The sequence below is a fragment of the Verrucomicrobiia bacterium genome, from assembly GCA_035946615.1.
Classification (GTDB): Bacteria; Verrucomicrobiota; Verrucomicrobiia; order Limisphaerales; family UBA8199; genus DASYZB01.
This window is the reverse complement of sequence record DASYZB010000012.1, coordinates 1-57,671: the sequence shown is the minus strand read 5'-3', so window position 1 is coordinate 57,671 and position 57,671 is coordinate 1. Positions and strand designations below refer to the sequence as shown.

The window sequence follows — 57,671 nt, the reverse complement described above, 5'->3', positions numbered from 1 at the left end:
CCACGTTTTAGGTTCGCTGGTGGATAAAATTCGCGTCCCGAACGAATTCGTCACGGCCATTGAAACGGCCCTAGGCCATCACCTGCAGGTCGTCCTGACCGAACAGCCCGAGTCGGCCCACGAGATTCTCAACGACCTGAGCGCTAACCGGCTGGGACGCGCGAGTATCGCCCCGCTCGCCTTCATGCGCAATGGCAATGCGGCCACCAGCCCATCTGGCCCGATTCAGAATCCCTCTTTGAACGGTGTTCCCCTCGAAGCCGTGTCGGTCGTCGAGGGAGAAAGCGCTGTGCAGCCTTTGCTCGAACGTCTGCTCGGCCAGACCCGCATCGTGCGCGACTTAAATGCGGCCACTGCGGCTTGGCAGCAGAGCCACGGTGCTTTCTCTTACGTAACCCTCGCGGGCGAGCTGCTCAGCCGCCATGGGATTTATACTGGCGGCCATGCGAACGGCAATGGCAACGGCAAGGGCGCTGCCTCGCTCCTGGCCAGAAAGAACCAGATTGCGGATTTGCAGGCCGTGCTCGGCCGGCTGCAGGAGTTGATTGCGGAAACCAGCCGCCGCAAAGGCTCGTTGCAAAGCGAGCAGACCGAATTGGAAGCGGGCCTGCAACAGGCCCAGACGGACCTGCGCGCCCAGGAAGTCGCCATCGCGACCCATGAAGGAGAATTCAACGCATTGCAAAACTCGCGCCGGTTGCTGCACCAGAAAATCGACACGGTGGTATTTGAGGTCCAGAGCCTGGCGGCCCAGGAACAGGAGGGCCTTGAAAAGCGGTCTTTACTTGCTACACGGGCGGGTGAATTGGAGACGCGTGAGCAATCTTGTCAGGCCCACGTTACCCAAAGGACAGCGCAGTTGGAGAGTTTGCGCCAGCAACGCGATGCCGCCAATGCCGGCCTCACCGAGAGCAAGGTCGCCCTCGCCACTGAGGAGCAGATGTGCGCCTCGTTCAGGCAACAAAGGGAATCCCTGGCGCAGCGCCTGAGCGAGCTGACTCAGATGATACAGCAAAAGCGAAACGAGACCGGCTCGTTTATCGGACGCAAGGAGCAGGCGGAATCCGAAATCCAGGATTCGCGCGCGCAGATTGCGGGGTTGCAGCACGACCGGGAGAAAGTGAACGTCGAGTTGGGCGAGTTGTTGGCCCTCAAGCACGACCAGGAACAACAGATTGGCCAACGGGAAGAGCTGTTGCGCGAGCAGCGCCGCGTTTTGGGCCAAACCCAGGAACGCCGGGGCAGTCTCGAAGTCGAGTTGGCCCAGAAGAATATGGCCGTGCAGAACCTCCGAGAACGGGTTCAACAGAAATATCATCTGAACCTGGACGACATCCGCAGCGAATGCATCACGATTACCTTTGCCGATGAAGGCCCGGCCCGGGTGCATGTCATGTCCCCCGAGGAGATGGCAGCGGCAGGTGGCGCAACCGATTGGCAAGCGGTGGGGCAACAGATCGAGACGTTGCAGAAACGCCTTGATGAGATCGGCCCGGTCAACCTGGTGGCTATCGAGGAATACGAGGAAACCGAACAGCGCTATCAATTCCTGAGCAAGCAGCACGAGGACCTCGTCCAGGCCAAGGCCCAATTGCTTGAAGTCATCAATCGCATCAACACCCAAACCCGCGAGATGTTCCGCGAGACCTTCGAGCAAATCCGCGCCAATTTCCGAACGATGTTCACCGAGGTTTTCGGCGGCGGCAAAGCCGACCTCGTCCTAATGGATGAAAACGACCTGCTCGAAAGCGGCATTGACATCGTCGCCCGCCCGCCCGGCAAACAGTTACAGACGATTTCTCTTCTCTCGGGCGGTGAGCAGACGATGACGGCTGTGGCGCTGCTCTTCTCCATTTACCAGGTCAAGCCCAGCCCATTCTGCGTTCTGGACGAACTGGATGCGCCTTTAGATGAGTCAAACATCAACCGGTTCATCCGCGTGCTGCAGCGGTTCATCGAGAATTCTCAATTCATCATTATCACGCATAACAAACGCACCATCGGCATGGCCGATGTGCTCTATGGTGTCACCATGCAGGAACACGGCATCAGCAAGATTGTCAGCGTCAAATTCCACAAGTCCGATGAGCAGTCGAACCTGCAGCCGCCGGCCGCGCTCGAAACCCCCGCCACAACGCGAGGCATCGACGCGGAGGATGACGCCGCGCACAACCGGGACGAGACAATCGAAGTGGTCATGGCGAAGTAGGGGAAGGCTGACTTAACTGCACGGTAACATTAAAGCCGGAATTTTACGCCGGCATGCCAGCCATCCGGGCCGGCATCCAAACTCAGGGCTTCTTCAACCTCGTCCACCTGGAAACAATGACAAAGGTGGATGTATTTGTACGCTGACGCGACCCTTTTGCCCAATCCCAATTCGCTCGCCGCCAGAAAAAGTCCGTAGGCCAAACATCTGCCCTTGAGCTTTTTTTTGCGTCGGCCGAAGACACCGTCCCCTTACCAAACTTGATTGGTATCGAAAGGGCGGAGAAATATCAGACCGCCAGTGGCGTGACGTGCTCGGCGTGGTCAAAATCTCCCCTTCGGAAGGGGAGAGGGAGAAGCATCGTCAGATTTAAGATTTAATTCATGTCAGGGACTCCTGAGTTTATAGTAACGCCCTGGCTTCATAGGCCAACAGCACCACGCCATTGACATAAAGGGCGGCCAGGGCGTCGTCGATGGTGATGCCCCAGCCGCCCGGCAGGGCCTGGCTTTGGCGCACCGGCCAGGGTTTCGTCACATCGAACAACCGGAATAAGGCAAAAACCACGAGAGTCAGAGGCCAGCAACGCCCGGAAAAGAAATAGCCGGGTTCAGGCAGGGAGCCGGTTTCTCGAATCTGGATGAGCACCCAGGAAAAGAAGCAAATCGGCATCGCTGCGATCTCATCGAGGACGACAGAGCCCGGGTCCTTCTTCCCCAGAAGCTGCTCACCGATGCCGCAAAGCCAAACTGAAACCCCAAGGCCCGCAATCGTTCCGGTGACCAAGGCCCAAAAGCTCCCCGTAGCCAGCAGTAGCTCGAACCAGAATACCCCAAGCACCGAGCCAAAGGTCCCTGGCGCAACCGGGATGCGGCCCAGTCCGAATCCCTGGGCCACCCAAAGCAAGAATTCATCCAGCCAATCGGCGGAGGATTGGACAACGTTGCTTGGCAGGCCCTTTGCCGTCAGCAGGACCAGCACCAGCAGCACAATCAAAATGATTTCGGTCAGGGACATGGCCGCTCATCACATGTCGTCCAGATAAAGCCGGCGATTCCTCCACAGATACAGCCATCCTGAGACGAACGTGAGCAATACAGCCACCCATATTGAAATCTCCGCAACCCACCCCACCCAGGATGCATGGAAAATCTCAAGGCCGAACACCGTTTTGCCCGCAGTGCCCCATTGAAGATAGCTGTGCAGGACGAGGATCGAAATAATGGCGACGATTTGTGAAATCGTTTTGTGTTTGCCATAGCCTTCTGCGGCCAGCAGGACGTTTTTGGAAGCAGCCAGCAAACGCAAGCCGGTAATGGCCAACTCGCGGGCCACAACGATGACCACCATCCAGGCGGGCATCCAGTTCAACCCGACAAAAGCAATAAAAGCGGAGCAGACCATGATCTTGTCTGCCAGGGGGTCCATCAGAATCCCGAAGTTCGTGATGAGCCGGTCGCGCCGGGCAATGTAGCCATCCAGAAAGTCAGTAATCCCCCCGGCGATAAACAATCCCAAAGCGACGGTTTGATGGAATGGCACGCCCGAAAACATCACTGCCAGGAAGGCAACCGTCAGGACAAAGCGCGAAACGGTGAGCTTGTTCGGCAGGTTCATTGAGGTCTCAGGCGGCAGCCACCAGGGGCGAACTGGTTCTCAGCCGCGAGGCGGCCCAGCGCAACATCCGTTCTGTGGCCTCCCAGCCCACACAGGCGTCGGTGATGGAAAGGCCGTAGCGCAGATTGGACGGGCTGCTGGGGAAAGGTTGATTGCCCTCTTCCAGGTAGCTCTCCAGCATCAACCCAATCAGGGCCTGGTTGCCAGCGGCCCGTTGCTCGACGGCGCTGCGCCAGACTTCCTCCTGGCGGGTGTGTTGTTTTCCGGAATTCGCGTGGCTGCAATCGACCATCAGCACCGGCGGCAGGCCGGCGGCTGCCAGTTTTGCCTCTGCGTCGCGCAGGCTGGCGGCGTCGTAGTTTGGCCGGGAGCGGCCACCACGCAAAACCAGGTGTCCCACCGGGTTGCCTGTCGTGCGGATAATGCTGGTAATCCCCTCCTGGTCAATCCCAAGAAAACTGTGCGATGCGCGCGCCGAGAGCATAGCGTCCAATGCAATTTGCAAACTGCCGTCGGTGGCATTTTTGTAGCCTACTGGCATCGAGAGGCCGCTGGCCATCTCCCGATGAGTCTGCGATTCGGTCGTGCGCGCGCCAATGGCGGCCCAAGTCACCAGATCATCGATGTACTGCGGAATGATAGGGTCGAGAAACTCCGTTCCAGCGGGCAATCCCATTGCCGTGAGTTCCAGCAACAGGCGCCGCGCCTTCTTTAATCCATATTCGATATCATAGCTCCCATCCAGGTGCGGGTCGTTGATTAAGCCCTTCCATCCAATGGTGGTTCTGGGCTTTTCGAAATAGACCCGCATGATGATCTCCATCTGACCTTGGAGTTCCTGGCGCAAGGCGCTCAGGCGGGTGCCGTACTCCAAAGCGCCATCCAGGTCATGAATCGAGCAGGGCCCCACGACAGCCAACATCCTGGGGTCGCGCCGCTCCAGGATGCGCGCGACCACTTCACGTCCGGCCACTACCGTGCGGTTGGACGCTTCGGTTGCCGACACTTCCGCCTTAAGCGCGCGCGGGGTTAACAACCGCACGGCTTCTTTTACTCTAAGATTCTGGGTCGGGCGCATCGCGGGGAGTATAACCAGAGGCTGTCCCAGCGAAAGCCTGGAATCGCGGGTTGCTGCGGGCTTGCAACCGGGGCCCGGCGAAGCTAATCTTTCCACCGCCTCACTATGGACTATGAAGTGCTTCATTATATAAGCGGCGAAGAGGTCCACGCGGGCGACCGGGTGGAGCATCAGGGCGCCTTTGCAACCGTCGTTTTTGTCAGCAATGGTGAATCCGAGGAATTCGCTCCCGGTTTCGAGGACTACTCCGGGACGGAGCGCGGTGTTACGATTTCCGATGATGATGGCGGTGTGCGCTACATCGGCGAACCGGATGAAATGCTGACGTTTGTGGATCGGGGCTAACCCCCGCGGGACGAGCCGCGTTTGAAGGATGTGACGGGCGTTGCGGTTTTTATCAAACACCTTGTGGCGCTCCCGGGCACGGATTTGACTTATGAACAGGGCTTTTAAAGCGGTCGCGTATCTTGTCCTCGCATTGTGCGTGGCAGGATTTGGCTACTATTTTGGCCACGAGCATTCGCGGGTGGTTCACGAGACGCCCGGGGCCTCGCGCTCGGAGATGATGGCATTTCTGGGGGCGTTTCTCCTGGCGTTAATTCTCCTGGGCTGCCTGTGCGCTTACGATCTCTCCCATTTCTTTGGCGGACGCGCCGAGCAATGGTTTCTGCAGGGTGGCCGGCCCGTCGAACCCGGCCCAGAACTCGATGAGGCAGAACGCATCCGCAAGGAAGGCAATCCGCTGGGGGCTATCCAGGTGCTGCGCGATTACTTGCAGCAACACCCCGATGGTTTGCACGCCATGTCGCGCATCGCCGAGATTTATAAAAATGATTTGGAGAACTATTTGGCCGCCGCCTTGGAGTACGAAGAGTTGCTCAAGCACAAGCCGCCTGCAGAACAGGCCGCCTGGACCGCCCTGCACCTGGCCAAGCTCTATGGCCGCCTTAATGAACCCGAAAAATCCATGGCCCTTTTGGAGCGCATCGAAAAGGACTTCGGCCAGACTGTCGCCGCTCGCCGGGCCAGGGCTGCCCGCAATCAACTGCGCGCGATGGGCGACGAACCGGAACCCGAGACCTAACCGTGTCTGAATCGTACATACAGAACCTGTTTGCCCAGCGCATTGGGGGTAAGCAATATGGCAAATCCCACGCGATCTACAAATTCGAGAAGATCAAACGCGCCCGGCGCGCCGCCATGCTGGCTCATCCCGAGCGCGAGATTCTCGACCTTGGCGTGGGCGAACCGGATGAGATGGCGTTTCCTGAGGTGGTTGAAAAGCTCTGCAGTGAGGCCCGAAAACCCGAAAACCGCGGCTATGCGGATAATGGAGACGCAGTCCTGAAACAGGCCGCGGCGCGTTACCTGGAACGAGTCTGCGGGGTAAAGGACATCAATCCCGAAACTGAGGTGCTCCACTCGATCGGGAGCAAGGCCGCGTTATCCATTTTGCCGGCCGCCTTGATAAATCCGGGTGATTATGTGCTCATGACTACCCCGGGTTACCCTGTGTTCGGCACCCACGCCAAATACTACGGCGGTCAGGTTTATCAGTTGCCTTTGACAGAGCGGAACCAGTTCCTGCCGGATTTGCGCTCGATCCCTGCCGAGGTCCTGAGCCAGGCAAAGGTCCTGGTTCTGAATTATCCGAACAACCCCACGGGGGCTGGAGCCACTCCGGCCTTCTTCGAGAAGGCGGTCTCTTTTGCCCAGGAGAATCGCCTGGTGATTGTGCATGATGCGGCCTACGCAGCGCTCGTATTCGACGGCAAGCCCATGAGCTTCCTGGTCACGCCCGGGGCAAAGGAGGTCGGTATCGAGCTGCATTCGGCGAGCAAGACGTTCAACATGACCGGCTGGCGCTGCGGGTTCGTCGCCGGAAACGAACTGCTGGTCAAGGCCTACGGCGACATCAAGGACAACACCGATTCGGGGCAGTTCCTGGCTATTCAGCACGCCGCTGCTTATGGATTTGAGCACCCAGAGATAACCGAACAAATCGCCGCGAAGTATTCGCGCCGCATGAATGGACTGGTCGAGGTCCTGGCCCGAGCGGGTTTCAAGGCGCGCAAACCACCAGGCTCCTTCTTCCTCTATGTGGGCGCGCCACGGGCTGCCATTTCAGCGGATGCGAAGCGAATCGAATTTAACAATGCCGAAAAGGTCTCCCAATGGCTGATTTCCGAGAAGCTGATTTCGACTGTGCCCTGGGATGATGCCGGAGCTTACTTGCGGTTCAGCGTCACGTTTGTTGCCAAAGACCTGGCCGAGGAAAGCCGCATCCTGGGCGAGATCGCCCGAAGGCTTGAAGATGTCCGGTTCGAGTTTTAAAACTGGAGCAGTAAGTTAGAATATGATTGCTCCGCAGTGGGTGATGGGTGTTGTGCTGGTGTTGTTAGCGGCCCGATGGGCTTCGCAACTTGGGCTCGAGCGTTTGAACCGCCGGCACGTCTTGGCGCGAGCTCATGGGGTCCCCGAGGCCTTCAAAACGGTCATCGATGAGCCGGCTTATGCCCAATCTGTGCGCTATACCCTGGCTAAAAGCCGCCTTCACCAGGTGGAACTCAGCTATGATGCCCTTCTCCTGGCCATTGTGCTCTTCAGCGGCATCCTGCCATGGTGCTTAGCCTTTTTTATCCGCAGATTTGGCCCCTCGGCCTGGGCCATGGCCGCTTGCCTGTTTCTAATCGGCCTGCTCTTATCGCTGACTAACCTGCCCTTCGATTGGTATGCCCAATTCCGCCTGGAAGAACGCTTCGGATTTAACACCAGCACTCAAAGAGTGTGGTGGACAGATCGGGTCAAGGGCCTGTTGCTGGCCTTGATTCTCGGTTATCCACTGGCGCTGTTGATACTGAAGCTAGCCGAGTGGACCGGTCGATGGTGGTGGTTTTGGGCCTGGGGAGCGCTTCTGGGCTTTCAACTTGTGATGGCTGTGCTGGCGCCCATTCTCATCCTCCCTTTATTCAATAAATTCACACCCCTTTCTGAAGGCAGCCCGCGCCAGCGGCTGTTGGCTCTGGCGGCGCGCACCCATTTTCCCGCCCGAAAAATCCAGGTGATGGACGGCAGTAAACGCTCCCGCCATTCCAATGCCTTCTTCACCGGGTTTGGCCGGTTCCGGAAAATCGTCCTGTTCGACACGCTTATGCAGCAGTTGACCGAGCCTGAACTGGAGGCGGTTCTGGCTCACGAAATCGGGCATTACAAAAAAAAGCATATCCTCAAACTCCTGGCCGGTTCGGCCTTGGTGTCTCTGGCAGGGTTTTATCTTCTGGGATTACTGGCGCAAGCAAGCTGGTTTTATAGCGCTTTCGGTTTTGTGCCGGGCAACATTGCCCCGGCGCTGTTGTTATTCGCGCTATTATCAGGAATCGTTACGTTTTGGTTTTCGCCCTTGGCCCATTGGTGGTCGCGCCGGTATGAATACCAGGCAGACGCCTTCGCAGTGCGCGTTCTCAACGAGACCCGTTCCCTGGTGGGGGCATTGCGCAAACTCAACGAGCGAAACCTGTCCAATTTAACCCCGCACCCCGTTTATAGCGGTTTTTATTACTCGCATCCCACTCTGCTGGAAAGGGAGCGCGCTCTGGAACGGCTATCGGGCGTCACTTAACTGAATCACGTCCTGTTCCGTAGCAGCCAACGTGGCGTCGGCTGCTACGATCTGACGAGAATAAGGACTTGCAGGGAGGCCCTTTTACCGTCGCTTGGTGCGGAGCGAACTGGTAGCCTTGGGAGGATGCCCGGCGCGCCATTGATCCCTTTACATGCTGATTCTGCGGCCATCCAGCCTCGGAGCATCCTGCTCATCAAGGCTCACAGCGCCGGGGTAGGCGATCTGTTGCGCAGTTCGGCTGCCTGGCGCGCATTGCGCAATCGCTTTCCGTATGCTGAACTGCATCTCTGGTTTCTCACGCGCGACCCTGGCGCCGCTTCCGAACAGCTCATAGCCCGCCATCACTTGCTAGCCAGTTTCCAGGTCTCTGACAAACGGACCCAGGGCATAGCCGGTTGGAAACGGCTCCTCCGCGAGGCCAGCGCCGTAGCCTCCCGCACCCGGCCAGATTTGATTGTGGATTTCGAGCCGAACGGGTTCCGCACCTCGCTTCTGGCGCGGATTCTGGGACGCCAAACGGGCGCCAAAAGCATCGGCATCGCGGAAGTTCCGTTTCGAGCGTGGTGCTACAATCTGGCTGCCCCCTCAGCCGGGACTTATGCGCGGAGCCATGGGATGGCCGTGCCCCTGGAGTATGCGGAGCGCGATTTTGTAGCGCTGGCAGCTTTGGGTATCGCCCGGGGCGGCACACCCATCGAGTTGCAGGAAACCGAAGAAGGCCGTGGGTTTCGAGCGCGCCTGCTCGAACAACCCGGCATCAAGGGCGCCCAACGGCTGGTGGGCCTTAACATTGGCTGCGGCACCGCGGGGGCTGAAGGCAAACGACCGCCGCTGGACCTTTTGGCGCAACTTGTCACCGAGTTGCAGCGCCGACATGCTTTTGCTCTCGTGCTCACCGGCGCGCCCTTCGAACAGGAAATCAACCGGCATTTTCTTGCCCGCTTTCAGGGCGCCTGCCCGGTGCTCGATCTGTCCGGACACACCAGCATCCTGGAATTGGCCGGCGCAATTAAGGCGTGCAGTTTGTTCATTTCGAGCGATTCGGGTCCTTATCATATGGCCGTGGCATTGCGCGTTCCGACCCTGGCCCTGTTCCGCTCAACCTCTTCGGAGCATTATCACTCGCATGGCTGGGTCCAGTGCCTGGTAGCCAGAGATATCCAGAGCTTGCCCGCCGTCCTGAAAGCGGCCGAAGGGCTTTTCTGCGAAGCAGGCTGACAGGCACCGGCAATCTGAAGCCAGGGCCAGTGACAACGTAGCTGCCAATCGGCGGCTTCTGGTCATTCCCCGGTTTCAGTGGCGCCGATTTTGATTGAGCAACTTGCGCCGATTTTGTATCCAATAATCTCGAATTCGCGTGCAGATGGAAAATCAACCCGGCAACGGTATTCTCGAGGAATTTCGGATCGAGTTCCTCTCGGTTTGGCATCGGCTGCCGAATAAGGTTTTTTTCCTGGTCTTGCTGGCAGCCTGGCTGGCGTTATTCGAATTTTTGGGCAATTCAACGTTCGGTTATGCAGCTACCCCTTCGCTGTTGCGCTGGATGTACATTGCCTATAGTGGCGGCGGCAAGAGCCTCTTCGAAGCCGACGAGGGTTACGCAGTCCTGATCCCCTTGGTGGTGCTGTTTCTATTCTGGTTGAAACGGCGGGAACTGCTGGCTCTTAAACTGCAATTCTGGTGGCCCGGCTTGCTGTTGGTCGGCCTTGGCCTGGGAATACACGTCCTTGGGTATATCGTGCAACAGCCCCGTCTGTCGATCATAGCCCTGTTCATTGGCGTGTACGGGCTGACCGGCCTTGCCTGGGGCTGGCCCTGGTTGCGGGCCTCTTTTTTTCCTTTTATTCTCTTTGGTTTCTGTGTCCCGCTGGGGTCACTGGCTATCCCGATTACGTTTCGGCTGCGGCTGCTGGTCTCTGAGTTGGTCGAGTTCGTGTCGCATTTCTTCCTGGCCATCGACGTGATTCGCCAAGGCACCAGCCTGATCGATCCGTCCGGTCACTACCAATATGAGGTCGCCGCCGCCTGTAGCGGCATTCGCAGCCTGATTGCCACGCTGGCTTTGGCTGTCATTCTGGGCTTTAGTTCCTTCCCGGCCTGGTGGAAACGACTGACTATGATGGCTGCCGCCGTCCCTCTAGCCGTCCTAGGCAACCTGTTGCGGATGTTATCGATCATCATCGCGGCGGAAATCGGGGGTCAGAAATTGGGCAATCGCGTTCACGATGGGGGTCCTGGCGGCATCCTGAGCTTGCTTCCTTACGCGCTGGCATTCCTCGGACTCTTGCTCCTGGAACACTTTTTGCGCGGGCGCCGTCCCAAATCAGCCGATGCCCCGGCGCGCTCCGAACAGCCATGAACACGCTGAAATGGAGTTGTTTTGTCCTGGTTCTTGCCCTGATTGGGGGCACGGCTCTGTTTTTGGCGCCGCTGCGGGCTCATCAAAAGCTGGGCCCCCCCGGCGTCCGCACGCACCCGCTGGCTGGCAGCAGCCGGCTGCAAGTCGATCTGCCTGAACGAGTCCTTTATTACGATTCACAGTGGATTGATGTGGATGACATCACCAAAGGAACTCTGCCTCCAGACACCAGTTACGGCCATCGCCGCTACACCGCCCCGGACGGCTTTAGGCTGGATTTGAACGTGGTGCTCATGGGTGGAGACCGGACGAGCCTGCACAAGCCGCAGTTTTGTCTCGAAGGCCAGGGGTTGCACATCGATCAGGCCGCCTCGGAGCAGGCCCAGGTCCGCGTTGGGAGTCCTTGCGCCTACGATTTGCCGGTGGTTAAGCTCATTGCGACGGGCCGCTTTACCCCCAGCGGTGGACCGCCCCAGACAGTTCGAGCCGTCTATGTGTATTGGTATGTAGCCGATGATGCGCTAAGCGCCAGCGCCTCGGGTTTCCAACGCATGTATCTGATGGCCAAAAGAGTCATTCGCACCGGCGTGCTCCAGCGCTGGGCCTACGTCAGTTGCCTGGCCTTATGCGAGCCCGGCCAGGAAGATGCCACCTTCGAGCGCACCAAGGCATTCATCGCTGCGTCGGCCCCGGGATTTGAGCTTTATCCCAAGGCCCCGACGACCGCCGCTTCCCTTCATCCATAAGACCATGTTGCGCCGCGACCGCCTGATTCGGATGCAGGTCCATCAATTCATGGACGCGGCCATCTTTGCCGTGAGCTTCTCGCTGGCTTACATGCTGCGTTCCAGCGAGGTGATCATCCAATCGTTTCATTTGAATGAAGTCCGGCCACTCGAGGAATATGCCTGGCTCTTCTTCATCCTGATTCCCGCCGCGCCACTGGTCCTTGAAGCCCAGGGCTTCTATAACCGGGCGCTGTTGTGCTCGCGCGCTTCCACTGCCTGGAGCTTATTCAAAGGCTGCGCCCTGACGGCCCTGATCTTGATTCTTGCCTTGTTCCTCTCACGCCGGGAAGTGGCCCGCTGGGTGCCCATCTGGTTTGGGTGCATCAGTTTCAGCCTGGTGTTTCTCAAGGAAGAACTGCTCATGCGCGCTTTCCGAAGCAAGGTCGCCCAAGCCCAGTTCCGGCGCCGGTTTCTGCTCATGGGCACCGTCGAGGAGACTGCCCGCATGCGCAACGAGCTGAGGTCCAAATCACCCGAGGCCTTTGATGTCGTAGCCGAATTAGACCTCAACCAGACCCCCGTCGAGCGCCTGGTCGAACTGCTCCATGAGCACTCCGTCAACGGCGTTATTGTCAGTTCCAAACGCTCCTTCTTCGACCAGGTCGAAACCGCCATCCGCGCTTGCGAGCTCGAAGGGGTCGAGGTCTGGTTGCTGGCGGACTTTTTCAAGACCCAAATTTCACACACCACCTTCGATGATTTCTACGGCCAGCCCATCATGGTATTTCGCTCCGTGCCGGAGGCCTCATGGCAAGGTGTGCTCAAGCAATTGGGCGATTTTATCGGCGCCATCCTGCTGCTGATACTCTCGGCGCCTTTCCTCTTTTTGGCTGCCCTCGCTATTAAGCTCACCTCTCCGGGCCCCATCCTGTTCCGCCAGCAGCGCTCCGGGCTCAACGGACGGCCCTTTACCATTTACAAATTCCGCACCATGGTTACCAATGCAGAGCAGGTGAAACATGAATTGGCCGCCATGAACGAGATGACCGGGCCGGTTTTCAAGGTCACCAAAGACCCCCGCATCACACCCGTCGGCGGTTTCCTGCGCAAATTCAGCCTCGATGAATTCCCGCAACTTTTTAACGTGCTCCGTGGCGAGATGAGCCTCGTCGGCCCGCGGCCTCTCCCGGTCGATGAGGTCCGCCGCTTCCATGACATGGCACATCGGCGCCGCCTCAGCGTCAAACCGGGTCTGACCTGCCTGTGGCAAGTCAGCGGGCGTAATAACCTGCGCGACTTCCGGGATTGGGTCCGCCTGGACCTCGAGTACATCGATAACTGGTCGCTCTGGCTCGATTTTAAAATCCTTTGCCGCACAGTCCCGGTCGTGCTGACCGGAGCGGGGGCCAAGTGAAGAGCCGCCCGGGAAGCAACCCCGCGCGGCGTTCGACTCCCCTCCGCCCCCCGGCCAGCGTCGTCACTGGCGCCGCCGGCTTCCTCGGGTCGCACCTGACGGATTTGCTTCTGGCGCGCGGGCACAAGGTCATTGGCATCGATAATTTCGTCACGGGAACGGTCGATAACATTTCGCACCTGGGCGGTAACCCGAATTTCAAGTTCATCCAGCAGGATGTGACCGAGTTCCTGTTCCTGGATGCGGCGGTGGATTACGTCTGGCATTTCGCTTCGCCGGCCAGCCCCATTGATTATCTCGAATTGCCCATCCAAACCCTCAAAGTGGGCTCGTTGGGCACCCATAAAGCCCTCGGGTTGGCCAAGAACAAAAACGCCCGGTTTTTGATTGCCTCGACCTCGGAGATTTACGGCGACCCGCTGGTCCACCCGCAGACGGAGGATTACTGGGGCAATGTGAATACGATCGGCCCTCGCGGGTGTTACGACGAAGCCAAGCGCTTTGCAGAGGCCATGACCATGGCCTATCACCGCGAGCATAAGGTCCAAACCCGTGTCGTGCGCATCTTTAACACCTACGGGCCGCGCATGCGCCTGAATGACGGACGGGTTGTCCCCGCCTTCATCAGCCAGGCGCTCGAGAATAAGCCGCTCACCGTCTTTGGGCGCGGCCTCCAGACCCGCAGCTTTTGTTATGTATCGGACCTTATCGAGGGCATTTACCGGTTGATGTTGAGTGATTACAACCTGCCGGTGAATATTGGCAATCCCGCGGAAATGACCGTGCTCGATTTTGCCAAGCAGATTATCCGCGCCACCGGTTCCCGAAGCCGGGTTTCCTTTAAGCCCCTGCCGCAGGATGACCCCAAGCAGCGCCAACCCGACATCTCCCGCGCCCGCAAGCTCTTGGGTTGGGAACCCAAAGTCCCCCTCGACCAAGGGTTGGTGCGCACCATCGAGTATTTCCGCAAGAAGGTGTAGCATGGGCGGGGCCGGAACAACTTGCTCATTCGGACTGCCTGCAGCCGCGTCACGCCGGCCCGTTAAAACGCATCTATAAGCCTATGAAGCCTGTCGTTGGGTATCCAGAAGATTTGGAGAATTACCGGGGCGATGATCGCCAGCCTAAGCATCCCCTGCGGGACAGCCCGGAGGTCTCCATTGTCAGCGAGTGAAGATACGGCAACATAACCCAGTGGAAAAAGGACCCAAACCACAAGCCTCTGGCTTTTCGGAACTCGACGTTTGAACCATTCTCCTAAATCGCGCCTCGGAATGCTCTTTTTGCGCTGCTCCGTTCCGGCCTCAGTTTCAGTTGCATTGGCCGCCGGATTGTCCAAGCCACCAGAAGATTGGGCCGGATCGCTATAGGAATGAAAACTAAACAGAGGATCAGCCCAATCAGCGCCCACAAGCCGTAGAACCAATCCATCAACCTAGCTCACAAAAAAGCTGTCGGCGAGGCGCAGCCCAAGTCGGAAGGCCTTTCGCCGCGGCGCCTCGAGCTCGGCGGATCGATGAGAATAATCCATCATTTCTCACGCATGGGACGGCCTAATTTGTCACATGCACCAGCCTTTGCCAAATTACTGTTCTCCGTGGTGCGGTGGGAAGAGCCTTTGTCGCGGCTTGTCATCCACTGGTCATGGACCATGCCCTTCGATTAGCGAAGATTAGCGTTTTGAATGCCGCAGTGCGGTTTGCCATCGGCCGCTTGCTTCTGGCTGGTTTTGTTCTAAATAAGAGGATGGCCGTGAAACACTGGTCCAAACTTCCTGCCACCCTCACTATCGGCTTGGCCTTCATTCTCGCGGACGCTGGCGCGCAGAACGCATTCGCGGGACAGGAGATGAGCCCCGATGTGCGCGCGGCTATCGACCTGGCCATCGGCCATATGCGGCCTTCTCTTGTCCGCATCCGCGTCGTGATGACCGAATACCGCGACGGGCGTGAGTTTAAGCAACAGGCCGTCGGCAGCGGAGCCATCATCACCCGGGACGGTTATATCATCACCAACCATCATGTGGCCGGTCATGCCGCGCGGTTGATCTGCACCCTCTGGAACCGCGAGGAAATCGAGGCCGAGTTGGTCGGCACCGACCCGCTGACCGATATCTCCGTCATCAAGCTCAAACCCGGGCAGCCCCGCGAGTTTGTCCCAGCCTCCTTCGGCGATTCCTCTCGAATTCGCGTGGGCGACCCAGTCCTGGCGATGGGCAGTCCCATGGCCTTGTCGCAATCAGTCACCCTGGGCATCATCAGCAACGGCGAAATGATTATGCCCCGCATGTTCGGTACCCTGGGCCGCTTCCGGCTCGACGGCGAGGATGTGGGTTCACTGGTGCGATGGATTGGGCACGACGCCGCCATCTACGGCGGCAATTCCGGCGGCCCGCTGGTGAACCTTTCCGGCCAGATTATTGGCATTAACGAAATCCGCTTTGGCCTCAGCGGCGCCATTCCCGGCAATCTCGCCCAGGGCATCGCGCGCGAACTCATCGCGCATGGCAAAATCCAGCGGAGCTGGCTGGGCCTGGATGTGCAGCCGCTTTTCAAACACACCGAAGTCAAAGATGCGCGCGGAGTTATCATCAGCGGCGTCATCAACGGGTCCCCTGCCGCCGAGGCGGGCCTGCAAGCGGGCGATTTGCTTCTGAGCCTGAATGGCAAGGCTACCACGGTTCGTTTTGATGAGGAGCTGCCCGATTTCATGCGCCTGTCCACCAGCCTCCCCCTCGATAAAGACGTCAGTGCCGTCGTCCTGCGCGCCGGCCAGCAAATGACCTTTGCCATCCGCCCGGTCGAACGCGGCGAACTCAACCCCAAAGAACAGGAACTCAAACAATGGGGATTGACTGTGCGCAACCTCTCTTTCCTGGCTGCCAAAGAAATGAAACGCACCAATCAAGAAGGCGTCCTGGTCACCTCCGTCCGCCCCGGTGGCCCCGCCGGGGAAGCCAAACCCGCTCTGGATTCCAAAGATGTCATCACCGAGGTCAATCACACCCCGGTCAAGAATGTCGAGGAATTGGTCCGCCTGACCGATGCATTGACCAAAGGCCGCACCGATCTGACTCCGGCCATTGCCACCTTCGAACGCGAGTCCCAGCGCTATTTGACGGTTGTTAAGCTCGGCATCCAGGAACTGCGCGACCCGGGGCTTGAAGTCACAAAGGCCTGGCTGCCCGTAGAGACTCATGTCATCAGCCGCGACATCGCCCGCCAGATCGGTCAGCCGGCCCTCAAAGGATTCTATATTACCGAGGTCTATCCCAATACCACCGCTGACAAAGCCGGCCTCAAACCCGGCGACTTCCTCACCGCTGTCGATGACCAAAAACTCACCGCCTCCGGGCCCGAGGACGAGGAGGATTTCGCGGCTTTGATTCGCCAATACGATATCGGCGCCCAAATCCGGTTGTCCGTCTTGCGCGGCACAAACCGGCTGTCCATCCCAGTGGGGCTCGAGCGTTCGCCCAAACTCCGGCGTGAGATGAAGAAGTATCAAAACGATGATTTCGATTTCACCGCCCGCAATATAGCCTTCTTTGATACTGCCGACCAGCAATGGCCGGCCGATCAGCGCGGCGTCCTGGTCGAGGATGTCAAGTCCGGAGGCTGGGCTGAACTCGGCTCCCTCTACGTCGATGACCTCATCGTCGAGGTGGACGGCCAACCCGTCCCGGATGTGGACGCCCTCAAATCTGTTATGACCGCCATCGCTCGCGACAAAAGGTCCTTTGTCGTATTGAAGGTGCTGCGTGGCATTCATACCGTTTTTGTCGAACTCGAACCCGCTTGGAAAAAATCGTGACCGTTACTTGAGGCCTCCCTAACATGAACTACATCTTTAATCTGCCGATGCATCTCCCTCTCCCCTGCCGAAGGGGAGAGGGGTCTCCCCTTAGTCTATGCCACGGCCCCAGGTTTAGCTCTTCCAGGGGCGGGGAATGCCTCGTCTCCGAGTGTCTAATGAATTGAGCAATCACAAAATAAAAGGAATCCTATGACTCGAACTCCACGGCTGTTTCCGTATTGCCGGCTGCCGATGCTATTGGCCGCTTTCATGGCTTTTGCCGGTGGCCCGGCCCTCGCCGATGAGTTGGCGGAGAAGGGCAGGGCCATTTTCAAAGCAAACCAGCACGCCGTGGTCACTGTCCAATTGGTCGTCAAAAGCAAGTTTTCCATGGGCGGCATGGGCGGCCAGGCCAACGAATCGCGCCAGGATGTGACTGGCACGGTGCTCGACCCTTCCGGCCTCGTTGTTCTATCGCTCGCCGCCACTGACCCCGGGCAGATGATCCAAAGCATGATGTCAGGCATGTCGGATGACGATTCGAAGTTCAAAATGGAGACTGAGCTCAGTGATATTAAGATTCTCCTGGACGACGGCAGCGAAATACCTGCCGAGGTGGTCCTGCGTGACCGGGACCTGGACCTTGCCTTTGTGCGGCCCAAGGCCCCTCCGGCCAATCCCTTCATCGCTCTCGACCTGGCCCAAAACGCCAAGGCCGGGTTGCTCGATCAGGTCATCACCCTCAACCGGCTTGGCAACGCCGCTGGCCGCGCCTACTCCGCCTCGGTCGAGCGCATCGCCGCCATTGTCGAACGGCCCCGCCTCTTTTACGTCCCCGAGAACTCCCTGACCATGACGGCCCTGGGCTGTCCGGCGTTCACCCTGGACGGCAAGGTCCTGGGCGTCTTTGTCATGCGCGCATTGAAAAACCACGGCGGGGGCGGTATGGGGATTCTAAGCCCGCAGCAAGCGAACATCACGGCAATCATCATACCCGCCGAGGACATCCTCAAGGCAGCCAAACAAGCCCCGCCAGCCAGCGAAAAGAAAGAGAAAGAAACCCCCGCTGCCGGCGAAAAGAAAGAGGCGCCTGTTGAGACTAAATAGAACCAAAGCCCGCGAATCATTATGACCAACTCAACCGCCTTGCGCCTGGCAGCCGCCTTCGGGTTGATGGCCGTTGGCCTCGGGGCATTCGGCGCGCATAGCTTGCGCCCACTCCTGGAACGCAACCAGACCGCCGCTATCTGGGAGAAGGCCGTCTTTTACCATTTCATCCATGCCGTCATGCTGTTCATCCTGGCCGAACACACCCCTTTGCGGCGTGGCCCATGGTGGCTGTTTTTGGCCGGCATCGTCATCTTTTCCGGCTCGCTCTACCTGCTGGCGCTGACCAATCTGCGCTGGCTCGGGATGATCACCCCTGTAGGTGGCATCAGCTTCATCGCCGGTTGGGCTTGCTTAATGATTTGTCCCTCGGGCAAAGCCGCCCCGATGTAATCGGCGTGGAGAGTCTGGAGCGTCCTAACGGCTGCCTGGGCGCGCTGTGCCGGGCTTTGCACCTTGGGCGGGTTGTGTGTTACGGCGGGCGGCCCGCTCAATTTGCTCATTGGTTGGCATTCCTTGTTCGGCGCGTTCGTGGTCCGTAATGCGGATGGCGTACTTGCTGGGCTCGAGTCGAGAGCCATAGAACCTGGCGTACACCTGAGTGAACTCGGCGCCCAGATAAAGAATCACCGAAGAGTAATAGACATAGAGAAGGATGGCCATAAACGCGCTGCCGGCCCCATACGCGGCGGCACTGGTTTCATGCTTCAGATAAAGGGCCAGGAGATGTTGCCCGCCGGCGAAAAGCAGGGCTGTGCCGATGGCCCCGTCACGAACGTGACGCCAGCGAATCTTCACATCGGGCAGAATCTTGAATATCAAGGCAAACAGGAGAGCCGTTGTGGCGACAGAGAGAACCGCGTTGAACACCGGGGCCAACCAGGGCGGCACTGAGATAAGAGTGGCAAGGTACTTGGCAAAAATATTCACGAAAGCCGTTAAGGCCATTGAAACCAAAAGCAGGAACGCGATCACCAACACCATTGCCAGCGAGAAAAAACGGTCGCGGATAAAGGCGACGATGCTTTGGCCGGGTTTGGTCGTCACTCCCCAAATGGTATTCAGCGAATCCTGCAACTGTCCAAAGGCCCCTGTAGCGCCCAGGAACAGGACCACTGCTCCGATGAGAGTGGCCATGCGGCTGCCGTGCATCAATTGCGCGCTCATCATCGAATCGATGACCTCGGCGGATTTTGGGCCCACAAAGGACCCCACCTGCCGCGTCACTTCAATTCTCACCCGCGCCTGGCCGAAGATCAATCCGCCCAGCCCGGCTACCAGCACCAGCAACGGACCGATGGAAAAAATCGCATAATAAGCCGTGGCAGCAGCCAGGCGCAGGACACGGTCCTGGTTGAACTCGTTTATTGTCTCTTTGAAAAGGCCCCAGACCGATTTTAGGTTCATAGCAAAAACGAAGTAAAATACCAAGAACAAGTCTCCCTTCATAAGGTACTCGGGGCCAGATGTGGCAGCAACGGGCCGCAGCCGTAATTTGGGCGGGTGTTGTCCCCAATTTTTGAATTTCAAGGCTCATTATCGCCAAAATAGCGCCAGGGGTGGGTCCTGCGTGGCAGCAGCCCGTTTTCTGTGCGATAGTGACCAATACCAGGTGAGCGCGCTCTTTTATGGCTAAACCAACCTACTTCCTGCTCGTCGAGGACGACCCCAATGACGCGTTCTTCGTCGAGCGCGAATTCAAGCAAGCCCCGGCCTACCTGGGCCTGCGCATTGTCACTGACGGCAGAAACGCCGTCCGATACTTGAGAGGCGAAGGCCAATATGCGGACCGCGCGAAGTTTCCGGTGCCGAATGTGATTTTGCTGGATTTGAAGATGCCTGGGATGAGCGGGTTCGATTTTCTGGAGTGGCTCCGCTCCGAGGCGGCGACCGAGCAGCGGGTCATCCCGGTGGTGGTGATGTCGTCCTCGCCGCTGCAAGAGGACATCAAGCGAGCCTATGCGTTGGGGGTCAATTCTTACATGACCAAGCCTATCGAGTGGACTCGGTTCAGAGACCGCATCCGGATGCTGGGGATTTATTGGTCCGAGCACGCGGAAACGCCGGAGGCCTCTGCTAAGTGAAAGAGCGGGCGGCGATGGCCGCCAAACTTTTCTGCAAAACGGCTTCCCCGGCGGCGCCAGGCTCCGCCATCAATTTCGTCAGATGCCTGAATGAGCGCTCGGCTTGTTCCACGGTCCCGCACTCCACCGAGAACACCACGTCCCGCTTTGCCTTCCGGCAGATGCGAATGACACGCGCCCAGTCAATGACTCCGTCGCCGCAGGCGCAGCCGACGGGTGTGCCGGTGATTTTGCCGCGGTCGCTGGCGGACTGCTCCACCGAGATGTCCTTGGCATGTAAATGGACCAAACGGTCGAGAACCCTTTCCAGCCACTCGCAAGGGTCATGTCCGCACAAATAACTGTTGCCGGTGTCGAAATTGATGCCGAGAGCGGGACTCTGCACCAGCCGGTAAATGCGATCAAGCCCGTCGGGATGTTTGCTATATTATTGGTGCGGTTCGAGGCCAATAAGGATGCCGCGCGGTTCGGCAACCTGCGCCGCCTCGAACAGGGTGTAGCGCATTAAGACGTGGTCCTCCGCCTCGGTGGTCCAGGCTGGTTTTGGGCCTTCGTCAGTGTTGACAACTGGAGCACCGCATTCGGCGGCGAAGCGAATGGCCTGCTTGAGATATTCCACGCTGATTTCCGGCTTGCACAACGGGGTGTGCGCGGAAAAGCCGGATAGTTTGATCTGATGCCGCTCGCAGGCGCGTTTGATCCGGAGAGGGTCGTCGAGAATGGAAACGCTGTGAAAGTAACCCGCCTCGCTGAGCAACTCGCGGCCCCAGTGCAGCATCGGCTCGACAAATTCATAGCCAAGCTGCGCGGCTTTCGCAACCCCCCAGTCGAAATTCTTGTCCTCGTGGCGAACAAATTCCATGTTGATGCCGAGCTTGATCCTGCCCATGTTTCCTTTCTGGTTGGTGTTAAAGGTTTATTTGCTCCTGGCCGTCGCGTACTGGTCCGCCGCCTGGCGCAACTGCTGCAGGCTCCAGCGTCCCGGATGAATCGCCACCCGGTAACGCAACGTGAAGCTCTGGCCCGCTGGGAGCGTATGCGGCCCATCCTGGATGACCGCCGGGCTGAAATAATGCATCGAGCTATCGCTGATGGCATACCACGGCGAGGGGCTGTTGAGGTTGGCGGCCACATCGAAAATGGCAATGCCCGCTTCCCGGCCTTCAAAAATTCCGGTGTAGTCCATCGCCGCCGCTTTTCCGCGATACTTTCCCTCAGCAAAGCCCACCTGTTCGCGCGGCGTGAGGGCGCGGGCGTCTTTGATCTCATTTGCGAACCGGACCGACAAGCCGGCGTAGCCGCCCCAGGGTTGCCCGCCCGATTCACCGGGCAGGGGCGTGCGGTTCAGAACCACGTCTTTGTCCGCGGCACGGAATGTCATCGTCCAGTCCTGCGAATAAGCGCCATTCTTGTCCGCCGGCGAGACCTCAATCACGCGATGCTCGGTCATGACCGGCGGCTGACCGGGAAGGTGGTAGCTGAGGTCCATCGCGATGCGGGCGGAGAAATCGGGGCGCGTTTCAATCTGCGGTTCGCGCCAGGTCGTCAGTCCCGCCGCCACGCCGGTCTTCGGGTCCTCCTCCCAATAATTGACACCATCGATGAATTTCCACGAAAACCATAAGGCGTGGTGCCAGGTGTGGCCCGGTGGCCGGTCGCAGGTCAACACCGGTCCTCCTGCCACCGCCACCGGATGGAAGAAGGGTTTGGCCGCGACGGCGCCGTAGTTAAATTGCCAGACAATCTTTTCGGCCTGCACCAGGGCGAGGGACTCGGCTCCCCGGGTCCAAGCGAGGTTGGTGGCTGGGAGAGAGTTTGGGGAAAAATCGGCGGATGTTTTGCCCGCGGCCAGCACACGAAAAGTTTCGGCGCCGGGTGCGGGGACGCCCTGCGCGGCCGCCACCGAAGCCATCAGCGCCATCGCCGCGCAGAACCGAGCGATTCTGACAACTTTATCCATCATAAATGCCACGGTTTGCGCATGGGGCGCGCTTTGAGCCGTTGGTTGGCCGCTTCATCATGGATAAAACGCTCCGCTTTGAGATCGAACGTCAGCCGGCGCTCCAACCGCATGGCCGCATCCGCAAGGTGGCAAAGCGTGTCCACCGCCACTGCTGCCTCAACGGGGCAGACGGTGTCCTTTCGACTCTTCATGCAATCCAGGAAGTTACGGACGTGGCCCGGACTGTGAACCAGGGACACCTCCAAGCTATCTGGGTTCACATCGATGAGGTCCTCCGGCTGAAGGTTAATCCCGCTCCTGTCGATGTGCGCCCAACCATCACTCCCCTCGAAGGCCGTGCCGTGGCTTTCGATGCGCCGGTAACGCGTCTTCCATTCATCCTGATAGAGCCACGGATCACCCGTCGGCATTCCTTGATTGTGCCCGTTCGGAACGCCGATGAATTTCATTGTCACGCCGCTGCTGAATTTATAATCCACCTCCCAGACCGTGGCGGTGTCGCACACCCCTTCGGTGTTGCGAAAGGTGCCGCGCCCTTCGACCTCGACGGTCCCGCCGAGCAGTTCGCCGCCGCCCCAAAGAGCGATGTCCAGTGGATGAACGCCCCAGCCGGAGACAAAGCCCAGCGTGTAGTCGGAAATAAACCACCAGGTCTTCCGGTTCGAATCGTCAATGCATCGGTCTTGGGTGTACGGCGTCATGGGGGCCTGGCCGAGCCAGAAGTCATAATCCAGTCCAGGGGGCGGGGTGCTCTCTTTGACCGAACCTCCCGGGGAGCTGCCCGGCGCCCAAACATTGATGTGTCGCAGCTTGCCAATCCGGCCATTGCGCACCAGTTCACAGGCTCGCCAAAACATCGGCCCGGAGCGTTGCTGCGTCCCGAATTGGAAGATTCTCTTCTGCTTGCGGACGGCCTTGCGCAGGACCTGCCCCTCTTCCAGCGAGACCGCCAGCGGTTTCTCCAGGTAGATGTCCTTGCCGGAATTTACGGCCGCCAGCGCCGTCAGGACATGCCAGTGGTCAGGGGTGGCGATCAGGCAGGCATCGATGTCCTTGCGCATGACTAGTTCCCTAAAGTCATGATAGGTTTGGCAATCCTTATTGTCGTAATGCCGGTTGACCGCATGCCGCGCCACATCGAGTTGGTCGGATTTGACGTCACATACGGCCACCACCTGGCAATCTTTCTCGTTGAGAAAGCCGCTCATGTCTCCCCTGCCCTGCGGCCCGCAGCCGATCACCCCCACGCTCAGGCGGTTGCTCGGTGCGACAGCGCCGTTCTGGCCCAGGGCCGAGCCTGGCATCATCGCGGGAAACGCCGATGCCGCCAAGGCAGCGGCAGCCGTGCCACGGATGAAGCGGCGGCGGGTAAGCTCTTTGTGTGGCACAGTCTCGAATGAAGTCATAGGGCAGTCATTTTGGTCAAGAGATTGAATAGACCCAAGCCAAGGCCTGGCTACACCAATTTTGGCAAAAGCTAAACTTAGGCCGCATGAAGCGCGGCGCTTGAAAGAACACGCGCAAGACCTATATGCTGCGGGACATGAGGCGAAGCGTCACCGTCGAAACGCTCAAACAGTTCATGCATGAACTCGCGGCGGCCGCGCGCAGCCCGGGAAAGGTTTACTTCACGGGCGGCGCGACGGCATTGCTCCTCGGCTTTCGCCAACAGACAATCGACATCGACCTGAAGCTGGACCCTGAGCCTCAGGGGGCTTTTGAGGCCATTGCGCTCCTGAAAAACCAGCTCGATGTGAATGTCGAACTCGCCTCTCCCGATAATTTCATTCCGGCCGCGCCCGATTGGCGGGAACGCAGCCGCCCTATCGCTTCGATTGGACCGGTGGAATTTTTTCATTACGATTTCTCTCTGCAGGCCCTTGCCAAGCTGGAACGCGGCCATTCACAGGACCTGGAAGATGTGGCGAGCCTAATTCGTGGAGGGTATGTAACAAGCGAAGATTTGAGGAGGAGCTTTGCTCAAATCGAGCCGGGTCTGGTGCGGTTCCCGGCCATCGATTCGAGACAGTTCAGCAAGAAGGTCCAGGATTTTCTTGCCAACGCCGCGAGTGAATGAACCCAGTCAATCCTATAGGTACGATGCCGGGTGAAGACCTGGTGCGAGAGGGGCTCAAGGACCTGTCCCAGGACCAGAGGACCGACTGTGCATTGCTGGTTCTGATCGCGGCCCCAAGGTTGAGGCGGCTGGGGATTCGAGTCCCGACGCCGCGATTCCCTGGTCCATACGAACACCAGCTTTATGCTCGTATTGAAGAACGCCTTGGGGCAGGCGCGCACTCCTATTATAATGGTTTGATCCGGCGCATTGTGAGTTTCGCGCGCGCCTTGGAGCGGGAACAAAGCGAATCTAAGCCATAACAGGCGCAAGCCAAAAGTCGCTCAACGACCATTGACGGTGAGAGACATAGAGGCGGCGCGGGCATTGGCGCAACAAGGCCGCACCGGGCATCTAACTTATGCAGCGCAGGGACGAAGCCCGGGCGCGCCGCCTCTGGGTCGCTAACCACACACAACCGCATGTCCCATTCGCCTATTTCACTAAAACCAGCACCACACCGTGGCGGGGAACAGTAGCGTGAAATTCCGCGCTGAATTTTCCCAGGTCTTGCTGGCGCCACAGATCGCGCACGGCGTGTTTGCCCCTTAAACCGAGGTCTGCCCATTTGGCTCTCACGGTCCTTTCAGATTCTCCGCGGTTAAAGAGCCCGACGGCTTTCGTGCCGTCCTCCATGTCTTTGGCCCAGACCTCGCCGCCTTCGTCGAGGCTGGCCCTCCTGCCCGGCCTGGCCAGGGAGTCCTGGTCCACAGCGATCACCTCGTCATTGCTTAACAGGCTGAGGGTGAAGTCATCCAGCCGCGTGAGGTCTCCGCTGAAGATCAGCGGGGCGGCCTGCAGGCACCAGAGAGAGACTTGGGTGTATTGTTCATTGGGCGTCAGCGGGGTGGGAGCGGTTTGTCCTTTCCAGTTGCTTAGAAAGCCCAGCAGGAGGTAATCGGGATCGTTCCAGGCCCCAGGGCCTGCGAACCTGTCCAATTGGTTTCGCGTACAGACATCAAAACCGTCGCGAAACAACGCCACGGGAATTCCTTCAAATGAACCGCCCAGATCACCCGCTGTGCGCCAACTGTTTCCTCCAACCTCTTTGCCCCAGGTCCAAACTTTGCCCATGCCATACTGGCAAAGATTGAACACGATGTCGCGGTCTTGCCGCCTCAGTATCTCGCTCATCACTCGATATGGCTTTTGCAATTCCGCCAGGCTGTTGTCTTTCGCGATTTGGCCGTAGGAACACCAATCGTACTTGAGGAAATCGAAGCCCCAGTCGGTGAAACGCTCGGCGTCCAATTCCTCGTGCTGATAGGCCCCGACGTGGCCCGCGCAGGTCAGCGGGCCGGGCGATGTGTAAATGCCGGCCTTGAGGCCCTTGGAATGGATGTAATCGGTGAGGGCCTTCATATCGGGGAAACGGGCGTTGGGATTGACCCTGCCTTGCGCATCGCGTGGCGCGCCACCGAGCGAGGGGTCAGTTGCGCCGGGTTTGACCGCCCAGCAATCGTCAATATTGATGTATTGGTAACCGTGATTGATCAGGCCGCTGCTGACCATCGCGTCAGCCGCCTCGCGCATGATTTTGTCAGTAACCCGGCTTTCCCACACATACCAACTGTTCCAGCCCATGTGCGGAGTCAATGCAAGGCCATCGCCGCTAACGATTTTGAGTTTGCGTTTCGCTCTGCCAAGGTGGTTTGAGGCGCGCAACACGACGGTATAGGCGCCGGGCAGCTTAATAGCGCCGGTAATCTGGCCGGAGGCAGGGTCAATGCTAAGCCCGTTTGGGAGGTTATCCGCTGCGAATTGCATTGGCCGCTCGCCAGTCGCAGGAATAGTGAACAAGAAAGGGTGATTGGGCCGAACGCCGAAGAGCCGCGCGCCATTGATGCGCGGTGTGGCGGGCGGCTTTGGGGTCAGAATGACGGCTGCTTCGTGAGGTTGCTCGCCAGTTTCCGAAGCGAGCAAATTGAATTGAGAAACGGCTATCGCCGGAAGAACCATGAGGAGGGCAAACGAATTAAATTTCACCAGCGAGGCATAAGTTCACTAGACCCTTGGTGTCAAGATCAGTCGGTGATTTTTCCCCTGAAGCCCATAAAGCCTGATTAAGCATTGACTTTAGAGTGAGGAGGCTTATGCCCGGGCCAAGGCTGCCATGCTTACGAGCAGAGAGGCAATCGAGCGCTCCAAGCACGAACTGGAGTTCCGGCGGCCTGTTCTGCCGATGGTTTCAAGCTGATAGGAGCAGTGGGGGTCCAGGCTGGATGGACTGGCCTCATTTACACTCGGCAGACGATACCAACGCCTTTACTGAATGCATCCTCGTTGGCTAACAATCTTTCCCTGACTTGGACTGTGCCGTCTATGAGTTTTGTTTTGGAGCAAGCCCCAAGCCTGATTTCGGGTAAATGGACGCAGATTGGCATCTCCCCCACCCTCAACTACAGCAATCTTCAGCATCAGGTGACCATTCCCAAACCTGGGATGGCGTTGCTGCCGATTTGCCGATTTGCCGGATAAGATTCTCCTGCACGTCTTATGTGGAGGTCTGTTTGTGGTTGGCTATCACCGCCAAAGTCCGAAGGCCAAAGAGGCGGCGCGCCTGGGTTTCGTCCCAACGCTCCACGAGTGAAATGCCCGCTCCTGCCTTGTTGGCAGGAGCCTGGAACAATTTATGTAAACAAAACCTCGCGAAATGGTTAGCCTTTGTAAGCCAAAAAGATACAATCGACCTCACTGATTAACTATGGCTCGAATTCTGGCAATTGACGATGAAGCGCCCTTCCGGGTTGTCCTGGAAAAGATGCTTCGCGCCCTTGGGCATGAGGTGGTTCTCGCCGCCGACGGCCAGGAGGGAATGAAACTGGCGATGCAAGGCCACCTGGATTTGGTCATCACTGATCTTTACATGCCCAACCAGGATGGCTTGGAGACGATCATCGGGCTTCGCAAAATTGCGCCCCGGCTGGGCATCATCGCCATCTCGGGCAAACCTGCCGGGGGCCCGCTCCTGCGGGTTGCCCAGCATCTGGGCGCTGTCTCGATTTTGTATAAGCCATTTTCCGTCGAAGAGTTGGCGGTCGCCTTGAGCCAGGCAACGCAGCCTACCAGTCCTGGTACGGCAACACCCGGGTCAACTAGCCGCTGAACTGCGGACCCGCCTTTTCGAGTAGGACGACGACAACCCGGAGGATGCCAGCGGGCATTTTTCGAAACATGCCCTCAGACTTCCCTATTGCACGCGGCCATTCTAACGGCTTTTATTTGGCCGTATGATAGCTAAACGGGTCATCCCCTGCCTTGATGTCCATGCGGGCCAGGTCACGCGTGGCGTCCAGTTTGGCAAGGCAGAGGCCGGGGAGCTGCGCAACGTGGGCGACCCCGTGGCGCTGGCCATGCGCTATAATGAACAAGGCGCTGACGAAATGGTTTTTTTCGACATCACGGCCAGCGCCCATGGCCGCGCTGCCATGGTCGATGTTATCGAACGCACCGCCGACCAATGTTTCATGCCGCTTACAGTTGGCGGAGGGCTGCGCTCGGTCGAAGACATGTACGCCATGCTCCGGGCGGGCGCCGATAAAATCAGCATCAACTCCTCGGCCTTGGCCAACCCGGACCTCATCCGGGCTGGGGCCGAAAAGTTCGGCAGCCAATGCATCGTCATTTCGATTGACGCCAAACGGGCAGGGCAGGGCCGGTGGGAGGTTTTTTCACACGGAGGGCGCAAGGCCACAGGTTTGGAAGCGGTCGAATGGGCCCAGCGCGCCGTTTCATTGGGGGCCGGTGAAATTGTTCTCAACAGCATCGATGCCGATGGAACCAAGGCAGGGTTCGACCTGGAGATTACGCGGCGCGTCAGTGAAGCCGTGGGGGTGCCGGTGGTTGCCAGCGGCGGGGCCGGCCAACTGGAGCACATGGCTGCGGTTCTGCTCGAGGGCAGGGCCGATGCGGTGCTTGCGGCCAGCATCTTTCATTTCGGCCAGCACACGGTCCAGGAGGTGAAGGCATTCCTGTCCAAAAGGGGCATCCCGGTAAGGCTCACTGGGGCCCGGCACGAGCCTTTGTGAATCCGCAAGCCAAAGAGCTCGTTGCGGCGGCGATTTTTTGCCTCACGTACCTGCTCATCAGCGGGCGGCGCCTGAATATCCTGCCAGTGAACCGGCCAGCGGCGGCGCTCATGGGAACGGTGCTGATGGTCGGCTGCGGCGTGATGACTCCAGAACAGGCCTATCAGGCCGTCGATTACGATACCCTGGTGTTGCTGCTGGGCATGATGCTCGTTTCGGCTTACCTGTACCTGGCCGGTTTCTTCGACTGGGCAGCGGATTGGATTTTGCTCCGGGCCAGGACGCCCAACGAGCTGCTGGTCTATTTGATCTGCGTCTCGGGCGGACTTTCGGCATTGCTGGTCAATGATACGGTTTGCCTCATGCTCACCCCGTTGGTCATCGCCGTGGTGCTCTCAGGCAAACTGCCGCTGCCGCCCTACCTTCTGGCCTTGGCCATGAGCGCCAATCTGGGCAGCGTCGCCACTCTCGTGGGCAACCCGCAAAATATGATTATCGGGCATCTTTCCCGCATTCCGTTTCTGCGTTTCTCGGCCTCAATGGCGCCGGTAGCCGTCGCAGGGTTGGCAATCGAGTACGGCGTGTTGCGCATCGGCTTCCGAAAGGTGCTGGGTGAACCTCTCATTCATCGGCCCGAACCGCAAACACGGCCGCTCGACCGCCGCTTGCTCGGGCTGACCTTTGCCATCCTGGTTCTCGCCTTCGCCGGATTTATTGCTGGATTGAATCTCCCCTGGACGGCGCTGGGGAGCGGCGTATTGCTGATGGTTTTGGCCCGGCGCGACACCCATGAGGTGCTCAAGTTGATTGATTGGCATTTGCTGGTGTTTTTCGCGGCGCTCTTTGTCGTGGTTGAAGGACTCAGCGGAACAGGCCTGCCCAATCAACTTTTTGAGAGAATTCAAGGTGTCTTCGGCGCTTCACCGGCCAGCCAAGGGTGGAATCTGGCATGGTTTTCGGTGCTCGGCTCGAACCTATTCTCCAATGTCCCGTTCGTGCTGGTGGCGGGAGAGTGGATTCACCATTTTGTGCAACCGGTTTTAATGTGGAAGGTGATGGCCCTGGCGACAACCTTTGCCGGGAACCTTACGATTCTGGGTTCAGTGGCCAACATCATCGTCCTGGAAAGCGCCCGGGCGCGCATCGAGTTTGGGTTTTGGGATTATGCCCGCTACGGGATTCCGGTCACAATCCTGACGATGCTGGTTGGGATGGTCCTATTGATGTGCCAGTGACAAATGCCAGTGCAAGCGCGCTGAAGCGCGGCGGTACTGCCGGTTGGGCTGACTGACAGTCTGTCCCCCTCTCCTCACTTGGAGGAGAGGGCCGGGGAGAGGAGGCCCTTTGCCTTGCCCCACGCTTAGGCGCTTTTACTGTGCCGCTGGCGGCGCAGCACGGCTGAAACCGTTTTCAACGGTTTCAGCCACCAACACGGAACATCGCTTTTCGTATGGACCGCTGCCCGGTTTCAGGATAAAGAGTCCATGGTGCCATTGTTTATTAGTGTGATGATTGATCCAATTTCAAGATTGTTGCCTCTTTTGCCTGTGCAAGCCGCCCTGCTGTCGCGGTTGCCTGAGCCGGTCAAGCGCCTGGCGACCGAGCCGCTGGCCTACGTGGCTGCCCTCGGTATGGTGGGGGTCACGTTTCTGATCTGGGACAGCTACCGCCAGCGGCGCTTGCAACGCGAGGAGACCGAGTGGCTGGCGAGTTTTCGCAAAACCGCTCCCCCCGAGCCGCTGCCTTCGCGACTCACGTTAATCAAAGCCGACCGTTCCAGGCCTAAGCCGGCGGCGACTAACGCCCCCCAGGATGGCGGCTCAATGCGCCCAACCGATTCACTTGCTTCTGACCACACCGCCGCCAACGGGCCGAAAGCGAACTCGAAACACGGCACCCTCAACATTGAAGCGGAGGACGGATTGTGCGAGCTTTTCGTTGACGGCCTTTTTGTGGGCAACGCCCCGGCTCGAATTAAACTCGGTACCGGCGCGCATGTTGTGGAAATGAGGAAGGCCGGCCAGGATGCCTATCGCCGTGAGGTGACGGTTCTCGAAGACGCTGAATTAACGATGCGCGCGGTTTGGACAAACCACACCAGCGCCGCCCGTCACGACGATCCGAAGGTTTGAAGGTGCAACATCCGTTCCGCTGCCGTCGGTGCTTCTGGAACGAATTGAAAGGAATTGACTCCGCCTCGCTAGACATTAGTGGGCACACCATCTGTTACAGCCACTCTACGAGAATAGGGAAAAAGCATCAGAAGCAATGATCCGGCTAAAGCAAACACGATAAGCGCTGCAACGGTAGCAAAATCAACCACGAAACCTGAAAACTTCCAATTCGGAAGAATTTTAGAGAATGGCGCTACAAGCGGCGCTGTGACACCATAAAGCCAGGCAACGAACGGCGTGCCTGTATTAACTACCAAAAACTTAAATATCAATCTGAAAGTTAACAGTAGTGCGACAATGCTCAAGACAACGTTAATAAAAGCCCTTAGAATTCTAAACATAAATATATTTTAGGTCTGTTTTGTTTAAGCTGCTTTTTACAGCTTGGTGTGTTGGACTAAACACTGCTACAGTACACGGTCCGGCACCCTTCGCTATGCAGTGTAACCAGTAGCTTACGCGCCGAAGCCCCCGGCAGATCGAGACCAAACGGGCCAGGCAGAGAAAACACTAATGAGTCGCCGTGCTAAGGTGCGCGTGGCGCTTTGCCTGACAGCCTTTCTCGGCATAATCATCTGGCAAACCTTCGGCTCGCATGAGCCCGTGTATCAAGTAAAGCGGTTGTGCCAGTGGCTGGAGGCATATAATCAAGCGGGGTCCACGGCATCCAATTACCCCGTCAATATCGAGCCAATCTCCAAGGCCATTCCCGCAATCGGACGGGCGAACACGAACCCGAGAGGGCAAGATCGTGGGCGGTGGAGACCAGCGGTTGCGTTCCTTGGGGCAGCGAGAAGGCCAGAAGTAAAAGGATTGTTTGTGAACAACATCGCCAGGCACAAATCGCGGTGGGATTGATTTTCGCTGAGCCCCGATTCCGCCTGACCGTTCCCGTTCACGGCTGACCTGAGATCAGCAGGACGCGGAAGCCGTTGACGTTGAACCACCAGTCCGGGTAGTCCCGAGTACAGTCCACTCCCCAGATAGAACGCCGTCGTCGTTCCCGCCCGATCCGCATACTCCCACTCCGATTCCGTCGGCAGCCGATACACATAATTTGAGGGAATCAGGCCCCCCGCCCGCTCTTGCTGCGTCCGCAACACACAATAATTGCTCGCATCATACCAACTTACCGTCTCCACCGGGCGAGTCAAATCATTCGAATATCCATTGGCGGACGTGAAATAACTCGGATTGGTCGCCATGAGGGAGAGATAATCCCCTTGGGTCACCAAATACTTTTCCATCCAAAACCCCCGGCTGATGGTCACCCTGTGCTGGACCTCGTCGGAATTCCGCTCCGCCTCGTTCGGAGGGCTGCCCATCGTGAACGTGCCCGGCTGCTTTTTGGCACGCGAATTGTTTTGTACGCTGCGCGGGTGAAGGAGAATTGGTTTTTCTGTGCCCGGGCGCATTTTCGAGCATTTTCCGCCATTGATGAGACAACCATAAAGCCAACCGGCACCCCGGCAGCGGCGCAACGGCAGCCTCGAGTTGCGGCTGGAGACTTCGAGCCGCAAGGAGCTAGCCCGCTGGGTGCTCTCCTGGGTGCCACACGTTCGAGTGCTGGCCCCGCGAGAACTCCGGCAACGCATCATCGCGAAGCTGCGACTCGGATTGTCCTCCCTAGGCCATTGGCCATTTTTCTTTCACGAGCGCCTTATAGCCGCCTATGAGCGAATAGACATTTCGATAGCCCATTCGCTGGGCCATGGCCGCCGTTAACACCGAGCGATAGCCGCCTCCGCAATACATGATGATTTCCCGGTCGCTGCCGGGAACAGCCGCTTCGATGTCCCGTTCCAGAACGCCTTTGCCTAAATGCATCGCTTGGGCGGCATGGCCCTTCTCCCATTCGGCGTCCTCACGCACATCGATGAGCAGCGCTTGAGGATTCCTGGCCAATCGCTCACGCGCTTGTTCGACGGTGATCTCTTTGACGTAAGGCCGCTCTTCATTGACGATCTTCAGAAACCCGGGTGCATGTTCCATGGCACAGAAACTAATCCTCTGCAGCAAAGGATCAAACTCATTCTCGGCACATTGCTTGTTGACCTCTTTGGGTGAGCGGACTTTACTGCAGTATGCGAATCTTGCTCTCGGTGATGGTCCTGGGCAGCCTGATGCTCGCAGGCTGCGCGCACAATAGGCCGGCTCAAACGCAGGCGGGCTTCGCCTCGCTCCCTTCCTCCCCTTATTCAGACGCCGCCTCGAATCAAAAACTCATCATCACCCCGGAGACCGGCCTGACAGGAAAGGTCGTGCGCGTCAATTCCACGGACCGTTTCGTCGTGTTGAATTTCCCGATTGGGCATCTGCCTGTTCTGGATGAGCGGCTCAATGTGTACCGCCTTGGCCTGAAGGTCGGTGAAGTCAAAGTCACCGGACCGCAAATGGACGATAATGTGGTGGGAGACCTCGTGGCCGGGGATGCCAATGTTGGAGACGAAGTGAGGGACAGGTAAAGGGCCCTCGGCTCGAATGAGTTTCCTGCCTATTGTGGCCCGTGAATTGCGCGTCGCCGCCAGGCGGCGAGGGACTTATTGGCTGCGCAGCGCGGCGGCCCTGGCGGTGATCATCGCCGGAGCCTGGCTTTTCCTGGTGATGCAAAGCGGCCCCTCGCGCGACCTGGGGAAGGGACTTTTGACTGTTCTGACCGGCAGCGCCGGCCTCTTTGCCCTCTTCAGCGGGCTGCGTTCAACGGCGGATTGTCTCAGCGAGGAAAAGCGCGAAGGAACGTTAGGTCTCTTATTTTTAACCGATCTCAAGGGTTACGACGTGGTTTTAGGGAAACTGGCGGCCAATTCGCTAAACGCATGTTACGCCCTGCTGGCTGCGGTGCCGATGCTGGGCATCCCGCTGTTGATAGGAGGCATCACGGCGGGTGAAGTGGCTCGGCTCGCCCTGGTTATCCTCAACACGCTTTTCTTCTCCCTTGCGGTTGGCATCCTGGTCTCGACTTTAAGCCGGTCGGCCCAACGAGCCTCGGCCCTGACCCTGGTCCTTTTGTTGCTGCCCACTGCCGCCGCGCCGGCTCTCGGCGCGATGTGGATCGCCCATACCAGAGCGCCTTCTGTCCCGGAGTTGTTCCTTCTGCCAAGCCCGGCCTACAGTTTCAATCTGGCTTTTGCGGGGTTTTATCGAACCCGGCCAGACCAGTTTTTGTATTCCATGCTGGTTGTCCATGGGATGGGTTGGCTGTGCCTGCTGGCTGCCAGTCTCATCGCGCCCCATTGCTGGCAGGAAAGAAGCGCCAAAACCTTTGGCGCGCGCTGGCGAGAATGGTGGCAACAGTGGGCCTACGGCGAGATGGCTCAGCGCTTGGCCTTTCGCAAGCGGTTGCTCGATACCAATGCCTTCCTGTGGCTTGCCGCCCGCATTCGCCTCAGGCCCCTCTCCATCTGGGCAGTTCTCGCCCTCTTTGGCTGCGGCTGGCTATGGGGCCTGGCCAAGTTCAGGCGCGACTGGCTCAATGAAGGGGTCTATCTGACCACCGGTCTGCTTCTGAATTTCTTCATCAAATCAGCCTTTGCGGCAGAGGCCGCCCGCACCCTGGCGGAGGAGCGCAGAGCGGGCACGCTCGAACTGCTGCTCTCAACCCCTCTGAGCGTGCGGGAGATTTTGGCCGGCCAGGCCCTGGCGCTGCAACGGCAATTTCTTGGCCCAGTGCTGGCTGTGTTGTGCATCGAATGCGTCTTTGTGCGGGCTGGTCTGCCCGATCTGGTGATCGATGATGAGCGCGGGTTGTGGGTCTCGGTTTGGGTGGCGGGCATGTTGATGCTGGTGACCGATTTGGCCGCGCTCTATTGGGTGGCGATGTGGCAGGGGCTGACCGCTAAAAACGCCGCGCGCGCCGCCAGCCAGAGCCTGGCCAGGATTCTCCTGTGCCCCTGGGCGGGCATTGCCCTGGTCATCCTCATCGGCGCTGTGAGCCAGATGAACGGTTCGCCGCCACCAGACGTTTCCTGGCACTTCTTCCTGGCTCTGTGGTTCATACTGGGCCTGGCCGCAGATTTTGGCTTTGCCGCTTATGCCCGGCAGAAACTTCTCACTGAGTTCCGCCTGGCCGCCCAGCAGCGTTACTCGCCTGGCTTTTGGGAAAGGCTGCTCCAGCGAACCGCCCCTGACTCCGGGCAAGCTCCGCAAATCCCTCTCACCGCAAATCGCCGAGCCGCCCTCTCCCGTGACATTCCTCCCAATAGCGCAACGTGAGCTTCGCGCGGCGTCCCGGCGTCGAAGCACCTTCCGAGTCCGCTGGTGGACCGCACTGTGGGCAATCGTGTACGGAGGCATTTCTTTGATAGGGGCATCCTTCATCAGCGGACGGAAGGTCGGTCAGATTCTATTCGAAATGCTTACTTTTTATGCCTTCGTCCTTTGCCTGCTGGCTGGCGGCTATCTCACGTCGGATGCTCTGAGCCAGGAGCGCCGCGAGGGGACGCTGGGCCTGTTGTTTCTCACTGATTTGAAGGGCTATGACATCGTGCTGGGAAAACTCATGGCCACTTCGCTCAATGCTTTTTACTGTTTGCTCGCGCTCCTGCCGGTAACCGCTTTTCCGCTGCTGCTGGGAGGGGTGACCGGGTCCGAATTCTGGCGCATGGCGCTGGCCCTGCTGAACACGCTTTTCTTTTCTCTGGCAGCCGGCATGTTCGTCTCCACTTTCATGCGTCATTCCGAGCGCGCCATGCTCGGCGCCCTGTTTGTTGTGCTCTTGTTCGGCGCCGTCCTGCCCCTGCTCGCCGGAACCAGAATGCCCGGCCAACTCGCCCATCGCATCCATCCAGCCTGGGTTAGCCCTTTCTATGCTTTCCATTATTCAGCCGGGAATTTTTATCCCCGGCAACCACGGGCGTTTTCGAGTGCGTTACTTATCTCAAACCTCCTTGGCTGGTCTTTTCTGGCCGGGGCCAGTGGGCTTGTGCCTTATATTTCGCTGGAGAACACCAGCGGCCTGGGTTTTACCACATTATTCCGAAGCCGCTTCAAACGGGGCAGCAGAACCGCCCCAAGAGCAACTCGCACTCGACCTGCCTTGCACGGCAAAAACCCGGTCCTCTGGCTCTTGCGGGCAGGAGGAGAGAACCGCTGGAGGCCTGGGCTGTTGTCGCAGGGTTGGGCCTTGTAGTCGCATGGGGCCTGCTGGCAACCGGGGGCACAGCCGCAAACTGGTTATTCGCCTCCTACGCCGCCAAGCCATTTGGGTTTGCTCTGAAAGCGCTCATCGCCTTGCAAGCCTGCCGCTTCTTTTCCGACGGCCGCCGCGATGGAGCGCTGGAATTGCTCTTGTGCACCCCGCTCTCCGATCGCGAGATCGTCCGCGGCCAAATTCAGGCCCTATGGGAAAACTTTCGATGGCCGTTTGCCGCCTTTGCAATCCTGCTGCTGACGCCTGCAAGCGTCCGCCTGATTCAAGCAGTTTCTACTCTGAATTTCGACGCGGCCCCTGAGATTCTCTTCAGTTCATTCGGCGGTGGGGTTTATCTGGTCCGGATGGTAATGGATTCTTTGGCGGTTTGCTGGGTTGGCATGGCCCTCGCCCTGACCACCAAAAAACCCAGCCTCGCCTCCGCCCTGACGATTTTGTTTGTGCTGGTGCTGCCTTCGATTCTCTCCTTTTGTCTGCTCGATATTCTCGCGGACATCGTCTTTATCATCTGGGGCAGCAGCCGGATGCATTTGGACATTCGTCAAGTCGTCGCACAGCAATACCAATCAAACATTGTTGTTCCAAACCGAACGCAACCTGTAATCTAGGAGTCTAATGGGCGCGCAGGTAATGGAAACTATCCTCGAGACAAAAGATTTAACCGTTGAGTTTAAGGGACAAACACGCCGGCAAGGAACTAAAGTGGCCGTAAAGGGCCTCAATTTAAAAGTTCATGCCGGAGAAGTCTTTGGCTTTTTAGGCCCGAACGGCGCCGGCAAAACCACAACCATGAACGTGCTGCTGGGTTTCGTGCACGCCACCAGCGGGACGGCCTCCCTGTTTGGCGTCGATGTGCGCCAGCCCATCGCCCGCCGGCGCATCGGTTACCTGCCCGAGATGACTTATTATTACAAGTTTCTGAGCGCCGAGGAATTGCTGCGATTTTACGCCCGAATTTTCCACATCAGTCGCGCCGAAACCGATCGGCGCATCGATTGGTTGCTAAAGCTGGTCGAACTGGATCAGGCCGCAAAGCGTCCCATCAAAACCTACTCCAAAGGCATGCAGCAGCGGGTTGGCCTGGCCCAGGCCCTCATCAACGACCCGGACTTGCTCATCCTGGACGAACCGACCAGCGGCCTCGACCCGCTGGGGCGCATGAAGGTGCGCGAAATCATTCAACGCCTCAAAGACCAGGGCAAGACGGTCTTCTTTTCCTCGCATGAATTGGGCGAGGTCGAGACCGTATGCGACCGCATCGCGATCATCAATGAAGGCGAATTGAAGGTGGTAGGACGCGTGGCCGATCTAATCGAAGAACACCACGCGAACCTCGAAAAGATTTTCCTCAACATCATTGGCTACGCAACGGAGGTGACGGCGTGAACACCGTCCTCGCCCTGTCGGGCGTTGTCATTAAAGAACTCTATCGCCGGAAGGATTTTTATGTCCTGTTCGTTCTGACGGCGGTGCTAACTCTATTGATGGGGTCAGTGACCTTTTTCCACGACCCAAAGATTGTCCGCTATCTGAAGGACATTTGCCTGCTCCTGATCTGGATTTCCGCCCTGGTGATTGCCATCGGCACTACCGCCCGCCAAATCCCTGCCGAGCGAGAGAATCGGACAATCTTCCCCCTGCTGGCCAAGCCGGTGACCCGCGCCCAGGTCGTGGTAGGCAAATTCGTGGGGTGCTGGCTGGCCACCGGGCTTTGTCTGCTGGTTTTCTACCTGTTCTTCGCGATTATCAGCGGCTCGCGTGAAAACCACTGGCCGTTGCTGCAAACCCTTCAGGCCCTTTGGCTGCAATGGGCGATGCTCGGGATTGTTGTGGCCCTGGTGCTTCTGGGTTCGGTCGTATTTACCGCCCCTTCTTCTAATGCGACGATTTGCTTTGTGGTTATCCTGGGCATCCTGCTGCTGGGGCGCCACCTCAACCAGGTCGCCCTCCAACAATCCGAACCGTTGCGCACGATTGTCTATGCCATCTATTTCGCCCTGCCCCACCTGGAATGGTACGACTTACGGGATTTCGTGATTTACGATCATGGGTTGATTGCCTGGACCGACTGCGCCCTGGCCACCCTGTACGCCGCGCTCTACACAACCTTTCTGCTCTTTGGGGCTTGGTTGGTGTTCCGCCGGCGGTCGTTGAATTTGTAATGAAATCGGCCACCACGCGATTCCTGGTTCTGCTGCTGCTGGGCAGCGGTTGCGTCGGCCTGGCGACCATCCTGCAACCGCATGTCTATTCCTGGACCAGCCGAAGCGACTCGGACAGCGTTTTGAAAGTGCTCCTGGGCGATAGCCTGCGCTTGTTCGCTAACCATTTCTTTATCGAGGCAGACGTTTATTTTCACAGTGGCTATTATCCTTCGATCTTCGACCAAGCCCGCGCCCGCATCGACAGCAAGCACATGACCAGCAAAGAAGGGTCCCCTGAAGAGGAAAAGCATGAGCGCCGGATGAATTTCCTCGGCCCGCCACGGGACTGGATTGAGAGCTTTGGCCGGAATTTCCTGGTGACCAGGCACACCCATTTACAAGGCGGCAACGAACGCGAAATATTGCCTTGGTTGCGAATCTCTACCGATCTGGACCCGCAGCGGGTTGAGACCTACACGGTGGCCGCGTATTGGTTGCGCGACCTGGGCAAAGTCTCCGACGCGGAGCAATTCCTCCGCGAGGGCCTGCGCAACAATCCCAATAGCTTCGAAATCCTGTACGAACTCGGACGCCTCTACGACGAGAATGATCATGACTCCAATCGGGCGCGCAATGTCTGGGAGCTGGCCCTGCGCCGTTGGGGCGAACAGGAAATGGGCAAAAGCAACCCTGACGTAAGAGACCTCGAGCAGATCGAGGTGCACCTGGGACGGCTCGAAGAAAAAACGGGCCGGTTCGCGCAAGCAGCCAGATATCTGGGAATGGCCGCCAAAATTTCCCCTGACCCGGCGGCGCTGGAACAACAAATCACTGAACTCAAGAAGAGGGCCGCAGCCGCAGGGCAGTGATAAGGATTCGCGCGCTTTAGTTTCCCGTCTTCAACTCAACCACATCATGCGGGGCGGCTTCTCGCTGGCCGGCGGGGCTGACTCGGATGAACCGGGCTTTCTCACGCAGTTGGTCCAGATTCGCGGCGCCCAGGTAACCCATTCCGGACTGGATGCCTCCGATGAGCTGGGCCAGGACGCGGTCCACCGAGCCGGTCACCTCTTTCAAGGCCTCGACGCCTTCCGGAGCGACTTTGCGTGTTAAATCCGGCCCATGGCCATAGCGCGCAGCCGAGCCGACCTTCATCGCCGCCAGACTGCCCATGCCCCGATATTGTTTGTAAAGTTTGCCGCTGAACTCCATTACCTCGCCCGGGGCTTCCGGGCAGCCCGCCAGGATGCCCCCACAAATGACCGCGCTAGCGAGCGCGAGGGCCTTGACGATGTCGCCGGACTTGGTGATGCCCCCATCGGCCAGCAGCGACACGCGTTTGCGTTGGGCCGCCCGCGAAGAAACATACAGCGCCGTCAATTGCGGGATGCCCACTCCCGCCACAATCCGCGTGGTGCAGATCGAACCAGGCCCCTGGCCCACTTTGATCACATTGGCCCCGCACTCAGCAAGGAATTCCACCCCGGCGCCGCTGGTCACATTCCCGGCGATAATCGGCAGTTTCGGAAAGGCATCGCGCAACATCCGCACGGTATCGCCCACGCCTTTGCTGTGTCCGTGCGCGGTCGAAACAGCCACGGCATCCAGGCCGCGTTCAACCAGCCCCTCGACATGCGCCAGGATGCGGTCCCGGTCCAATTCGCCAAAGGCATTGCGGGTGGCGGACACGGCGGCGCCGCAAATTAAGCGGAACTGGGAATCACGGGCCGGTTTGAATTGGGCGTTGCGCTCCTGGGAGATGCGCTCGACGTCGCTCAGGGTGAACAAACCGTGCAACCGGTCCTGATCGTCCACCACCAGCAACTTGTGAATGCCGGGATGGTCCGTAAAGAATTTATCCGCCTTGGCGATGGGGTCACGGCCCAACTCCTTGCGCGGAATGGTTTGGACCTGCGCCCGGGGTGTCAGCGCCTCGATGACTTTGCGTTTGGCATGACGCGCTTTGACCACGTGCCCCGGCAACAGGCCCACCAGCTTGCCCTGTCCATCCACCACGGGAAACGTGCTGAAGGTAAAATGTTTCTTTTCGATTAAATCCAGGATATCGCCAATCGACTGGTCGGGTGTCGCCTTGATCGGCTCCTGGATGAGGCCGTGGACATGGTTTTTGACGCGGCTGACCATCGAGAGTTGCTCGCGGTCAGGCATGTTGTAATGAACCAGGCCCAGCCCGCCATTGAGCGCCATCGCAATGGCCATCCGGGACTCAGTTACCGTGTCCATGTCAGACGAAACAACCGGGATATTGAGATGCAAACCCTCAGCCAGATTTGTGTCGAGTTGGGTTTCCCGAGGCAACACCTCCGAATACATCGTGGCGAGTGTTACATCGTCATAGGTCAGCCCGATGTTGTTATACGCCGGAAAGAACGCATCGGCAGGTTTGTAAAACTTTGAATCGAGGCCGTCGGACTCTTTGCTTATTGCCATGCATTCTACAAACAGAATCCCGCCTCAAGAGCAAGAAAAAACATGCCCATATCTAGGGGTTTTGGCCCGCGTTATGCAGCATTGCGCGGCGGGTTGGATTGCCTTTTAATGTTTCAGCCCGTTTATGTATCGAGACAAAAAAGTGGTGGTAGTGATGCCGGCCTATAATGCGGCCAAAACCTTGCGCCAGACTTATGAAGAAGTCATGGAGCAGGAGTTGGTGGATTGCATTATCCTGGTCGATGATCATAGCCGTGACGACACAGTGGCTGTGGCGCGCACTCTGAAAGGGATGCAGGTGCACGTGCATGAGGTCAACATGGGCTATGGCGGCAACCAAAAGACTTGCTACCGTCTGGCCCTCGAGGCGGGCGCCGACATCATTATTATGATTCATCCCGATTACCAGTACACCCCCAAGCTCATTCCGGCGATGGTCTCGATTATCGGCAATGGCCTCCATCCCTGTGTCCTGGGCAGCCGCATTCTGGGCGGTTACGCCTTGAGAGGGGGAATGCCTCTATGGAAATACGTCTCGAATCGCGCTCTGACGTTTGCCGAGAATATCCTCCTGGGCGCGAAGCTGTCTGAATATCATACGGGCTATCGCGCGTTTTCGAGGCAAATCCTCGAAACGCTGCGCCTGGCGGAAAACTCGGATGATTTCGTTTTCGATAATCAGATGCTGGCCCAAATCCTCTGGCACGGCTTCACGATTGCTGAAGTGAGTTGTCCGACCAAATATTTTCCGGAAGCCTCATCGATCAATTTGCGGCGGAGTATCAAATACGGTTTGGGTTGCCTGGGGACCGGGCTGCGGTTTCGGTTGGCCAGGAACGGGCTGGGCGGGGCGAGGCTTTTCCCAAGACCGGCCGAAAATGCGGTTCAAGATATGAGCGCGGCGAGGCTCTAAACTGGAGGGGAACCGGCGATGTTGTTTTCAACAAAGGCGGTTACGATGAGGGTTGCGGCTGCAGCCGAATGAGATTACGGGCTTGGGCCAGCAGGGCTTGGTCGGCTTGGGCATCGTCGTCGATTCCCCAGACAGCCAGTTCGAGTGAGCGTTGGCCGCCATTGCGCCGGCCATCAACGACTGCCTGGAGCCGGCCCCGGTAACCTGTGGCCCCTTTGGTATTGAGGGAGCCGTGTCGATCTTCTGCCAGGCAATAAAGCACGTGGACCTGCGAGGCGCCTTGTGTGAAGGCATAGCACTTGAAGGGCAGTGCGAGTCCACCTATATCGAGTTGGCGCGGGCCGATTTGGCGGGTCAATTGGGCTCCGGCGGCCGTCAGGCAGACTTCGGGGATGTGGCTTTTGGCCATGTGCGCTGCGAGGCGCCCCGGATTCCAACGGAGGAAAATCGCCTGCCATTTCAAGTTGGCGCCTTCATCCCACGCTGCGGAGCGGGCTTGGTCATAACGCAAAACGCGGCGCGCGTCCGCATTGAGAAAAAGCTCCTGGAATGCAGGCTGAGCTTTGGGGAATTCGACCGTCCAGCTCAATGGGGCTGTTGTACGAGGGTTTTCGTGGGCGCGATACCAGCACTCGGCGCCGACCTCGACTACCAGAAGCCAGCCGGCAAGGGCGGCAGCCAACTTGAAGGGGATGGGGCGCCAGGAGGTGCGCAGGGCTTTTATATTCCTGAGGAAACCATTTGAGACAGGAGCCTCCTCGCGCCGGCCTCTACAGGATGCGCGCGGGCGGTTTGCGGACGCGAGATACCACAGGCAAAGAAAGCATGCTGCAAGAATCGCTATACCGGCTGGGTCATGCCAAGCGGCGATGGCGGCTGGGCCCTTCGTGGCTGCCACCCAGCAGAGCACGGTTGTCCGGATGAGATTGAATCCGAATGTTAAGGCCAAGGCGGCCATTACACAGATGACCCGTCGCAAGGCGGTTAAGGAATAGACCTCGCCGAAAAAAACCGCGAGCATCAGAGCCGCTTGAAAGGAGCGAATGCCGCTGCAGGCCGGGTCGATGGCGACGATGCCAGTGCGCACTTCGACCAAGTTGCCGTGTTGGATAGCGGGAATGGCGGCCAGGTTGAGGACCTCGACGGTTGCCGCGGCATTCGCGCCGGTGAGCCATCGAATAACCGGGCTTTCCATCAGCGTTGGCCAGGGGACGGCCAGCAGGAAGAAAAGCAACGGGAACAGAATGCGGGTTTTGAGCAAGCGTTTCACTGGCGCGCGCCATTGTCCGGCCAGGAGCAGGGTCATGGCGATCACCTCGAAGGCGAGAGTCCAGCTTACCAGGCGCCACTCGGGATTGGCCTGTTGCACGAGGCGTATGGGGGCGTAGAGCAGGGCTGCGACGGCCAGGAACCATGTGCCGGCGGGCTGAGGTGCAGGTTGCGACTGTGGGTCGGAAGCCCGGATTCGCCTAAAGGCCAGGTACAGGCACAGGCAGGGCACAGCCCAGCCGTAACCGTACTGCGGGTTGAAGGTCCATTCCCAGCGCAATTGCTCGACCAGCCGAATCCAAAGAAACAGAAGAACGATTAAAGTCATGTCATGGCCTTACCCCATAGCGAAGCCAATACCCGGCCAGCTTCACGTACTCCAGTCCGATGTAATGCCACATGCCTTGCCGACGCCATTCGGAGCGGTCGTACCCGAAATAGGCGGGGCGTGAAAAGAATTGGATGTCGGCGGCGTCATGTTGGAAGCACCGCAGGGCGCGCCTTGAGTGATACCAGGAAGTGACCAGGATAACGCGCCTGGCCCCATCAGCCCGGAGCAAGCGGATGCTGAACAGGGCGTTTTGGAAGGTGTTTTTCGAATTGCACTCGATTTGGATAGCTTGGGCCGGCACTCCGCGCGATTCGAGCAGTTGTCTGTTCGTCTCGCAATCCCCGCGCCCGCTCACCAGAATGCGCGGCGCTGCGTGGTCGGCGAATAATTGGGCTGCGCGCAGCGGGCGCTCGTACGAACCGCCGCCCAGGACGACCAGGGCGTCGGCCTGCACGTTTCCGTTGTCCACGCAGAGGAGTTGTTGGGGAAAGACCACTCCAGCGACGACAATGAGGGTCAGCAACCCGGCGGCGAGGGCGGCGATGATGAGAAGGCGTTTGCGGTTCACAAAAGCGTAATGACTTTAGGGATGTGAGGGTCCAGAGTCAAAGGGGGAACTAACGGGACCGAACGGCGGTTTAATCTCTTCTCTCTTCTCTATAGAAAGGGTTTGGGAGTATGTTGGCGCATGCCTTGGAGCCGGCATTACAGGAAAGTACTCCTTGTCATTGGTTTTAGCGCAGCAGGCTTGCTGTCGCTGGTGCTGGCGTTGCCTTTATGGTTTCCATGGGTGCTGAGGCCCTTGGCTTCGAGTCAGGGGGTCCATTATGGGCAGTACCAGCGCGAGGGTTACGCCCGGTTTTCGCTCCGTGATGTCTCTCTCACAACCAGCGGCCTAAGATTTCATGCCGCCCGCCTCGATGCTTTGGTTCCGAGCGCGTGGCTATGGCGCAAGGCCATTGGCCCTGCCAATCCAAAAACCTTTTTGAGCATTGCAGATTGGCGGCTGGAAACCCTTGCCAGCGCCGCCTCCAGCCAAACCTCCGTTTCCGCGGAATTCCAAACGGCTTCCGAATTGCTCGCCTGGCTGCGGCGCTCGGTTCCGGCAGCAGCCCTTTCTAATGGAGCGCTTCAGGTCGAGACGAGGTCCATTCTGATTCCCACAGTTTTATGGCAAAATGGTTTTTTACGAGCGGGGGTTGAATTGCCGAGCCGAGGGGAGCGCTTGGCCCTCGATGCCAACCTCGGCAATGGAACGCCTTTTGCCCTTCAGGTGCATTCCCCTTCGCTTCGGCTCGACGCGTCAATTGCATTGGCAACTAATTCGTTGGGACTCAGTGTGCAGGCCAGCGGTTTGTGGTGGAGCAATCATATCCAGTTGGCCGCGCAATTTGGCCGGACCGGAACCCTGCCGGAAAGCGCCAGCTTGCGCGCGGCTGATTTCCATCTGCCAGGCAAGGCAGTGGATATGCCGTACCAGGAACTTGAGGGGTCGTTGTCCGGGACATGGCAGAAGGGAGAATTTGCTTTTGACCTGAACGCCAATGGCCGGCCAGGCGAAGCCCAAACGAATGTCCCTCCGTTCAAACTGGAGTTGCGGGCCAGCGGTGACACTAACGCCGTTGCGGTCCAAACGGCGGATATTTCCTCGCCATGGTTGACGGCGAGATTAGGACAGCCGGCGACAATTTATCGACAGGGCCGGCTTCTGCGGGCGCCGACGACCTTGATGGTGTCGGCGGACCTGGGGCAGCAGCCGTTCGTGCCGGTAACGGGCCGGCTGGAAGGGAAAGCGGATTTTTTTCCTGGCCCGGGCAAACTCCCGGTGGCGCGATTCGATTTGGCAGGGACGGAAATTGGGACTGCATCGGTGCGAGCGCAGGAGGCAAGGGTTCAAGGGTCAGTGGTTTGGCCTTGGCTGGAGGTGACCCGAGCCGCGGGGCGATTTACCGATGGTTCAGAGATCACGGCTCATGGCAGAATCGAGTTGCAGAAGAAAGAAGTCGCAGCGGGTTCGTTTGAATTTCGCGGGCCATTGCCAGGGCGCTGGTTGCCGCGTGGTTACTCGTATCGGGAGCTTGCGGTCTCAGGGAGCTTGAATGGTCCGTTGGAGCATCTGCAACATGGGGGTGAAGTGAACGCTGCGGGGGTTTCACGTCCCGGTCTGCGCCCGCTGGAAGTGCGTCTGCGGTGGAAAGGGGAGGAGGAAACGATTTCGCAAATCAATGCAGAGGCCATGGCCGGCCACTCGACTCTTCGCCTGACGGGTTCGGCAAGAGGGTCCGGGGACGGGTTGGAGATCGACCTGGCGTCGCTTGATCTATTCACCAACCAGCAACCCCTGTTGCGCTTGACGCAGCCGTGTCATGTTTTCGTGGGCTATTCAAAAGGGAGCAATCTCATGCAGGTTGCCACGAGTCCTCTTGCGTTCAGAGGTCCGGGGGGAGATGCGCAAGGCCAGGCAACATTCGAGTGGCCAAGGCGGGGGACCCTTCAGCTCAGATTAGCCGGCATCCATAGCGGTCTGCTAGGCTCATTTCTCACCAACCAATTGCCGGATGTTGAAATAGAGAAACTGCAAGCGAGGTCGAGTTGGACCAACGGGCCGGTTGCCTTTGGGCTCGATTTGGCGGCCAAGGCGGTTGTGAGCGAACCGCCCGGCTGGCTGCTGAGCCAGGCGGATTTAACAAACCCCCCGGCTCGAAAGCCCTCCAAATCAGTGGAAGCAGGAAAGCTAGTTTCTTCTCGAAGCAGCGAGGTGGCCTCTGGCTCTCTGCCACTGAGCCTCGATTTGAAAGCGGCTGGGGATGCATCCGGGATACTGATCACCAACTTTGCGATCAATTCCCAGACGTCGGTTGTGGCCGTGGTGCGTGGATTGATTCCCATAACGCTGAACCCGGCGTCCGCGAGTAACATCGTGCAGATCGATATGGCCCGGCCTCTGCAACTGAGTGCCAGCACCGAGCCGAGCGCCTTTTTTTGGCGCACTCTGGCTGAGTGGACCGGGACAACGCTCAGAAAACCGAACCTCGATGTGAATGTGTCGGGCACTTGGGCTTCTCCTCAAGGACACATCAATTTACGCGCGGCGCAAGTGCAGTTTCGGGGCGCGCGCGCCGCGCTGCCCGCGTTGGAGGACCTCGATGTGAAGGTTCAATTGGACCGCGAGCAGGCGCGTCTGACTCAGGGGAGCGTCCGGGTCCAGGGCCAACTGTTGAGCTGCACGGGAGAACTGCCGCTGGGCCGGGGATTTTGGGCCGGGCTCAAGCAGAAAAAGCTGCCATCATGGCAAAAGGCCAGCGGGCGGCTGCTCATGCATGAGGCGGAGCTGGGGGCTTTTGAACCACTGTTTCCCGAGTTGCTGGCGCCTCAGGGTGAACTCGATCTGGATATCTCGCTGCTGGCGGGCGGAAAATTCGAGGGACAGTTGGAAATTATCCAGGCGCGCACACGCCCGCTGGGCAGCATTGGTCCCGTGCGTGATATTAATGTCAAAATGCGGCTGAACAATCGCATGCTGAAGTTGGAGCAGGCCACAGCCCAGGTCAGCAGCGCCAGGCTTAATCTCACCGGCCAGGCTGACTTGCGCGGGACGGATTGGCTAGACGGAACTCTGCCACCATTCGAGTTCTCACTCAGTGGGAGCGATGTCCCGCTGTCGCGGAGCCCCTCGTCGATAATCCGAAGCGACCTGCTGCTGGGAGTTGTCAAAACAAACGGCGCTCCCCCGCTGGTTTCGGGCATCGCCACCTTGCGGGACAGTTATTTTTTAAGTGATTTGGCGGACCTGATTCCGGGCAAAGTGGCCACGCCCCAGAAGCGGCCACCGTATTTCAGCGTGGCCGATCCCTTGCTGGCGGATTGGCGGTTGAATGTGGAGGTACAAGGGGAGCGCTTCCTCAAAGTCCGCACAACGCTCTTCAACGGGGAAGTGTCGGCCAATCTCAAGGTGAGTGGCACCTTGGAAGACCCCATTGCCCTTGGCGATTTGCGCATTGATTCTGGCGCGGTGACTTTTCCTTTTGGCAGCCTGCAGGTCCAGCAAGGGTTGGTAAATCTGACCAGCGCCGACCCGTATCGGCCAGAACTTGCTATTACAGCGGCCTCGAAGCAGTTCGGCTACGACATCCGGATGGAGGTCACCGGGCCGGCGGATTCGCCGATCATTCAATTCAACTCGACGCCCCCGCTCAGTTCGGAGCAGATTCTATTGATGGTAACCGCCGGGCAATTGCCGCAAGGGACTTTCAGCTTGACGCCCCAGCAGCGCGCCCAAACCATGGGCGTGTTCCTCGGGCGCGGGATGCTGTCTAAGCTCGGTTTTGGCGACGAGGCCCAGCAGCGGTTAACCATCCGCTCCGGGGAGGAGATTAGCGACCAGGGCCGTCCGACGTATCATATCGAATACAAACTGACCGACCGTTGGTCTTTGGAAGGGGAATACGACCGCTTTGGCGATTTTGATGCCGGGTTCAAATGGCGCATTTATTCAAAGTAGGACGACCTCCTCTCCTTCATTTGTCTCGGCGCGGCCTTGGGGCGGGCCGGGTGGCGGGAACTATTGCGGCGCGTTTTTGGAACAGGCTGGGCGCGCTTTGCTGTTGCTGGGTTTTGTCGATTCCAACGGGGTTTGGCCGAGCCGCGGTGGTTTCCAGCGCGCCCAAACCAAAACCAGCGCAATTGAGCATTACGGGTTACGGCTTTTTGGGAAATCGAGAACTCAAGCGCATCTTGCGCACGCTGGAATTGAGCGGCAAAAAGCCTGAACTTTTTGGACCCAGTTTTGTAGAGGACTCGGCGCTGATTCTCACCTCGAAGATTAAGCGCGACGGGTATCTGCGGCCCTCGATTCTGATTCGCATACGCCTGTCCCAAGGCGCCCAAATCGACACGGATGCCGCGGCGCTGCTGGAGAATCCTTTGCCGCGGCCGCTGCCCATCAAGAGTGTGCATTTCTATATTCACAAAGGGCTTCTCTATTACTTCAAGAGCCTGGTATTTGAGGGGTTGCAATCGGCGCCTGAGAAAAAGGCGCGCTCCTATTTCATGGAGACCCAAACGCTGTTGAATATTAAACGGGGCCGCATCTATACGCCCGAGCGGCTGCGCCAGGGGCTATCGAGCCTGAGCGACATCCTGGACGAGCAGGGCTACACCCATGCGAAGCTCGAACCTGCAGGCTTGCGCCAGGACGACAAAACCGGCGCGGTCAGCGTTGTCATCCGTATCGAGGAAGGGCCCAAGTTTCTCGTCCACTCGGTGCATGAAGACTTTTTTTATCAAGGGTCGCCACACCCGGAGGAGAGCAAGACGTTTTTCCCGAATGCGCCCGACTCGAGGTTATGGCAGCAGGATTTCACGCTCAGCATCAAGACCAACCAGTATCATCGCGGGTATCCCGACACATCGGTTGAGGTAACGACCTTGCGCAACGAGAGGCGAACCAATTACGTCTGGGTGGACCTCGAGGCCCGGGTGCAGAGCGGCTATCAAGTCGGGATTGGGGCCGTCGAGTTCGAGGGACAAAAGCGGACTCGCCCGGGGTTGTTGTCGCGGAGCGTTCGGATTCATCGAGGGGAACTGCTGGACCCGATTGTAGTGGAGCAGGCCCGCTATCGCCTGGCGCGGCTGGGAGTTTTCAACAGCGTGAACCTCGAGTATCTGCCGGTCAACGACCAGACGCGCGATGTGCTCTACCAGGTGACGGAGGTTAAAACACTCAACGTGAGCCTGCTCTTCGGTTGGGGCAGTTACGAACTGTTGCGCGGCGGAGTCGAGATCGAGGCCAATAATCTCTGGGGCGCGGCGCATCACGCAGACCTCACGATCATTCAGTCGTTCAAGTCATCCAGCGGCAATTTGAATTATACAGTGCCGGAACTGGTGGGCAAAGACATCGACTTATTTGCGAACGGCAATGGATTGAGGCGCCAGGAAATCTCGTTTCTGCGCCTCGAGTATGGCGGGGGGGTAGGGTTGCATAAGTACTTTCAGCAGGAGGCGACCGATGTCAGCCTTCGCTATAATTATCAAATCCTCAGCGCGCAGGATTTCACTACCTTTCAGGGCGTTTCAAGCGAGGGCCTGACCAACCCGGCGGTTGGCTCGATCATTGCCCAGGTAAAATTCGACCGCCGCGATAACCCGCTCTATCCGCGCAAGGGGTATAAGGTGTTCCTGACATTCGAAACCGGCACTTCCTATTTGGGTGGAGACGCCAATTACCAGCGCATCATCCTCGAGCCGTCGTGGTATCATGCACTGGGCGGTGGCCGTTACCTGAGCATCGGGCTGAGCCATGGCGTTGATGTGAGCTTTGGCAGTGCAGCCAACAATCTTCCTTTTAATTCGCGTTTTTTTCCCGGAGGGGACAATTCCATTCGAGGTTACCAGGAGGGCGAGGCCTCGCCGCGCAACGCTTTGGGCCAAATCCTGGGCGCGGAGTGCTACCTGCTGGGGTCGATCGAACTGGAGCAAGCCCTGACGGCAAAATGGTCGGTGGTGCTGTTCTCAGACAATCTCGGATTCGCCGAACACATCGACCATTATCCCTTTGATACCGCGTTGTTCTCGGTCGGCCTCGGTCTGAGTTGGAGAAGTTTGATTGGACCGGTCCGGCTTGAATACGGATATAACCTCAATCCAAGGCCAGGCGATCCTTCCGGGACGGTGTTGTTTTCCCTGGGATTCCCATTCTGAGAAAAGAGTGTATTTTAATTGGCCTGCAGCTTGAGCAGCTTGAGCAGCCTTGCGTTCCAAAGCACCTGATTTTACATGGTAAGGATTGGCGCGCCCGCCGCGACTCGAAGGTCGTTTCTGGCCAGATCTGGCAAAGCTAATTCTACAGGATCGAGATCTCTACTTGTGGAAGGCTAAAAATCATCAGGATAAAACCAATTCTCAATTATGCGCCTGAGCAGCCGGATGGCCAGCCACATTGCGCATAACGCAATAGGCTCCCACCAGGCAAACCGCGGATCGAGAGGGCGGCACCAAGGAGCAAGTCGCTCTTTCTTCCTTCACTTCAGATGCAGCCGGTAGAAACGCATGAGAGACTGGGCGGGCTGTGGATCGATGAGCGGGGTTGCTCCACTGAGGAGGGTGTTGGTGCCCACAGGTATCCACGTCTTGAGGTCCGGCGAACTCTCAAGCACAACGGTTTGGCCACTCGGGCCACTGGCCTCGAGCTGCACCTGGCCTGAGGTCGAGACCCGGGCATTCGAGATAACGAGCGCCGGGGGCCAGAGGCTTTCCACGAACCAGCTGGAGCCATTACCATATCCCCCGGTTGTGTAACCGCGCGCCCGGATTCTGCCGGTGGCGGGCAATGACAGCCCAGTCATTTCCCAGCCGCCGGGCTCCCTGGTGGCCTCTCCCAGGTTAGTCCAGGAGATGCCATCCGGCGAATACTCGAAGGTTGCCCGCCAGACCTCCGGCGCGGAGCCGCCGCGGGTCCAGGAGACGGTAGAACCGTCGAAGGTCAGGTATTGAACGGCGGGTTCGTTATTGAGCAGCCGTCCGGAATCAAAGGACTTCTGCCCGGCCAAGGTAGTGAACGGACCTGTAACAACGACATTCCCGTCCGCTTGCAAGGCCAGCGAGTCCACTTCCCAGGAATCGCTTCCCACGCCAGGATTAAAGGTTGGGTCCAGGGAGCCATCAGGGTCCAGGCGGGCCAGGTTGGTCCGGCTTACACCGCTGACGTCCGTTAGATGGCCGCCAATGATCATTTTTCCGTTCGCCTGCAACGCTATCGAAAAAACGAGGCCAGGATAAGGAATCGCCGCCTTAAAACCTTCGTCCAGGGAGCCGTCGGGATGAAATCGGACCAGCGCGCTGCCCTGGGCAATGTCCGACCCGATGGCATCGCCGCCGACGAGAATGGCGCCATCTGGCTGGACCACCATGCAATACGTGAAGCCGTGGGTGCTGGGATTAAATGTCGTGTCTAAAGTCCCATCGGGATTTAGCCGCCAAGCCGCTCGCTTGCGTATAAGCGCAGCCAGCAAAGGTTTCATTCAGGGTTCCGTCTGGATTGAATCGATTTACCCCGCCCAGAATCTTGCCATCGGGCAGAAGGGCCATCGTGTAATAAAGAGACGCTGTGGCCAGTTGAAATATGCGCTTTGAAAGTTGGTGAAGACCTCCAATTCGCTCCAAATCGACCTTAACCTTCGCCAGGAATGCTTCCGACTGGTCATGTCTTGTCATTTGGTTAACCCGAAGTATTTCACGCACGCGCACGACTCGACTCTCATTAACACCAGAGCTTTAGCCCGGTGGTCCGCGGCCAGCGAAGGTCAAGCCGTTTCAAGCGCTTCTCGCCCGCCTCGGCCTTGCATGTTCGTTCCGTGACAGGGAGCAGAACTGCTCATTTTGCACTTCGCTCATTTTGTCCCAAACTGCATCGCTTAGTTTTTGCTGAGGTCCGCGCGGTTCCACCAACCGCCGCCGAGGGCTTGAAAGAGAGCCGCGGTGTCGGCGTAGCGGCTGGCCTGGGCCTGCACCAGGAGGATGGAGGCTTGTTGATAGGCCTGTTCCGCCGTTAAAAAGGGGAGATAGCCGGAGTAGCCGGCCTCAAATTGATTCCGAGCCAAATCCAAGCTGGCCTTGGCAGCATCTCGCGAGGCGGCCGCTGCGCGCAGGCTGTTGGCATCCTGCAGGAGCGCGTGCAATGTGTCGGCCACATTCTGAAAGGCGGTCAGGACCGTCGCCCGGTATTGCTCGGCGGCCTGTGTATAGGCTGCCTTGGCGGCCCTTTGTTTGTGCAGCAAAGCCCCGCCTTGGAAAATGGGCTGGGTCAAACCTCCCGCCAAAGTCCAGAAACCTTCCGGACTTGAAAAAATCTGACCCGCCTCCAAGGCCATGGTGCCGGCATCGGCCGAGAGGGTGATATTGGGCAGGCGATTAGCGATGGCAATCCCAACCTCGGCGCTGGCGGCGTGAAGGCTTTCCTCGGCCTGGCGCACGTCCGGGCGTTGGGTGACCAGTTGCGAGGGAAGGCTCAGAGGCAAGTCCTGTGGCAGATGCAGGTCGGCAAGCTCGAAGCGCGCGGCAGGGCTTTGGCTGGGGAACCGGCCAGCAAGAGCGGAGAGGAGATCGCGTTGCTGGGCCAATAGCTTGAGCAAAGGCGGCAGGGTGGCCGCGACCTGGGCCAGTTGCGCCTCTTGAGCGACAACGTCCAGCCGGGCCGCGTAACCTTTAGCGTACTGGTCCTGAAGTTTTTGGAGCATGTTCGAGTTGATGTCCACCAGTTGGCGGGTGGCGTCGATTTGTCCGCGCAAGGCGGCTTCCTGAATGGCGGCAGCCGCTACGTTCGCGCTCAGGGTGATATGGGTCGCCATGAGCGCAAAGCGCGCCTGCCCTTCTTGGGCCTTCAGGGATTCCATCGTCCGGCGGTTCAGGCCAAAGACATCCGGCACGTAGGAGACGCTGACTTGAGGAGTATATAAGCTAAAGTACAGCGCCCCTGAGTTGGGTGTCGGTGAAATCAATTGGGAGGTCTTCTGGCGGGCCGCCGAGAAGCTTCCCGTGATGCTGGGCCAGTAGGCGCCTCGCTGAGCCAGGACAGTTTCTTTCGCCATGGTGAGAGCAGCTTGGGCCGCTTTGATGGTGGGGTTGTTGCTGAGCGAGAGTTCAATCAACTCATCGAGCGGTTTGGAATGAAACAATCTCCACCATTCTGCGGGAATATCACTGCCGCTCAGGAAGTGTTGCGGTGCTCCGCCAGGCATATTGGTCGTGCCGGTGGTCGAGCCAAGCGGACCCGGGGCGTAACCGCTGACTTGGGGAGCCGCCGGCCTTTTGAAATTGGGGCCGACCGCACAGCCGGCCAGGAATAAGACTAGAAGCGGGACCCATGCAGAAATTTTCCCGGGTGACACTCCCTGGGAGCAGGCCGAGGCGTGAGTGGTTGCAGGACAATGGCCGGCCTTATGGCTCTCCCTATGAGGCAGGCCGTTGGCCTGCAAACCGGAGTCTGGTTTGCCTTTCCCAGGGCGTTGCCCGGGGCTGGTATAGGGGAGGCCCTTGGCCTCTGGCCAAGGCAGCATGCAAGAAGAGCGTAATGACAGGCCCGGGCCTGGGGCGCTCCCAAGAGGGTTAAAGCACATCGATTCAGTTCCTGTTGTTAAAGTTTGGCTCATACCTCCAGCCGGTCCAACGGTCGGGCGACGATGACATACAGAGCGGGCATCAGAAAAATACTGATCAGAAGCCGCGTAAAGAGGCCGCTAACAATGACCAGCGCGAACGGCCTCTGGGAATCGGTGCCGACCCCGGTGGCAATGGCTGCCGGAAGAAGCCCTAAAGCGGCTACCAGCGCCGTCATCATGATTGGCCGCAGCCGCAGGATCGCTCCATCGCGAATCGCTCGACGGAATTCCATGCCGCTGCCGCGCAGTTCGTTCACGTAAGAGATATAGACCACAGCCGTTTGGACTGAGACGCCGAACAGGGCCAGAAACCCAATTCCAGAGGAAACCGAGAAGGGCGTATGCGTCAACCACAGCGCCACGATGCCGCCCACCGGCGCCGACAGCAACACCCCCAAAACTGTGATGAGCGGGAACTTAAAGTTGCGGTAGAGCGCGAACAGCAGCAGGAAGATCACAAACAAGGTCAGGGGCAGCACCACGTTGAGCTGGCGCCTCGAGGCGGTGTAATCTTTGTACTCGCCGCCCCAGTCCAACCGGTAACCCTGCGGCAGCGGGACTTGGGCCTGGACCTGGCGCCGGGCATCGTCCACCGCGCCCGCCAGGTCGCGTCCTTCGACGGAGAATTGCACACCGATATAGCGCGAGTTGTCCTCGCGGTAGATGAAGGAAGCGCCGTTCTGCACGCGGATATCGGCAAATTCCTTCAATGGGATTTGCGAGCCGTCTGGCGTCGAGACCAGGATGTTGCCGATCTCGTCGAGGTTACTGCGGAATTGCGGCTCCAGCCGCACGACCAGGTCGAATTGCTTTTCGCCTTGCACCACTTGGGTAGCGGCGGAACCGCCAATGGCCGCCTCGATCAGCCCGTTGATGTCCGCCACGTTGAGCCCATAGCGGGCGATCCTGGCGCGATCCGTGTTCACCGTGAGGCTGGGCTGGCCGAGTTCCTGGACCAGGGTGATCTCCTTGATCCCGCGAACCCCTTCCAACACATGTTTGATGGCCTTGCCTTTGCTCTCGAGCGTATTGAGGTCCGTGCCGAATACTTTCACCGCCAACGCGCTCTTCAGGCCGGTCTCAGCCTCATCGACCGCGTCTTCAGCCGGCTGGGTGTAATTAAAGATGATGCCGGGAAAGGCGATGAGCTTGTCGTTGATGGCTTCAATTAATTCTGCTTTCGTGCGATACTTTCCTTTCCATTCACGATAGGGCTTGAGGCCGACGAAGAACTCCACGTTGAAAAAGCCGGTTGGGTCGGTGCCGTCATCGGGGCGGCCATGCTCTGAGGCGACCACGGTAACTTCAGGGTACGAGCGCAGGATTTGGCGGACCTGGGGCGCTATCTTGCGTGATTCCTCGAAGGAGATGGTGTAGGGCATGGTGGCGCGAATCCAGAGCGCGCCTTCGTCCAGATGCGGCATGAACTCGGCGCCAATGGCGGGCAGCAGCAACAGCGAGCCGGCCAGCACCAGCGCCGACGCCAGTGTGACTCCCCAGGGATGTGCGAGGCAGAAATCGAGGCCCTTGGTGTAAGCCGACCGGACCGCCTCGAAGGCGGCGTTGCGCCGCTCACGAACGCCTTTGCGGAAGGCCCAGGAACAGACCACCGGCAGCAGGGTCAGCGTGACGATGAGCGAGCCGATCAGCGCGAAGATCATCGTGTCGGCCATCGGCGTAAAGAGTTTGCCTGAGGGTCCGGACAAAACGTAAATCGGCAGGAAGCCTGCGGCAATCACCGCCACGGCGTAGAAGATCGGGCGGTCCACCTCAGCCGCGGCATCGGCGATGACCTCCATAATCGTGAAGGTCTGGCCTTGGCGCGCGGCGAGCTGGCGGAAGATGTTCTCCACCATCACGACCGCCCCGTCCACCAGGATGCCGAAATCGACTGCGCCGATGGAGAGGAGGTTGGCCGAGACGTTGCGCAAATCGAGGCAGATGAAGGCGAATAACAATGCCAGCGGGATGGTGGTCGCGACAATCAAGCCGGCGCGAAAATCATAAAGAAAGAAGACCAGCACGATGACAACCAGGACCATGCCCCGCAGGAGATTGCGCTCGACCGTCTCGGTCGTCAGCGAAATCAGGTCGCTTCGGTTGTAAAAGGTGTGAATTTTGACGTCCTTGGGCAGGACGTTCTGATTGAGGTCCCGGGTTTTGGCCTCAACGCGCTCGAGCACCTCCTGGGTCTTCTCGCCGGTGCGCATCAGAATGACCCCTTCCACGGCGTCGTCCTGGTCCTGGTATCCAAACTGGCCCAGGCGCGGCGCGTGGCCGATCACGACCTGGCCCACGTCTTTTACCAGAACAGGAATTCCATTATGGACCGCCAGGACGACCTTGCCGATGTCCTCCGGCGTGTGCAACCGGCCCAAGCCGCGCACGTAATAGAACTGTCCCCCCTCCGAATAGAACCCGCCGCCGGCGTTGTCATTGTTGGCGCCAAGGGCAGTGACGATTTGCGATACAGACAGCCCGGCGCCGGCGACCTTCACCGGGTCCAGGAGCACCTGATACTGCATCGTCTCGCCGCCAAGGCCCGAATCGTCCGCCACCCCGGAGACCGATTTGTATTGGCGCTCGACTATCCAATCTTCAATGGTCTTCAACTCGAGAGGCGATCGGTCAGGACTCTGAAGCACGTAACGATAAATCAAGCCTGAAGGCGAAAACAGCGGCGCTACCGAGGGCGTTACACCCGCAGGCAGCGTCAGGTCCGGGATGCGTTCGAAGACCTGCTGGCGCGCGAAGTAGTTATCCGTGCCGTTGCGAAAAGTCAGGATAACGTCGGACAGACCATAGAGTGAGATCGAGCGAAGGACAGTCATGTTCGGGGTGCCGTTCATTTCGACTTCGATTGGCACGGTAATTAGCCGTTCGACTTCCTCGGCGGCGCGCCCCGGCCATTGGGTGATGATCTCGACCATGGGCGGCGAAAGGTCCGGGTAGGCCTCGACCGGCAGCCGATTGAGCGACCAGGTTCCGGTCAGGATGAGCAGGAGCGTCGCCAGGACCACCAGGAAACGTTGCCGCAGCGACGAAGCGACAACCCGATTGATAATCGAACTTGAACGCCGCTGTCCTTCCGGCAATGGAAATTCAGAGGCGCTCACTGGCTTTGCAGGAATTGCAGAAACAAGCCGCCCTCGATAACAACCTGGTCGCCTGCCTTGAGGCCGCCCGTCGCTTCATACTGGTCGCCGACGCGGCTGCCCAGAGTAATACGCCGCCGCGAGAAACTGCCGTCGGGATTGGCCAGATAGACGAACGGCAGGTCCTCGTCATCGCGCAACACCGCCGAGACCGGCGCCAACAAGCCCGTTTGGTCTCGACTCGAATGGATTAAGACGCGCACATACATCTGCTTTTTAAGAACGTCGTTAGGATTATTTGCAATGACCCGCACCCCAATGGCGCGTGTGCTCGGGTCGATAATGGCCGAGATGTAATCCACTGTGCCCGGAAGGTTGGTCGCCGAGGCGCTGCAGAGCACTTCGGCCCGGTCACCTTCCGCGATGGAGGCAATATCAGATTCGAAAATGTTCGCCATGACCCAAACCTGGGACAGGTCCGCGACGGTGAAACACGGGGTTGTGCCGGCTTGCAAGAGTTGGCCGGGCGTGATCAGTTTCTCGACGACCGTTCCTGCCAGCGGTGAGCGGATAATCCCCAGCCCATCCGGCAGTGACCGGTTCTCCTGGATGGCCTGGATGGTCGCGGTCTCCACCCCAAGAGCGCGAAGCTGTGCCAGCGCGGCCTGACGGTCGGCTTCGGCATTGGCCGCGTCCGTCTGGGCCTGCTCGACCTCCTTTCGGGAAAGATTGTTGTGCGAAAGTTGTTCGGCCAGGTCAGCAATGCGGCGGGCATTTTTCGCCGTTGTCACCGCCTTACGATAAGCGCTGACAGCTGTGGCGTAGTCCGGCGAGGCGACCGTCGCCAGCACATCCCCGGCCTGAACTTTCGCCCCTAGCGAGGCCACAAGCCGCAACGCCGGACCCGAGACCGGAGCCAAAACAGTAGTTGCCTGGTCGGCGTCAAAGCTGACCGTGCCGCTCGTTTCGATCGTCCGGCGGAAGGTGGACGATTTGATTGTTTCCGTGTGGATTTTTTGTCGCTGCGCCGCAGTCAGGACAAGGTTGCTGACCACAGCCCCAGGTGTCGGAACCGCCTCTGCGGCGTGGGAGGAGGAAGTTGCTGTAACCAGGCTCGCTGCAAAGAGCAAAGCTTTGATTGTCGTGTCGGACCGCAACCATGCAGTTGATTTCTGAGGGCACGCTTTCATGGTTCAAGGACTCTAGTACTCTTGTCGTGATTCCGTGCGGGCAATTCGGTTCGTCCGCAAAAGACTTTGGACTCCAATGGGCTGAAAACCAGGAGAAGGGCCGAAGGCCAAGGGCCGAGCCGTGGAGTCTTACAACTTGCCTTTAGGCCACGACCGACAGAAGGAATGCGAGAGCCGGCGGCGCGCGGCTGAAAGAAGCAAGGTACGTGAAGCTCACCAGGACAATGGGCTCCACGCGCGGGCTGAGATCAGACGAGCGCCAGACGCAGCCCGGAAGGATCGGCGCCGATTGAGGCGAATGCACTTGCCCTTTGACGAAAAGGCAAATGATGCAGTTCGATTTCCCGCCCTGATGCAGGGCTTTGTGGAAGGCGCCGTCCGCCGCAAGTAACTCTAAGACCAAAAGGCCTCCGGCTAAAACACCGCCAAGGAGGCGGGCGGTGATATTGAACCAGTTGAGTTTTAAGCGTAACACGCTGGGCAATAGAAAAGCACACACGAGGATGCCGCGCAAGTCTGATCAACCTGATCACCCTTCCGCCCGGATCCTTAGCGAACTGGTGCTGCGGGCGCGGCGAGGGGGAGCAGGATCAAACGATGTTCTGATTCCATGGGTAGGGATCAGGAGCGCTACTGAATGGGGCAGTACCAAGTAGGCCGTAGGCCGGATTGGGTCTT

Annotated in this window: 50 protein-coding genes and 1 pseudogene (1 of these 51 running past the window's edge); 31 read left to right on the top strand and 20 right to left on the bottom strand. The window is 58.6% G+C overall.

Going from position 1 to position 57,671, the window contains the following annotated elements; translation table 11 throughout:
* Positions 1-2,209: the 3' portion of a chromosome segregation protein SMC gene (gene smc / locus VG146_02225; GenBank protein HEV2391160.1), read on the top strand. It extends 1,571 nt beyond the left edge of the window; only the last 2,209 of its 3,780 coding nucleotides appear in the window; its start codon lies beyond the left edge, outside the window; the stop codon is at positions 2,207-2,209.
* 29 nt (positions 2,210-2,238) lie between these two features.
* On the opposite strand, the gene VG146_02220 is transcribed toward smc, so the two are convergent.
* From VG146_02220 to VG146_02205, 4 genes are all read right to left on the bottom strand, one after another.
* Entirely contained in the window at positions 2,239-2,412 is a 174-nt protein-coding gene (locus VG146_02220) for a hypothetical protein (GenBank protein HEV2391159.1), read from the bottom strand.
* A 199-nt stretch (positions 2,413-2,611) separates the two neighbouring features.
* Positions 2,612-3,226, bottom strand: coding sequence for a phosphatidylglycerophosphatase A (locus tag VG146_02215; protein HEV2391158.1), 615 nt, complete (start codon positions 3,224-3,226; stop codon positions 2,612-2,614).
* Positions 3,227-3,235: 9 nt separating this feature from the next.
* Positions 3,236-3,826, bottom strand: a complete 591-nt coding sequence (pgsA, locus tag VG146_02210) for a CDP-diacylglycerol--glycerol-3-phosphate 3-phosphatidyltransferase (GenBank protein HEV2391157.1) — start codon at positions 3,824-3,826, stop codon at positions 3,236-3,238.
* 7 nt (positions 3,827-3,833) lie between these two features.
* Positions 3,834-4,904 (bottom strand): 3-deoxy-7-phosphoheptulonate synthase, encoded by a 1,071-nt coding sequence (locus VG146_02205; protein HEV2391156.1) that lies wholly within the window; start codon positions 4,902-4,904, stop codon positions 3,834-3,836.
* 105 nt (positions 4,905-5,009) lie between these two features.
* On the opposite strand from VG146_02205, the gene VG146_02200 reads away from it, so the two are divergent.
* The 12 genes from VG146_02200 to VG146_02145 all read left to right on the top strand — a co-directional run bounded on the left by VG146_02200 (position 5,010) and on the right by VG146_02145 (position 18,322).
* A complete protein-coding gene (locus VG146_02200) occupies positions 5,010-5,249 on the top strand; it encodes a hypothetical protein (protein ID HEV2391155.1) in 240 nt (79 codons plus the stop codon).
* A gap of 91 nt (positions 5,250-5,340) precedes the next feature.
* On the top strand, positions 5,341-5,988 hold the full coding sequence (locus VG146_02195; protein ID HEV2391154.1) for a hypothetical protein: 648 nt from the start codon (positions 5,341-5,343) through the stop codon (positions 5,986-5,988).
* 2 nt (positions 5,989-5,990) lie between these two features.
* Positions 5,991-7,238 carry an LL-diaminopimelate aminotransferase gene (locus tag VG146_02190; GenBank protein ID HEV2391153.1) on the top strand — a complete coding sequence of 416 codons (1,248 nt, stop codon included), beginning with the start codon at positions 5,991-5,993 and terminating at the stop codon, positions 7,236-7,238.
* A gap of 22 nt (positions 7,239-7,260) precedes the next feature.
* The gene (locus tag VG146_02185) at positions 7,261-8,523 is read left to right on the top strand and encodes a M48 family metallopeptidase (protein ID HEV2391152.1); all 1,263 of its coding nucleotides are present in this window, start codon (positions 7,261-7,263) and stop codon (positions 8,521-8,523) included.
* A 141-nt stretch (positions 8,524-8,664) separates the two neighbouring features.
* The gene (locus VG146_02180) at positions 8,665-9,744 is read left to right on the top strand and encodes a glycosyltransferase family 9 protein (GenBank protein ID HEV2391151.1); all 1,080 of its coding nucleotides are present in this window, start codon (positions 8,665-8,667) and stop codon (positions 9,742-9,744) included.
* A gap of 145 nt (positions 9,745-9,889) precedes the next feature.
* Positions 9,890-10,885, top strand: coding sequence for an exosortase/archaeosortase family protein (locus VG146_02175; protein ID HEV2391150.1), 996 nt, complete (start codon positions 9,890-9,892; stop codon positions 10,883-10,885).
* On the top strand, positions 10,882-11,631 hold the full coding sequence (locus VG146_02170) for an exosortase-associated EpsI family protein (GenBank protein HEV2391149.1): 750 nt from the start codon (positions 10,882-10,884) through the stop codon (positions 11,629-11,631). The genes VG146_02175 and VG146_02170 overlap by 4 nt, the downstream gene beginning before the upstream one ends.
* A gap of 4 nt (positions 11,632-11,635) precedes the next feature.
* Entirely contained in the window at positions 11,636-13,027 is a 1,392-nt protein-coding gene (locus VG146_02165) for a sugar transferase (GenBank protein HEV2391148.1), read from the top strand.
* Positions 13,024-14,007: a UDP-glucuronic acid decarboxylase family protein gene (locus tag VG146_02160; GenBank protein ID HEV2391147.1), complete on the top strand. Its 984-nt coding sequence runs from the start codon at positions 13,024-13,026 to the stop codon at positions 14,005-14,007. The genes VG146_02165 and VG146_02160 overlap by 4 nt, the downstream gene beginning before the upstream one ends.
* Before the next feature lie 766 nt (positions 14,008-14,773).
* Positions 14,774-16,840 (top strand): PDZ domain-containing protein, encoded by a 2,067-nt coding sequence (locus VG146_02155; protein HEV2391146.1) that lies wholly within the window; start codon positions 14,774-14,776, stop codon positions 16,838-16,840.
* 192 nt (positions 16,841-17,032) lie between these two features.
* Positions 17,033-17,929, top strand: coding sequence for a serine protease (locus VG146_02150; GenBank protein ID HEV2391145.1), 897 nt, complete (start codon positions 17,033-17,035; stop codon positions 17,927-17,929).
* 21 nt (positions 17,930-17,950) lie between these two features.
* Positions 17,951-18,322: a DUF423 domain-containing protein gene (locus VG146_02145; GenBank protein HEV2391144.1), complete on the top strand. Its 372-nt coding sequence runs from the start codon at positions 17,951-17,953 to the stop codon at positions 18,320-18,322.
* 24 nt (positions 18,323-18,346) lie between these two features.
* Here the strand turns inward: VG146_02145 and VG146_02140 are convergent, their stop codons facing one another.
* Positions 18,347-19,336 carry a YihY/virulence factor BrkB family protein gene (locus tag VG146_02140; GenBank protein ID HEV2391143.1) on the bottom strand — a complete coding sequence of 330 codons (990 nt, stop codon included), beginning with the start codon at positions 19,334-19,336 and terminating at the stop codon, positions 18,347-18,349.
* Positions 19,337-19,557: 221 nt separating this feature from the next.
* On the opposite strand from VG146_02140, the gene VG146_02135 reads away from it, so the two are divergent.
* On the top strand, positions 19,558-20,013 hold the full coding sequence (locus VG146_02135) for a response regulator (protein ID HEV2391142.1): 456 nt from the start codon (positions 19,558-19,560) through the stop codon (positions 20,011-20,013).
* On the opposite strand, the pseudogene VG146_02130 reads toward VG146_02135, so the two are convergent.
* From VG146_02130 to VG146_02120, 3 genes and pseudogenes are all read right to left on the bottom strand, one after another.
* A pseudogene (locus VG146_02130) lies at positions 20,006-20,875 on the bottom strand (sugar phosphate isomerase/epimerase). The gene VG146_02135 and the pseudogene VG146_02130 overlap by 8 nt on opposite strands.
* A gap of 54 nt (positions 20,876-20,929) precedes the next feature.
* Positions 20,930-21,976 (bottom strand): DUF6807 family protein, encoded by a 1,047-nt coding sequence (locus tag VG146_02125; GenBank protein HEV2391141.1) that lies wholly within the window; start codon positions 21,974-21,976, stop codon positions 20,930-20,932.
* Positions 21,973-23,382, bottom strand: a complete 1,410-nt coding sequence (locus tag VG146_02120; protein ID HEV2391140.1) for a Gfo/Idh/MocA family oxidoreductase — start codon at positions 23,380-23,382, stop codon at positions 21,973-21,975. The genes VG146_02125 and VG146_02120 overlap by 4 nt, the downstream gene beginning before the upstream one ends.
* 137 nt (positions 23,383-23,519) lie before the next feature.
* On the opposite strand from VG146_02120, the gene VG146_02115 reads away from it, so the two are divergent.
* The gene (locus VG146_02115; GenBank protein ID HEV2391139.1) at positions 23,520-24,053 is read left to right on the top strand and encodes a DUF6036 family nucleotidyltransferase; all 534 of its coding nucleotides are present in this window, start codon (positions 23,520-23,522) and stop codon (positions 24,051-24,053) included.
* Positions 24,050-24,355 (top strand): hypothetical protein, encoded by a 306-nt coding sequence (locus tag VG146_02110; GenBank protein HEV2391138.1) that lies wholly within the window; start codon positions 24,050-24,052, stop codon positions 24,353-24,355. The genes VG146_02115 and VG146_02110 overlap by 4 nt, the downstream gene beginning before the upstream one ends.
* 172 nt (positions 24,356-24,527) lie before the next feature.
* Here VG146_02110 and VG146_02105 read toward each other — a convergent pair whose 3' ends face one another.
* Entirely contained in the window at positions 24,528-26,078 is a 1,551-nt protein-coding gene (locus tag VG146_02105) for a putative Ig domain-containing protein (GenBank protein ID HEV2391137.1), read from the bottom strand.
* Positions 26,079-26,414: 336 nt separating this feature from the next.
* Between VG146_02105 and VG146_02100 the strand changes: the two genes are divergently transcribed.
* The 5 genes from VG146_02100 to VG146_02080 all read left to right on the top strand — a co-directional run bounded on the left by VG146_02100 (position 26,415) and on the right by VG146_02080 (position 30,252).
* A complete protein-coding gene (locus VG146_02100; protein ID HEV2391136.1) occupies positions 26,415-26,570 on the top strand; it encodes a hypothetical protein in 156 nt (51 codons plus the stop codon).
* 226 nt (positions 26,571-26,796) lie between these two features.
* Positions 26,797-27,198, top strand: coding sequence for a response regulator (locus VG146_02095; protein HEV2391135.1), 402 nt, complete (start codon positions 26,797-26,799; stop codon positions 27,196-27,198).
* Between the two features lie 124 nt (positions 27,199-27,322).
* Positions 27,323-28,120, top strand: a complete 798-nt coding sequence (gene hisF / locus VG146_02090) for an imidazole glycerol phosphate synthase subunit HisF (protein ID HEV2391134.1) — start codon at positions 27,323-27,325, stop codon at positions 28,118-28,120.
* Positions 28,117-29,355 (top strand): anion transporter, encoded by a 1,239-nt coding sequence (locus VG146_02085; GenBank protein HEV2391133.1) that lies wholly within the window; start codon positions 28,117-28,119, stop codon positions 29,353-29,355. Before hisF ends, VG146_02085 begins: the two co-directional genes overlap by 4 nt.
* 273 nt (positions 29,356-29,628) lie before the next feature.
* Entirely contained in the window at positions 29,629-30,252 is a 624-nt protein-coding gene (locus tag VG146_02080) for a hypothetical protein (protein ID HEV2391132.1), read from the top strand.
* A gap of 68 nt (positions 30,253-30,320) precedes the next feature.
* Here VG146_02080 and VG146_02075 read toward each other — a convergent pair whose 3' ends face one another.
* The 3 genes from VG146_02075 to VG146_02065 form a co-directional block, all read right to left on the bottom strand.
* A complete protein-coding gene (locus tag VG146_02075) occupies positions 30,321-30,635 on the bottom strand; it encodes a YggT family protein (protein HEV2391131.1) in 315 nt (104 codons plus the stop codon).
* 330 nt (positions 30,636-30,965) lie between these two features.
* Positions 30,966-31,709 carry a formylglycine-generating enzyme family protein gene (locus tag VG146_02070; protein HEV2391130.1) on the bottom strand — a complete coding sequence of 248 codons (744 nt, stop codon included), beginning with the start codon at positions 31,707-31,709 and terminating at the stop codon, positions 30,966-30,968.
* 211 nt (positions 31,710-31,920) lie between these two features.
* Positions 31,921-32,286, bottom strand: a complete 366-nt coding sequence (locus VG146_02065) for a rhodanese-like domain-containing protein (GenBank protein ID HEV2391129.1) — start codon at positions 32,284-32,286, stop codon at positions 31,921-31,923.
* Between the two features lie 92 nt (positions 32,287-32,378).
* Here VG146_02065 and VG146_02060 point away from each other — a divergent pair, with 92 nt between their 5' ends.
* From VG146_02060 to VG146_02030, 7 genes are read left to right on the top strand one after another with little or no spacing between them, the layout of a single operon-like run.
* A complete protein-coding gene (locus VG146_02060; GenBank protein HEV2391128.1) occupies positions 32,379-32,759 on the top strand; it encodes a hypothetical protein in 381 nt (126 codons plus the stop codon).
* A gap of 16 nt (positions 32,760-32,775) precedes the next feature.
* Entirely contained in the window at positions 32,776-34,506 is a 1,731-nt protein-coding gene (locus VG146_02055) for an ABC transporter permease subunit (protein ID HEV2391127.1), read from the top strand.
* Positions 34,478-35,422, top strand: a complete 945-nt coding sequence (locus VG146_02050; GenBank protein ID HEV2391126.1) for an ABC transporter permease subunit — start codon at positions 34,478-34,480, stop codon at positions 35,420-35,422. The genes VG146_02055 and VG146_02050 overlap by 29 nt, the downstream gene beginning before the upstream one ends.
* On the top strand, positions 35,410-36,051 hold the full coding sequence (locus VG146_02045) for a hypothetical protein (GenBank protein HEV2391125.1): 642 nt from the start codon (positions 35,410-35,412) through the stop codon (positions 36,049-36,051). Before VG146_02050 ends, VG146_02045 begins: the two co-directional genes overlap by 13 nt.
* 7 nt (positions 36,052-36,058) lie before the next feature.
* Positions 36,059-36,829, top strand: coding sequence for an ABC transporter ATP-binding protein (locus VG146_02040; GenBank protein ID HEV2391124.1), 771 nt, complete (start codon positions 36,059-36,061; stop codon positions 36,827-36,829).
* A complete protein-coding gene (locus VG146_02035; protein HEV2391123.1) occupies positions 36,826-37,605 on the top strand; it encodes an ABC transporter permease subunit in 780 nt (259 codons plus the stop codon). The genes VG146_02040 and VG146_02035 overlap by 4 nt, the downstream gene beginning before the upstream one ends.
* The gene (locus VG146_02030; protein ID HEV2391122.1) at positions 37,605-38,456 is read left to right on the top strand and encodes a hypothetical protein; all 852 of its coding nucleotides are present in this window, start codon (positions 37,605-37,607) and stop codon (positions 38,454-38,456) included. Before VG146_02035 ends, VG146_02030 begins: the two co-directional genes overlap by 1 nt.
* Positions 38,457-38,472: 16 nt before the next feature.
* Here VG146_02030 and VG146_02025 read toward each other — a convergent pair whose 3' ends face one another.
* Positions 38,473-40,038 (bottom strand): IMP dehydrogenase, encoded by a 1,566-nt coding sequence (locus VG146_02025; protein HEV2391121.1) that lies wholly within the window; start codon positions 40,036-40,038, stop codon positions 38,473-38,475.
* A gap of 124 nt (positions 40,039-40,162) precedes the next feature.
* Between VG146_02025 and VG146_02020 the strand changes: the two genes are divergently transcribed.
* The gene (locus VG146_02020) at positions 40,163-40,951 is read left to right on the top strand and encodes a glycosyltransferase family 2 protein (protein ID HEV2391120.1); all 789 of its coding nucleotides are present in this window, start codon (positions 40,163-40,165) and stop codon (positions 40,949-40,951) included.
* A gap of 40 nt (positions 40,952-40,991) precedes the next feature.
* Here the strand turns inward: VG146_02020 and VG146_02015 are convergent, their stop codons facing one another.
* Together VG146_02015 and VG146_02010 are read right to left on the bottom strand one after the other, a co-directional pair.
* Positions 40,992-42,548 (bottom strand): exosortase/archaeosortase family protein, encoded by a 1,557-nt coding sequence (locus VG146_02015; protein ID HEV2391119.1) that lies wholly within the window; start codon positions 42,546-42,548, stop codon positions 40,992-40,994.
* 1 nt (position 42,549) lies between these two features.
* A complete protein-coding gene (locus VG146_02010; GenBank protein HEV2391118.1) occupies positions 42,550-43,119 on the bottom strand; it encodes a YdcF family protein in 570 nt (189 codons plus the stop codon).
* Between the two features lie 120 nt (positions 43,120-43,239).
* Here VG146_02010 and VG146_02005 point away from each other — a divergent pair, with 120 nt between their 5' ends.
* Together VG146_02005 and VG146_02000 are read left to right on the top strand one after the other, a co-directional pair.
* Positions 43,240-47,052, top strand: a complete 3,813-nt coding sequence (locus VG146_02005; GenBank protein ID HEV2391117.1) for a translocation/assembly module TamB domain-containing protein — start codon at positions 43,240-43,242, stop codon at positions 47,050-47,052.
* Positions 47,053-47,165: 113 nt separating this feature from the next.
* Positions 47,166-49,253, top strand: coding sequence for a BamA/TamA family outer membrane protein (locus tag VG146_02000; GenBank protein ID HEV2391116.1), 2,088 nt, complete (start codon positions 47,166-47,168; stop codon positions 49,251-49,253).
* A gap of 320 nt (positions 49,254-49,573) precedes the next feature.
* Here VG146_02000 and VG146_01995 read toward each other — a convergent pair whose 3' ends face one another.
* The 5 genes from VG146_01995 to VG146_01975 all read right to left on the bottom strand — a co-directional run bounded on the left by VG146_01995 (position 49,574) and on the right by VG146_01975 (position 57,507).
* Entirely contained in the window at positions 49,574-50,572 is a 999-nt protein-coding gene (locus tag VG146_01995; GenBank protein HEV2391115.1) for a delta-60 repeat domain-containing protein, read from the bottom strand.
* Between the two features lie 393 nt (positions 50,573-50,965).
* Positions 50,966-52,606, bottom strand: coding sequence for an efflux transporter outer membrane subunit (locus VG146_01990; GenBank protein ID HEV2391114.1), 1,641 nt, complete (start codon positions 52,604-52,606; stop codon positions 50,966-50,968).
* A gap of 89 nt (positions 52,607-52,695) precedes the next feature.
* Positions 52,696-55,824 carry a CusA/CzcA family heavy metal efflux RND transporter gene (locus VG146_01985; protein ID HEV2391113.1) on the bottom strand — a complete coding sequence of 1,043 codons (3,129 nt, stop codon included), beginning with the start codon at positions 55,822-55,824 and terminating at the stop codon, positions 52,696-52,698.
* Positions 55,821-56,993: an efflux RND transporter periplasmic adaptor subunit gene (locus tag VG146_01980; GenBank protein ID HEV2391112.1), complete on the bottom strand. Its 1,173-nt coding sequence runs from the start codon at positions 56,991-56,993 to the stop codon at positions 55,821-55,823. The genes VG146_01985 and VG146_01980 overlap by 4 nt, the downstream gene beginning before the upstream one ends.
* Before the next feature lie 142 nt (positions 56,994-57,135).
* The gene (locus VG146_01975) at positions 57,136-57,507 is read right to left on the bottom strand and encodes a hypothetical protein (GenBank protein HEV2391111.1); all 372 of its coding nucleotides are present in this window, start codon (positions 57,505-57,507) and stop codon (positions 57,136-57,138) included.
* Positions 57,508-57,671: the final 164 nt, after the last annotated feature.

Excerpts from the sequence above, each read along its gene's own strand:
- VG146_01995 (HEV2391115.1), bottom strand. The coding sequence starts at position 50,572 with ATGAAACCTTTGCTGGCTGCGCTTATACGCAAGCGAGCGGCTTGGCGG.
- VG146_02195 (HEV2391154.1), top strand. The coding sequence starts at position 5,341 with ATGAACAGGGCTTTTAAAGCGGTCGCGTATCTTGTCCTCGCATTGTGC.
- VG146_02170 (HEV2391149.1), top strand. The coding sequence starts at position 10,882 with ATGAACACGCTGAAATGGAGTTGTTTTGTCCTGGTTCTTGCCCTGATT.
- VG146_02075 (HEV2391131.1), bottom strand. The coding sequence starts at position 30,635 with ATGTTTAGAATTCTAAGGGCTTTTATTAACGTTGTCTTGAGCATTGTC.
- VG146_02150 (HEV2391145.1), top strand. The coding sequence starts at position 17,033 with ATGACTCGAACTCCACGGCTGTTTCCGTATTGCCGGCTGCCGATGCTA.
- VG146_02145 (HEV2391144.1), top strand. The coding sequence starts at position 17,951 with ATGACCAACTCAACCGCCTTGCGCCTGGCAGCCGCCTTCGGGTTGATG.
- pgsA (HEV2391157.1), bottom strand. The coding sequence starts at position 3,826 with ATGAACCTGCCGAACAAGCTCACCGTTTCGCGCTTTGTCCTGACGGTT.
- VG146_02200 (HEV2391155.1), top strand. The coding sequence starts at position 5,010 with ATGGACTATGAAGTGCTTCATTATATAAGCGGCGAAGAGGTCCACGCG.
- VG146_02115 (HEV2391139.1), top strand. The coding sequence starts at position 23,520 with ATGAGGCGAAGCGTCACCGTCGAAACGCTCAAACAGTTCATGCATGAA.
- VG146_02005 (HEV2391117.1), top strand. The coding sequence starts at position 43,240 with ATGCCTTGGAGCCGGCATTACAGGAAAGTACTCCTTGTCATTGGTTTT.
- VG146_02060 (HEV2391128.1), top strand. The coding sequence starts at position 32,379 with ATGCGAATCTTGCTCTCGGTGATGGTCCTGGGCAGCCTGATGCTCGCA.
- VG146_02120 (HEV2391140.1), bottom strand. The coding sequence starts at position 23,382 with ATGACTTCATTCGAGACTGTGCCACACAAAGAGCTTACCCGCCGCCGC.
- VG146_02065 (HEV2391129.1), bottom strand. The coding sequence starts at position 32,286 with ATGGAACATGCACCCGGGTTTCTGAAGATCGTCAATGAAGAGCGGCCT.
- hisF (HEV2391134.1), top strand. The coding sequence starts at position 27,323 with ATGATAGCTAAACGGGTCATCCCCTGCCTTGATGTCCATGCGGGCCAG.
- VG146_01980 (HEV2391112.1), bottom strand. The coding sequence starts at position 56,993 with ATGAAAGCGTGCCCTCAGAAATCAACTGCATGGTTGCGGTCCGACACG.
- VG146_02080 (HEV2391132.1), top strand. The coding sequence starts at position 29,629 with ATGATTGATCCAATTTCAAGATTGTTGCCTCTTTTGCCTGTGCAAGCC.
- VG146_02015 (HEV2391119.1), bottom strand. The coding sequence starts at position 42,548 with ATGACTTTAATCGTTCTTCTGTTTCTTTGGATTCGGCTGGTCGAGCAA.
- VG146_02070 (HEV2391130.1), bottom strand. The coding sequence starts at position 31,709 with ATGCGCCCGGGCACAGAAAAACCAATTCTCCTTCACCCGCGCAGCGTA.
- VG146_02175 (HEV2391150.1), top strand. The coding sequence starts at position 9,890 with ATGGAAAATCAACCCGGCAACGGTATTCTCGAGGAATTTCGGATCGAG.
- VG146_02215 (HEV2391158.1), bottom strand. The coding sequence starts at position 3,226 with ATGTCCCTGACCGAAATCATTTTGATTGTGCTGCTGGTGCTGGTCCTG.
- VG146_02025 (HEV2391121.1), bottom strand. The coding sequence starts at position 40,038 with ATGGCAATAAGCAAAGAGTCCGACGGCCTCGATTCAAAGTTTTACAAA.
- VG146_02100 (HEV2391136.1), top strand. The coding sequence starts at position 26,415 with ATGAGTTTTGTTTTGGAGCAAGCCCCAAGCCTGATTTCGGGTAAATGG.
- VG146_02140 (HEV2391143.1), bottom strand. The coding sequence starts at position 19,336 with ATGAACCTAAAATCGGTCTGGGGCCTTTTCAAAGAGACAATAAACGAG.
- VG146_02135 (HEV2391142.1), top strand. The coding sequence starts at position 19,558 with ATGGCTAAACCAACCTACTTCCTGCTCGTCGAGGACGACCCCAATGAC.
- VG146_02205 (HEV2391156.1), bottom strand. The coding sequence starts at position 4,904 with ATGCGCCCGACCCAGAATCTTAGAGTAAAAGAAGCCGTGCGGTTGTTA.
- VG146_02125 (HEV2391141.1), bottom strand. The coding sequence starts at position 21,976 with ATGATGGATAAAGTTGTCAGAATCGCTCGGTTCTGCGCGGCGATGGCG.
- VG146_02165 (HEV2391148.1), top strand. The coding sequence starts at position 11,636 with ATGTTGCGCCGCGACCGCCTGATTCGGATGCAGGTCCATCAATTCATG.
- VG146_02110 (HEV2391138.1), top strand. The coding sequence starts at position 24,050 with ATGAACCCAGTCAATCCTATAGGTACGATGCCGGGTGAAGACCTGGTG.
- VG146_02185 (HEV2391152.1), top strand. The coding sequence starts at position 7,261 with ATGATTGCTCCGCAGTGGGTGATGGGTGTTGTGCTGGTGTTGTTAGCG.
- VG146_02155 (HEV2391146.1), top strand. The coding sequence starts at position 14,774 with ATGGCCGTGAAACACTGGTCCAAACTTCCTGCCACCCTCACTATCGGC.
- VG146_02095 (HEV2391135.1), top strand. The coding sequence starts at position 26,797 with ATGGCTCGAATTCTGGCAATTGACGATGAAGCGCCCTTCCGGGTTGTC.
- VG146_02055 (HEV2391127.1), top strand. The coding sequence starts at position 32,776 with ATGAGTTTCCTGCCTATTGTGGCCCGTGAATTGCGCGTCGCCGCCAGG.
- VG146_01990 (HEV2391114.1), bottom strand. The coding sequence starts at position 52,606 with ATGCTGCCTTGGCCAGAGGCCAAGGGCCTCCCCTATACCAGCCCCGGG.
- VG146_02030 (HEV2391122.1), top strand. The coding sequence starts at position 37,605 with ATGAAATCGGCCACCACGCGATTCCTGGTTCTGCTGCTGCTGGGCAGC.
- VG146_02040 (HEV2391124.1), top strand. The coding sequence starts at position 36,059 with ATGGGCGCGCAGGTAATGGAAACTATCCTCGAGACAAAAGATTTAACC.
- VG146_02020 (HEV2391120.1), top strand. The coding sequence starts at position 40,163 with ATGTATCGAGACAAAAAAGTGGTGGTAGTGATGCCGGCCTATAATGCG.